Origin of the sequence: Pseudomonas sp. Sample_14 (assembly GCF_004307515.1) — a bacterium.
GTDB classification, from domain to species: Bacteria; Pseudomonadota; Gammaproteobacteria; order Pseudomonadales; family Pseudomonadaceae; genus Aquipseudomonas; species Aquipseudomonas atacamensis.
Genome location: NZ_RCOC01000092.1, coordinates 115,344 through 157,599, shown reverse-complemented (window position 1 = coordinate 157,599; position 42,256 = coordinate 115,344). Strand labels below are relative to the sequence as shown.

Sequence of the window (42,256 nt, the reverse complement as noted above, 5' to 3'; positions counted from 1 at the left end):
ACGACCTTGCCAAGGTCGGGGTCGCGAGTTCGAGTCTCGTTTCCCGCTCCAATTTCACAAAAACGCCGATCAATGATGATCGGCGTTTTTGTTTGTGCGCGTTTTGTGGCGGCAATAAAAAAGGACCTTTTCACAGGTCCTTTTTTATTTTGAGCCCGGTCATCAATGATCGGGCTCAGGCAGAGCTTTACAGCTTCGGCAACTGCCCCACACGCCCCATCATTTCCGTGACGATCTGCAGATCCAGCAGGAACTGATCGACGGTTTTGAATTCGCCATCGGTGTGGCCGGTGTATTTGGCTTCAGGTCGCGCCAGGCCGAATTGCACGCCGTTCGGCAATTCGTGAACCGAAGTCGCGCCGGCGGAAGTACCGAATTCCGACTTCATGCCGAGGTTTTCGCTGGCTACGGCAAGCAGCGCCTTGACCCATTCACCTTCGGGGTTGCGATACATCGGTTCGGCCACGGAATAGTCGAACGCTACAGCGACATGAGTCTTCTTGCTCCAGGCGTCAAGTTTCTCAGCGATCTCAGCCTTGAGCTTTTCCGGAGACTTGCCCTTCGGTACGCGCAGATTCACCGCCAATTTGAAGGTTTTGTCATCCTCACCGACGTAGGTCAGCGAGGTGGTCAGTGGCCCCATGAACGAGTCGGAGAAGTCCACGCCGAGTTTTTTACCCAGGTAGTCCAGGCCCCAGTTGTCATCGGCATAACGCGCGGCGTCGGTGAACTGGTTGTGCTTGAGCGCGACTTTGCCGTCCAGGCTGTTGATGAAGCTCAGCATTCGCGCGACCGGGTTGACGCCGGATTCTGGTTCGGAGGAGTGCGCAGAAACCCCCGTCACGGTCAGTTTGACGTCTTTGCCATCAACCTTTGCCGCGACTTCGAAATCGCCGCCGTTGGCCTTGGCATAAGCGTCGCCGGCTTTTTGCAGACTGGCGGCAAGCTCGGCTGGCTTGTCGGTTACCAGTGTGACCACCGAAGCGGACGGAATCTGGTTGGTCGCTTTGCCGCCGGTCATCGAAATGATTTCCGCGCCGTTGCCTTCGCCTTTGCGTTTGGCAAAGTTGGCCATGACGGTGCCGTAACCTTTTTCGGCGATCACCACCGGATAACCGCCGTCCAGCGCCATGTTGTAGTTCGGCGTCGGGTTGCGTTCGAAGTAATAAGGAATGGCATCGCCGCTGGTTTCTTCAGTGGTGTCGACCAGCAACTTGAAGTTACGCGCCAGTGGCAATTTCTCGTCCTTGATCACTTTCATGGCGTACAGCGCCACGACGATAGCGTTCTTGTCATCCTCGGTGCCGCGACCGTACATGCGATCGCCAATCAGCGTGACTTTGAACGGGTCGAGTTTGGTGCCGTCCTTCAGCACCCAGTTTTCCGGAGTCACCGGCACCACATCGGCGTGGGCATGAATGCCAACGACTTCGTCGCCTTTGCCATCCAGAGAAATTTCGTAGACACGGTTATCGACATTGCGGAACTTCAAACCGAAGGATTCGGCGAGTTTCTGGATCTCGCCGGCAATCTTGATGAATTCCGGGTTGTCGTGTTGCTCCACGCCGTCCTTGCGGAAGGTCGGGATCTCGACGAGTTGGCGCAGGGTTTCCAGCGCGGCCTTGCCATATTTCACGCGGGTATAAATGCCCAGCAAGCGATGAATTTCATTCTGCTGGTCGGCGTTCAGGGTCTTGTTGTCGAGGAAGGCACTGATGGACGGGGTGAGCTTATCCGTTTTGGCCAAGTCGCTTTTCGCCAGGCTGCCAAGGAAGCTACGGAAGTCCGTCAGGTTCTTGCCGTCGAGGGATTTCAGAATCGCTGCACTTTGCTCGGCAGTGATGTTGGCTTGTGCGGCGCTGGTAAACGCGGTGAGGCTGGCCATGACGAGCGTAGCGGCGGCCAGTTTTTTCAGGGAAAAGACCATTGAACAGGCATTCCTTTGCTAGAGATTGGGAAAATATGTCTGACGCTTGCGGCAGAAACATTTTGCAACCTACCACCATGAGCAGGTGAAGAGGGAGTCACAAACTTGATCTGTCGCACAGAAATGCAAAAGAGGCGCACAAATGAAAAAGTCCCGGCAGCTGATGCCGGGACTTTTTTGTGTGAGTTACATCGACAGCATCAGGCGGCCGGCAAATAGAATGAGGATGACGCCCATGCTGCGCTCGAACCAGTGTCCAAGGCGCATGAACAGCAGGCGCACTTTGTTGCTGGAGAAAAACAGCGCGACGATCACGAACCACAGCGCGTTGACGAAGCACATCCACAAGCCATAGAACGCCTGGATCTGCAGCGGTGTGCTGGCACTGATGATCGTGGTGAAGATGGCCAGGAAAAACAGCGTGGCCTTGGGGTTGGTCGCGTTGGTCAGAAAACCGGTGCTGAATGCCTTGAACAGTGACTGTTCAACCAGCGGCTCATCGGCGGTTTTTTCGCCTTCGACGCTGCTCTTCGGTTTGCTGCGGATCAGGCTGACGCCCAGATAGAGGATGTAAGCCCCACCGACAACTTTGGCCACAGTCAGCAGCCACGGCGTGGTGTGCATCAGGGCGCCGACGCCGAGCAGGGTATACAGCACGTGCACGGAGATTCCCGCGCCGATGCCCAGCGCAGTGCAGATGCCGACGAGCCGGCCGAAGCGCACGCTCTGGCGGATGGTCACGGCGAAGTCCGGACCGGGCGCCACCACGGCGAGAAAGTGGATGGTGGCCAATGCGAGAAACTCGCCCAGGTAATTGGAAAGCATGTCAGCTCCAGAAAGTCAGAGGGGAGGCATCGCCGCGATAGCCGACAAAGAACGACAGACTCAAACGCGGATCAGCCACGCCCGGAGTCACCGAGTGCATGCGCCGCGAATTGAACATGATGAAATCGCCGGGCTGCGGTCGTACTTCGAGGGCGGGCGGCCCCAGCAGCGACGGCTCGATGCCATAACTGTCGCCGCGCATTTCGTCGAATTGATCCGGGGTGATGTGGTCATTCCACATCTGCAAGGCGCCACCCTCGGTGGGCATGTTCAGGTAGACGTTGCAGGCAAATTGCGCTTCGAGGCTGCGCGCCTGAAAACTGTCCGGGGCGTCCTTGGCGAAGATGTCGTGATGAGCAAGAAAGCACACGCCGGGTTTGACCACGCGCGACAAGCCGACATACATCTTGCGCCCGTAGAGATTTTCCAGATGCGCGCCCGCGGGCCAGGATTCGTCGAGCATGCAGCGCAACGTGTCGATCGGCGAAGAGTAGGGCGCGCAGCGCTGGCGCAGTTCGTTGATGTTGCGGGTGGCGCGTTCGAAGTAATCCTCGATCAGCAGCGGCTGGTTTTCCGCCTCGTAGAAGGCCATGCCGATGCGGCCGATACTCGGCGCGTTGATGTAGCCTTCAAAGCCCGGGGCGAGGATCTTGTCACCGATCTCGATCGCCAGCGGCTCGGGCAGAAAACGTTTGACGCGGATGGCGAGGACTTCTTCGTTGGCCAGTTTTTTTATGCACGTCTCATCGAGACGCTCGACGTCTAGCATCATTTGTTTTAGGTCCATCTATCGATAGTCAACGGAACCGGCGAGTGCGGTTCCCCGGCGTCGGACGCTGCGCGATGGCAACGTCCGAAATGCTCAATCCACGCTGTAGTGGACGGACAGCATGCCTTTCTTCTGCGAAAGCGACGCGATCGTGACTGTGCCCAGATCCTTCAGGCTGCGTACGTGGGTGCCACCGCAGCCATAGGCTGGCAGCTCACCGAAACTGATTTCCCGCGCGCCCTCGCGCAGTGAAGTCAGACGCGGCAGATCGTGTTCGATCCACTGCTCGATACCGGTTTGCACGGTTGGCGCATCGACTTCTTCCGCGCCATCGCCCGGTTTGAATTGCACCCGGCCTTCGTCCGGCCAGTGGTGCGCTTTGATCGGCATCCAGCCCATGGCCTGAATGAAATGACCGATCAGGTGCCCGGCCGAATGCATGCGCGTGTTGAAGCGGCGGCGTTCTTCGTCGATGCGGATGACGGTCATGCCCAGCGGCAGCGGGCGGTCGACGAAATGCACAATGCGCTCCGCTTCCTGCACCACGCGCGACACCCGGCTTTCACCGATCCAGCCGGTGTCGCAAGGCTGACCGCCGCCCTGGGGGTGAAACAGGGTAGCGCGCAGCACTACGGCGAATTCGTTCTCGTGGGGTGTGCAGTCGAGGACTTCGACATTCGCCTTGAGGTCGTCACTGTGAAAAAACAGGCGAAGCGTCATATTCCATGCCCTGATCGAAGTTCTGTTTTTATTATATGAATCGTGCAATAACGTGATAATCCGTTCGAACATCAAAGGACTTGTGCGTCGTGAGCATCAATCTTCCGCTCCCGCTGTTGGGTGAAATGGCGATTTTCGTCAAGGTTGTCGAGACCGGCAGCTTCTCTGAAGCGGCGCGGCAGATGGGTTCCTCACCCTCGGCGGTCAGTCGCAGTATTTCCCGATTGGAAAAGGCGTTGGCCACGCGCCTGCTGCAACGCACCACGCGCAAACTGCGCTTGAGCGATGGCGGTGAGGAGGTGTTCAAGCGTTGCCAGGAAATGGTCAGCGCGGCCAGGTCGGTGATGGAAGTCAGCGGCCAGTTCACCCACGAAGCCGAAGGTCTGGTGCGGGTCAGCGTGCCGAAAGCGGTGGGGCGCTTTGTGATTCATCCGCACATGCCGGAGTTTCTGCGCCGCTATCCCAAGGTCGACGTCGAGTTGTTGCTGGAAGATCGTCAGGTCGATCTGATCGATGATCATGTCGATCTGGCGATTCGCATCACTGATCGTCCACCGGCCGGTCTGGTCGGGCGGCAGTTGCTGACCATCGATCATTTGCTTTGCGCCACGCCGCAATACCTGGCCGAACACGGCACGCCGACGCATCCGCACGATTTGCTCAACCACAGTTGTATTTATCTGGGCGAAACGCCGAGCGATGCGCGCTGGAAGTTCAAGAAGGGCAGCAAGGCGGTGACGGTCGGTGTGCGCGGACGCTATGCCGCCAATCACACGGGCGTGCGCTTGGGGGCGGTGTTGCAGCACATCGGCATTGGCAGTCTGCCGTATTTCACGGCGCGTTACGCATTGGAGCAGAAGTTGATTGTGCAGGTGTTGCCGGACTGGACGTTTCTTGCCTCTTACCATGGCGGGTTGTGGTTGCTGCATTCACCGACGCGTTATCTGCCGCCGAAGTTGCGGGTGTTTATTGATTATCTGGTGGAGTGTTTGCAGAAGGAGCCGACGTTGGGTAGACCCGGAAAATCTGCCGGTGGGAGCAATGCGGCTGTGGCGTATGAGCTGCCGGAGAGTGAGGGGTTGCTTTGAGGTTTTTTTGTGGGGGGCTTGGCGGCCTTTGGGCCGACCAGGTTCTTGGGGTTTTGGGTAAATATCCGTTTCTGCGGGTGCTGCGGCTGGCGGTTTCGCCCTTACGGCGAGTCACTTTTTCAGACGCCAAAAAGTAACCAAAACGCTAGCTCCTGCGTTCGGCCCTCGCAGGCTCGGGTCCCTTCGCTCCGGGACTGATCCGGGCGCAGCGGCTCCGGTTTGCTTCGCTGCACCTCCTTCCGCTGTGTACGACTGCGTCGTACGGTCGCTGCGCTCCCACGCCCGGATCAATCCCTACGCTCAGCCTTCCGACGTCGTTTATGGATCAAGATCAAGAGCGGTACTCGAGCTTGCGCTCATTGTTTTGAGTGGTGAAAAGCGTGTGGTCTGCTTTGGATCTTTGTTGGATTCGCCTCTCACCCCAGCCCTCTCCCCGAGGAGAGGTAGCTGATTTGTGTGCTTTTCAAATCCCGAGTTCAACTCGGACTTTCACATCGACGTAACTCGCCCAAACACCTCGGTCAGTCCCCTCTCCCTCCGGGAGAGGGCTAGGGTGAGGGTGTTTTTGATCTAGAAAAAAAGGCCCGCATGGAATCACCAGTGCGGGCCTTTCGATTACCTGTCGATATCAGTGCTTGCTGTCCTGCGCAGACATGGCCAGCAGTTGTTTTTCCTGGTTCCAGTCGAACGGTTCGTCGTTCTGTTCGGCTTCGTAGCGGCGTTCTTCGAGGGCCTGGTAGAGGTCGATTTCTTCGTCGGAGAGGTAGTGCAGGCAGTCGCCGGCGAAGAACCACAGCAGGTCGCGGGGGATCAAGTGGGCGATTTGCGGGTAGCGGCTGATGACTTGGGTGAGGATGTCCTGGCCCAGGTATTGGCTTTCGATAGGGTCGATCGGCAGGGAGGCCAGCAGTTCGTCGAAGCGCTCGAGGAACAGGGCATGGCTTTCTTCGGGCACTTGTTCGGCCTCACCTACGGCGACCAGGATAATGCGCAGGTGGTCGAGCAACACGAGATGATCGGCAACGACGTTGGACACGAGATAAGTCCTCAAGAGCAAAACGGGCGCGGGAGTATAAAGCCCTCGCGCCGTTTTTTCACATAAACCGGGATCAGCGGACTTTGCCCTCTGCCTGGGTCAGTTCTTCTTTGGCGAAATCATCGACGTCGATCACCTTGCGGCGGGCCGCTTCGGCGTCGCGCAGGCTTTGCGCTTCGACGGCTTGCAGTACGCCGGCTTCCAGTGCGGCATCGATGGCGTGTTCGCCGGCTGCCGGTTTGACCTGGCCGCTCTTCAGTGCGGTGTGCAGTTTCTTGTGCAGCGGTTGCGCGGCGTTAAGCAGGTCACTGGCGTGTTGCAGGGCGCCCACCGCATCGTCCGCCGATTGCGGGCGGTAGCAGCCGGCGAGCAGTTCTTCCAGCGCCGGATCGCCTTTGGCGCGACCGATGACCGCAGCGACTTCGGCGCCGAGTTTGTCCGATGGGCCTTTGTGACGGCGACCGAACGGGAAGACGATGACCCGCAGCAGGCAGCCGAAGACTTTGTTCGGGAAGTTGCTCAGCAGTTCATCCAGCGCACGCTCCGACTGGCCGAGGCTTTCTTCCATGGCCCAGCGGAACAGCGGCTCCATGTACGCCGGCGAATCCAGGTCGTGATAACGCTTGAGCGCGGCGGAGGCCAGATACAGGTTGCTCAGTACATCGCCAAGGCGAGCCGACAGACGTTCGCGGCGTTTCAGTTCGCCGCCCAAGAGCATCATGCTGAAGTCGGCGAGCATGGCGAATGCGGCGGCCTGACGGTTCAGCGCGCGGAAGTAGCCCTGACTGATCCTGTCGCCCGGCGCATGTTCGAAGTGACCAAGGCCGAGGTTCAGCACCAGTGTGCTGGCGGCATTGCTGACGGCAAAACCGATGTGCTTGAGCAGCAGGCCGTCGAATTCCTTGAGTGCCTGATCCTTGTCCTCGCGACCGGCCAGGGCCATTTCCTTGAGTACGAACGGATGGCAACGGATCGCGCCCTGACCGAAGATCATCAGGTTGCGCGACAGGATGTTCGCGCCTTCGACGGTGATGAAGATCGGCGCGCCGTTCCAGCTGCGGCCGAGGTAGTTGTTCGGCCCCATGATGATTGCTTTGCCGCCGTGCACATCCATGGCGTGGCTGATGCATTCGCGGCCGCGTTCGGTGAGGTGATATTTGAGGATCGCCGACAGCACCGAAGGTTTTTCCCCCAGGTCCACCGCGTTGGCGGTGAGCATGCGGGCGGCGTCCATCATCCACGCGTTACCGCCGATGCGCGCCATGGCTTCCTGGATGCCTTCGAAAGCGGACAGCGGCACATTGAATTGCTCACGAATCTGCGCGTACTGACCAGTGACCAGACTGGTGAACTTGGCCGCGCCGGTGCCCACGGCTGGCAGCGAGATCGAACGCCCGACGGACAGGCAGTTCATCAGCATCATCCAGCCTTTGCCGAGCATTTCCTGACCACCGATGAGGTAGTCCAGCGGAATGAATACGTCCTTGCCGGAGTTCGGACCGTTCATGAACGCGGCGCCCAGCGGCAGGTGACGACGACCGATTTCCACACCTGCGGTATCCGTCGGGATCAGCGCCAGACTGATGCCGAGGTCTTCCTCTTCACCGAGCAGATGATCCGGGTCATAAGCCTTGAATGCCAGGCCAAGCAGGGTCGCGACCGGGCCGAGGGTGATGTAGCGCTTTTCCCAGTTCAGGCGCAGGCCGATGACTTCTTCACCTTCCCACTGGCCTTTGCAGATGATCCCGGTGTCGGGCATCGCGCCGGCATCGGAACCGGCCAGCGGACCAGTAAGGGCGAAGCACGGGATATCGTCGCCACGGGCCAGGCGCGGCAGGTAGTGATTACGTTGTTCATCGGTGCCGTAATGCAGCAGCAATTCGGCCGGGCCGAGGGAGTTGGGCACCATCACGGTTGAGGCGAGGTCACCGCTGCGCGTCGCCAGTTTCATTGCCACTTGGGAGTGAGCGTAGGCGGAGAAGCCTTTGCCGCCGTATTCCTTGGGAATGATCAGGGCGAAAAAGCCGTGTTCCTTGATATGCGTCCAGGCCTCGGGCGGCAGGTCCATGGACTGGCCGATCTGCCAGTCGCTGACCATCGCGCAGAGTTCTTCGGTCGGGCCATCGATGAACGCCTGTTCTTCTTCGCTCAGTTGCACTTTTGGATAGGACAGCAGTTTGTCCCAGTCCGGACGGCCGCTGAACAGCTCGCCGTCCCACCATACGGTGCCGGCATCGATCGCGTCGCGTTCGGTCTGCGACATCGGTGGCAGGGTTTTCTGGAACCAGTTGAACAGCGGCGCGGTGAAGTGCTTGCGGCGCAGGTCAGGCAACAACAATGGCGCGGCGACCACCGCCAACAGGACCCAGAAGACAAACAGCAGCCAGCCCGGCGCGTGACTGAAAATCCCCATGGCGACCAGATAGGCCGCCACGATGCCCAACGCGGGCAGCGGGGCGATGCGTCGATGGGCGAGATACGCCACGCCGACGATCAAAACCAGTATCCACAACAACAGCATATTCAGTCCTCCGTGAACCAAGGCAAATCGACCCTCCAGAGCTTAGACGGCATCTGCAAATAAGGGTGGTCAGAGCATGGTGATTGAAATCGTGGGAAACCCCGGATGGTTTTCGTAGGTTCGGTGGGCAACACGTGTGGGAAATCGTTCGTTGCTGCGCAGCTTTGCTTTCAGGTTTGGCCGAAACGTCGTTATCTCTGTGCTCAGGCTGTCGCTAGACTCGTGACTCACCCAGGAGATTGCCGTCATGCACGAGTATCTGAGCCCCGGCCGCTTCATCGATAGTGACCACCCGGCGGTGGTGGAGTTCGCCGAGCAGCATCGCGGTGCCAGTAATGATCCGCGTGAGCAGGCGATCAGTCTGTATTACGCCGTGCGCGAGGCGGTGCGCTACAACCCGTACACCTTCAGCCGTGATCCGCAAACCCTGCGCGGCAGTTACGCACTCGCAGCTGGGGAGAGTTACTGCGTGCCGAAAGCCACGCTGCTCGCCGGTTGTGCGCGGCATTGCGGGATCCCGGCGCGCATTGGTCTGGCCGATGTGCGCAATCACCTGTCGACGCCACGTCTGCTCGAGTTGCTGAAAAGCGATGTGTTTGCCATGCATGGCTACACCGAGCTGTTTCTCGACGGCCGCTGGGTCAAGGCGACGCCAGCGTTCAACCAGCAACTGTGCGAGTTGTTCAACGTCGCAGCGCTGGAGTTCGATGGCATCAATGACAGCGTTTTCCACCCGTTCAACCGTGACGGCGCGCAGTTGATGGAGTATCTGCTCGATCACGGCCAATTCACCGATGTGCCGGAAACCTTCTTCTTCGAGCACCTGCAAAAGTGCTATCCGCATCTGTTCAGTGAGCAACTGCCGGTGCTGCTGGGCGATATGCAGGCCGATTTGAGTCGCACCTGATCCGGCGTATGCTGGCCGTCCACTCACTTGCAAAGAGGCGGTCATGCTGAAGATCTGGGGACGGAAAAATTCATCGAACGTCAGAAAGCCCTTGTGGGCTGCCGAAGAGCTGGGCTTGGCGTACGAGGCCATCGATGCCGGCGGCGCGTTCGGTGTGGTCGACACGCCCGAGTACCGCGCGATGAACCCCAATGGCCGGGTGCCGGTGATCGAGGATGACGGTTTCGTGCTGTGGGAATCCAACGCCATCGTGCGCTATCTGCTGGCCAAATATGCCCCGAACAGCGCCTGGTATCCGGTGGATGCGCAAGCCCGCGCCGCAGCGGACAAGTGGATGGACTGGACCACTTCCAGTTTCGCCGGGCCGTTTCGCACGGTGTTCTGGGGTGTGCTGCGCACGCCTGCCGAAAAGCAGGACTGGAAGGCGATCAACGCCGCGATCAAGGAATGCGATGAATTGCTGAACATGGCCGACCATGCCTTGATCAGCCAGCCTTATCTCTCCGGCAATGACATCGGCATGGGCGACATTCCGCTGGGCAGCTTCATTTACGCCTGGTTCGAAATGCCCATCGAGCGCGCTCCGCAACCGCATCTGCAAGCCTGGTATGAACGTTTGAAGCAGCGTGCGGCCTATCAGAAGGCGGTCATGACCGCGTTGACTTGATAATTACTATCGACAGACTTGACTGTACTTGTGCGGCGGCGGCAAGCACCATTGCGAACTTGCGCCGCGGTTGTTTCCCTCGCCGCCCGCCCTTATTTACTTCTTTCCTTCCTTCTTGGTGCGTAAATCCGATATGAGTTCCGCTCTGTCCATCCGGCAGCTAACCAAAACCTACGGCAACGGGTTCCAGGCCTTGAGTGGTATCGATCTGGACGTCGCCGAAGGTGACTTTTTCGCCTTGCTCGGCCCCAACGGCGCCGGCAAATCCACAACCATCGGCATCCTCTCGACCCTGGTCAACAAGACCAGCGGCACCGTGAATATTTTCGGCCATGACCTGGACAAGAACCCGGCGGCGCTCAAGCGCTCGATCGGCGTGGTGCCGCAGGAATTCAACTTCAACCAGTTCGAAAAGACCTTCGACATCGTCGTGACCCAGGCCGGTTACTACGGCATTCCGGCGAAAGTCGCCAAGGAACGCGCCGAGCAGTACCTGACCCAGCTGGGGCTGTGGGACAAGCGTGATGTGCCGTCGCGTTCGCTGTCCGGCGGCATGAAACGGCGTTTGATGATTGCCCGTGCGCTGGTGCATGAACCGCGTCTGCTGATCCTCGATGAGCCGACTGCGGGCGTCGATATCGAACTGCGCCGTTCGATGTGGACCTTCCTCACCGAGCTGAACCAGAAAGGCATCACCATCATCCTGACCACGCATTACCTGGAAGAGGCCGAGCAGCTGTGCCGCAACATCGGCATCATCGACCACGGCACCATCGTCGAAAACACCAGCATGAAACAGTTGCTGGGCCAGTTGCACGTGGAAACCTTTTTGCTTGACCTGAAGAACGACTTGAGCGCGGCGCCGCAATTGCTCGGCTACCCGGCCCGATTGCTCGACGGCCATACCCTCGAAGTCCAGGTCGATAAATCCATGGGCATCACGGCGCTGTTCACCCAGCTGGCGCAGCAGAACATCGAAGTGCTGAGCCTGCGTAACAAAACCAATCGCCTCGAGGAGTTGTTCGTGTCCCTGGTGGAGAAAAATCTGTCGAAGGTGGCGGTATGAGTTCCGAGTTCGGTCCCAACCTCGTCGCCCTGCAAACCATCGTCTACCGCGAGGTCAAACGCTTCATGCGGATCTGGCCGCAGACGTTGCTGCCGCCGGCGATCACCATGGTTCTGTACTTCGTGATCTTCGGCAACCTGATCGGCCGGCAGATCGGCGACATGGGTGGCTTCACTTACATGGAGTACATCGTGCCGGGTCTGATCATGATGTCGGTGATCACCAACTCCTACGGCAACGTGGTCTCGAGCTTTTTCGGCAGCAAGTTCCAGCGCTCGATCGAAGAGTTGATGGTCTCGCCGGTGTCACCGCACACGATCCTGATCGGCTTCACCATTGGTGGCGTATTGCGCGGTCTGGCGGTGGGTCTGATCGTGACGATCCTGTCGCTGTTCTTCACAGATTTGCAGGTGCATCACCTCGGCGTGACCATTCTGGTGGTAGTGCTGACCGCGACAATCTTCTCGCTGCTGGGCTTCATCAACGCGGTGTTTGCGCGCAACTTCGATGATATTTCGATCATTCCGACCTTTGTGCTGACCCCGCTGACTTACCTGGGCGGCGTGTTCTACTCGATCACTTTGCTGCCACCGTTCTGGCAGACCGTGTCGCTGGCCAACCCGGTGCTGCACATGGTCAACGCCTTCCGCTACGGCATCCTTGGTGTCTCGGATATCCGCATCGGTATCGCCATCACCTTCATGCTGGTGGCGACCGTGGTGCTGTATCTCGGCTGTGCGCGGTTGCTGGTGAGCGGGCGCGGGATGCGGACCTGATCCCGACCGCAGCGCTTCCATCGCGAGCAGGCTCGCTCCCGCATTGGAATGATGTTCTCTGTGGGAGCGAGCCTGCTCGCGATGGGGCCAGCCCAGACACAACAAAAAACGGCCTCCCATAGCGGAGGCCGTTTTGCATTCACTTCTGCCGACTTTTCTTGCGCCGCCGCCATTGCCGCGCTACCCACCAGCGCCAGTACAGCATCACCAGAAAGTAGGCGAGGACCCCCAGCACCAGACCGACGACCACCGAGCCCAATAAAAACGGCTGCCACAATGTCGACAGCTCACCGCTGATCCATTCCCAGGTCAGCTCGTCCGGCAGATGCCGCGCCGGCACATCCATCAGGAACGCCCCGGCCTGATAAGTGCAGAAGAACACCGCCGGCATGGTGATCGGATTGGTCAGCCAGACCAGACTCACCGCGATCGGCATATTGCCGCGCACCATTACCGCCAATGCCGCCGCGACCAGCATCTGCGCGGGTATCGGCAGGAATGCCGCAAACAGGCCGACCGCCATCGCCCGGGCGACCGAGTGGCGGTTGAGATGCCAGAGGTTCGGGTCATGCAGCAACGTGCCGAGAAAGCGTAAGGATTTGTGTTCCCTGATGCTCGTCGGGTCGGGCATGTAACGTTTGAATAAGCGCCGGGGCATAAGGCTTCTCGGTCGGTTAAGGCGGCAAGTATGTCTGGATTCTACGAACCGCCCATTCAGACTTTGTGACAATTGTTGACGACGGTGGTGCCGCAGGCCCGCTATGCCTAAGGAGGGGACTCTCAAGGACGGGCATATGCGCACAGGGATGATGGCGCTGGCAGTCGGTCTGCTGGCCCCGGTTTTTTTGCCGGCCTTGCCGCCGGTCGGCTTGCTGGTAGTGCTGCCAGTGGTGGCGCTGATGCTGCTGCCGTTTCGCAGCTATCCATTGGCTTTTTTGCTGTTTGGTTTCACGTGGGCTTGTTTCAGTGCGCAGTGGGCGCTGACTGACCGCTTGCCACCGGGTCTTGACGGCGAAACCCGTTGGCTTGAAGGGCGGGTGGTCGGCTTGCCGCAACACAACGATGGCGTGGTGCGTTTCGAGCTGGCTGATGCGCGTTCACGCCACGAAAAGCTGCCATCGCTGCTGCGCCTGGCCTGGTACGCCGGGCCGGCGGTGAATAGTGGTGAGCGTTGGCGTCTGGCGGTGAAATTGAAGCGCCCGGGTGGCTTGCTCAACCCGGACGCTTTCGATTACGAGGCCTGGCTGCTGGCGCAACGGATCGGGGCGACCGGCACGATCAAGGATGGCCAGCGCCTGGCTGAGGCCCGGTATGCATGGCGCGACGGCGTTCGCCAGCGCCTGCTGGCGGCCGATGCGCAAGGACGAGAGGGCGCGCTGGCGGCGCTGGTGCTTGGTGACGGTTCAGGCCTCAGTCGCGAGGATTGGCAGGTGCTGCAAGACACCGGCACCGTGCATTTGCTGGTGATCTCCGGCCAGCACATCGGCTTGCTCGCCGCAGTGATGTATCTGCTGGTCGCCGGGCTGGCGCGTTTCGGAATCTGGCCGTTGCGCTGGCCATGGCTGCCGTGGGCGTGCGGCCTGGCCTTCACGGCGGCGCTGGGTTACGGCCTGCTCGCCGGTTTCGATGTGCCAGTGCAGCGCGCCTGCGTGATGGTGGCGCTGGTGCTGCTGTGGCGCCTGCGTTTTCGCCATCTTGGTGCGTGGTGGCCGTTATTGCTGGCGTTCAATGGCGTGCTGTTGTTCGATCCGCTGGCCAGTTTGCGTCCAGGTTTCTGGCTGTCCTTCGCGGCGGTGGCAGTGTTGATCTTCACTTTCGGCGGGCGGCTGGGGGCCTGGCGCTGGTGGCAGACCTGGACCCGCGCGCAGTGGCTGATCGCAATCGGCTTGTGTCCGGTGTTGCTGGCGCTGAGCTTGCCGATCAGCGTCAGCGGGCCGGTAGCCAATCTGCTGGCCGTTCCGTGGGTCAGCCTCGTGGTGCTGCCGCCGGCATTGCTCGGCACGCTATTGCTGCCCGTGCCTTATGTTGGCGAAGGGCTGTTGTGGCTGGCCGGTGGTTTGATCGACTGGCTGTTTATCGGGCTGGCGCTGATTGCCTGGCACTGGCCGGCGTGGATACCTGCCGCCATTCCACTCTGGGCGTTGATCCTGGGCAGCCTTGGCGCGATTTTATTGCTGTTGCCCCGAGGCGTGCCAATGCGACCGTTGGGCTGGCCGCTAATGTTGCTCCTGGCATTGCCGCCTCAAGAGCGAATAGAAGAAGGGCGGGCCGATGTCTGGCAACTCGACGTCGGCCAAGGCCTGGCCATCCTCATCCGCACCCGCCATCACGCGCTTCTCTATGACGCCGGCCCGCGTTTCGGCGAGTTCGATCTCGGCGAGCGAGTGGTACTGCCAGCGTTACGTAAACTTAATGTCCAAGCGCTCGACTTGATGCTGCTCAGCCACGCTGACGCCGATCACGCTGGCGGCGCCCGGGCGGTAATGCAGGGATTGAAGGTGCACCGCGTGGTCAGCGGCGATGCGCCAAACCTACCGCCGGAGCTGAACGCCGAAGTCTGCGCAAGTGGCGAACGGTGGCAGTGGGACGGCGTGCAGTTCCAGCTCTGGCAATGGTCGGCGGCCGATGACAGCAACCAGCGCTCCTGTGTATTGCAGATCGTGGCCAACGGTGAACGCCTGCTGCTCACCGGCGATATCGACATTCGCGCCGAGCGCGTTCTGCTCGACAGCCCGCTGGCCGTGCCGACGCAGTGGCTGCAATCGCCCCATCACGGCAGCCGCAGTTCATCATCGATGGCCCTGCTCAAAGCCTTGCAGCCCGAAGCGGTGCTGATCTCCCGTGGCCACGGCAACTCCTTCGGTCATCCGCATCCAACCGTGCTGGAGCGATACCGCAAGCAAGGTCTGCGCATCTACGACAGCGCCGAGCACGGTGCCATTCATCTGCAACTGGGCAGCTTCAAACCGCCGTGGACGATGCGTCAACAGCGGCGTTTCTGGCGCGATCCACCGGTGGCTGGCCGTTGATCGGTGCCAGCATGAGTGCCACCTCACGGTCGTCGGGGCGGCGACTCTTAATCGCGGATCGGTATGGTAAAGTGGCGCACTTTTTCGAGGGGACTGTCACTGTGTGGGAATTGGTCAAATCCGGCGGCTGGATGATGTTGCCGATCATTCTGAGTTCCATCGCGGCCATGGCGATCGTCGCCGAGCGCCTGTGGACACTGCGCGCCAGTCGCGTCACCCCCGAGCATCTGCTGGGTCAGGTCTGGGTCTGGATCAAGGACAAGCAGCTCAACAAGGAAAAACTCAAGGAATTGCGCGCCAACTCGCCGCTGGGGGAAATCCTCGCCGCAGGCCTGGCCAATTCCAAGCATGGTCGCGAGATCATGAAAGAGTGCATCGAAGAGGCCGCCGCGCGGGTCATTCATGAACTCGAACGCTACATCAACGCACTCGGCACCATAGCCGCCATGGCGCCTCTGCTCGGCCTGCTCGGCACCGTGCTGGGCATGATCGACATTTTCAGTGCCTTCACCGGCTCCGGCATGACTACCAATGCTTCGGTACTGGCCGGCGGTATTTCCAAAGCGCTGATCACGACCGCAGCGGGCCTGATGGTCGGGATTCCAGCGGTGTTCTTCCACCGGTTTTTGCAGCGCCGCATCGACGAGCTGGTGGTCGGTATGGAGCAGGAAGCGATCAAACTGGTGGAAGTGGTGCAGGGCGACCGTGATGTCGACCTGGCCGAGGGCAAAGCGTGAAATTCCGTCGCAAGCCCCGGGAAACCGTAGACATCAACCTCGCGTCGCTGATCGACGTGGTGTTTATCCTGCTGCTGTTTTTCGTGGTGACTACCACTTTCACTCGGGAAACCCAGTTGCGCGTGGATCTGCCGGAAGCGGTCAGCGGTTCGCCTGCCGAAGATCAGCAGGTCAAACAGCTGGACGTCGCGATCAGTGCCGAAGGCGTGTTCTCGGTGAACAACAAGATTCTGCCGAAGAATGATCTGGCGACGCTGATGGAAGCCATGCAGAAAGAATCCAACGGCGACACCAACATGCCGTTGTCGATCAGTGCCGATGGCAAGGCCCAGCATCAATCAGTGATCACCGCCATGGACGCGGCCGGCAAGCTCGGTTTCAGCCATCTGCGCATGACCACGGTCGAGGCGGCGCCGAAATCCTGATGAGCATGTCCGATCGCCTGCTCGCCGCGTGGTATCAGGGGCATCCGGCCCTGACGCTGCTGCGGCCACTGGAAATGCTGTATCGCCGTGTGGTGATCAACAAGCGTCAGCGCTTTCTCGATGGTCAAGGCGAGATCTACCAGTCGCCCGTGCCGTTGATCGTGGTCGGCAATATCACCGTTGGCGGTACCGGCAAGACGCCGATGATTCTCTGGCTGATCGAACATTGCCGACGCCGTGGACTGCGCGTCGGCGTGGTCAGTCGCGGTTACGGCGCCAAACCGCCGCAACTGCCGTGGCGGGTTGAGGCCGAGCACAGCGCCGAGATTGCCGGTGACGAGCCGTTGCTGATCGTCCAGCGCACCGGCGTGCCGCTGATGATCGACCCTGATCGCAGCGCCGCCGTCAAAGCCTTGATCGCCAGTGAACCGCTGGATCTGATTCTGTCCGACGATGGCATGCAGCATTATCGTCTGGCGCGGGATCTGGAGCTGGTGCTGATCGATGCCGCACGGGGCCTGGGCAACCAGCGCTGTCTGCCGGCCGGGCCGTTGCGTGAGCCGGTCGAGCGCCTGCAAAGCGTTGATGGCGTGCTGTTCAACGGTGCCCTTGATGATCGCGACGATGGTTTCGCCTTCCGCCTGCAACCTACGGCCCTGGTCAATCTGCGCAGCGGCGAGCGTCAGTCGCTCGAGCATTTCCCGCCCGGGCAAGCGCTGCATGCGGTGGCCGGGATCGGCAACCCGCAACGTTTCTTCAATACCCTCGAAGCGCTAGACTGGCGGCCGATCGCCCATGCATTTGCCGACCACGCCGAGTACAGCGTGCAGGCGTTGAATTTCACCCCGTCATTGCCGTTGGTGATGACCGAAAAGGACGCGGTGAAGTGCCGTGCCTTTGCTGCTGCCGACTGGTGGTATCTGGCGGTCGATGCCGTGCCGTCGCCAGCCTTCGTGGCCTGGTTCGACACTCAGCTGATGCGCCTGTTGCCGGATCGTCTGCTGCCTTAACTCTTTTATTTCTGGGAATGTTCATGGACACCAAACTGCTCGACATCCTCGCTTGCCCCGTGTGCAAAGGCCCACTCAAGCTCAGCGCCGACAAGACCGAACTGATCAGCAAGGGCGCCGGTCTGGCCTATCCGATCCGCGACGGCATCCCGGTGATGCTGGAAAGCGAAGCGCGCACCCTGACCACCGACGAGCGTCTGGATAAATGACCACAGCCTTCACCGTTGTCATCCCGTCGCGGTTCGCCTCGACCCGTCTGCCGGGCAAGCCGTTGCTGGATATTGCCGGCAAACCGATGATCCAGCATGTCTGGGAACAGGCGAGCAAAAGCAGCGCGACCCGCGTCGTTGTTGCAACTGACGATGCACGCATCGTCGAGGCATGCAAAAGCTTTGGCGCCGAAGTGGTGCTGACCCGTGAAGATCACAACTCCGGCACTGATCGTCTGGCCGAGGTCGCGGCTAAACTGGGCCTTGCGCCTGATGCGATCGTGGTCAACGTCCAGGGCGATGAGCCGCTGATTCCGCCAAGCGTGATCGACCAGGTCGCCGCCAACCTTGCTGCCCACACCGAAGCGCGCATGGCCACGCTGGCTGAGCCGATCGAAGACGTGGAGACCCTGTTCAACCCCAACGTGGTCAAGGTCGCCAGCGACATCAACGGCCTCGCGCTGACTTTCAGCCGCGCGACCTTGCCATGGGCACGCGATGCATTTGCCAAGAGCCGCGAGCAGCTGCCAGAAGGCGTGCCCTATCGCCGCCACATCGGTATTTATGCCTATCGCGCCGGGTTCCTCCACGACTTCGTGAGCTGGGGGCCGTGCTGGCTGGAAAATACCGAATCCCTTGAGCAACTGCGTGCCTTGTGGCACGGCGTGCGTATCCATGTTGCCGACGCGCTGATCGCGCCGCCGACCGGTGTCGACACCGTTGAAGACCTTGAGCGGGTTCGTCGCCTGCTGGGGGCCTGATGCGCGTTCTGTTTGTGTGCCTGGGCAACATCTGCCGTTCGCCCACCGCTGAAGGCGTGTTGCGCCACAAGTTGCGTGAAGCCGGGCTGGCCGATGTGGTCGAAGTGGCCTCCGCCGGCACCGGTGACTGGCACGTCGGCAACCCGCCGGACAAGCGCAGCCAGGCCGCGGCGAAAGTGCGCGGTTATGACCTGTCGACGCAACGCGCGCAGCAGGTCAGCCGGGCCGATTTCGCCAGCTACGACCTGATTCTCGCCATGGACAACAGCAATCTGCGCAATCTCAAGGCCCTGCAGCCGTCCACCGGCAGAGCCGAGCTGGATCTGTTTTTGCGTCGTTATTCCGGGCTGGTCGATGAAGTGCCGGATCCGTATTACGACGGTGATCAGGGTTTCGAGCAGGTGCTCGATCTGATCGAAGCGGCCTGCGACCAGTTGCTGATCGAAGTGAAGGGCCGTTTATGAGTTTGCAGGTCCAACCGCAAGTATCGTTGCAGGCCTTCAATACGTTTGGCGTCGATGTGCGCGCGCAGCTGTTTGCCGAAGCCCGCAGTGATGACGATGTCCGCGAAGCGCTGGCCTATGCCGCTTCCCATGACGTGCCGTTGCTGGTGATCGGCGGCGGCAGCAACTTGCTGCTCACGGCGGATATTGCGGCGTTGGTATTGCGCATGGCCACGCGCGGCATCCGCGTGCTCAGCGACGATGGCAGTCGCGTGGTGGTCGAGGCGGAAGCGGGCGAACCGTGGCATCCGTTCGTGCAGCACACGCTGGCCGCGGGTTTTGCCGGGCTGGAAAACCTCAGCCTGATTCCCGGCACCGTCGGCGCCGCGCCGATGCAGAACATCGGCGCCTATGGTGTCGAGATCAAGGACGTGTTTACCGGCCTGACTGCGCTGGATCGCGAGAGCGGCGAGCTGCGGGATTTCAGCCTGGAGCAGTGCAATTTCGGCTACCGCGACAGTGTGTTCAAGCAGCAGCCGGGACGTTGGCTGATCCTGCGGGTGCGCTTCAAGCTTGATCGCGCCGCGCACCTGCATCTGGAATACGGCCCGGTCCGTCAGCGCCTGAGCGAGCAGGGCATCGAGCAGCCGACGCCCAGCGACGTCAGCCGCGCCATCTGCAGCATCCGCAGTGAAAAACTGCCGGACCCGGCGGTGCTCGGCAATGCCGGCAGCTTCTTCAAGAATCCGCTGGTGCCCGCCGCTGTCGTCACGCAGATCAAAGCGCAGCACCCGGATCTGGTGGCTTACCCGCAAGCGGATGGGCAGATGAAACTGGCCGCTGGCTGGCTGATCGAACGCGCCGGCTGGAAAGGTTTTCGCGACGGCGATGCCGGCGTGCACAAGTTGCAGGCGCTGGTGCTGGTCAACTACGGCACGGCCACCGGCCTGCAACTGCTCGACCTGGCGCAACGTATCCAGAAAGACATCGCCGAACGGTTTCATGTCGAACTGGAAATGGAGCCCAATCGGTATTGAGGCTACGCTTGCCTGACGCCATCAAAAGCCCCGCACTGATGAAAAAGTGCAGGGCTTTTTTGTTAATGCTGGGTTAACTTAGCGAGCTAACGATACCAACCATTTGCTCCACCCAAAGGCCCGGTGCAGACGTTCCCGTCGGCGCAAGAGAGCCTGATTAGCCTGAGTCGATCTGCGCGAACCCACCGCTGATTTTCCGGCGGCAGATTGCTCGACCCCATAACCACTAAAAAATATGCGGGCGTGCCCATGATTACCCTGAAACTCAACGGTCAAGACCACTCCCTCGATGTCACCGAAGACATGCCGCTGTTGTGGGCGATTCGTGACATCGCCGGTTACAACGGCACCAAATTCGGTTGCGGCATGGGCCTGTGCGGCGCCTGCACCATCCATATCGACGGCTTGCCGGCACGCAGTTGCATCACGCCGATCGGCTCGGTGATCGGCCAGAACGTCACCACCATCGACAATCTCCACGCCGACCCGGTAGGCCAGGTCGTGCAGCAAGCCTGGCTCGACAGCGCCGTGGCTCAATGCGGTTATTGCCAGGGCGGGCAGATCATGTCGGCCACCGCTCTGCTGAAAACCAACCCCAACCCGAGCGACGAGCAGATCGAAGAAGCCATGGTCGGCAATATCTGCCGCTGCGGTACTTACAACCGGATCAAAACCGCGATCCGCCAGGCCTCCACCCAACTGAAGGGGGTGAAGGCATGAGCCGCGTCCCGAATGATTTCGCCCTGAGCAACCTCAGCCGCCGTGGTTTTCTCAAAGGCGTCGGCGCCACCAGCGCGCTGGTCCTCGCCGCGAGCTGGGGCTGGCAGGATGCGCTGGCCGATGACGCTGCGAAGAAGTTTGGCGCCGATGGCATGCCGAATGGCTGGATCGACGATCCCAAGGTCTACGTGAGCATTGCTGCCGATGGCAGCGTCACCGTGGTGTGCAACCGTTCGGAAATGGGCCAGGGCGTGCGCACCAGCCTGAGCATGGTGGTTGCCGATGAACTTGAGGCCGATTGGGCGCAGGTCAAAGTGCAGCAGGCGCCGGGCGACGAAGTGCGCTTCGGCAACCAGGACACCGATGGTTCGCGCAGCATGCGTCACTGGTACGAGCCGATGCGGCGTTGTGGCGCCGCCGCGCGGACCATGCTCGAACAGGCCGCTGCTGCGCAGTGGATAGTGCCGGTTGGCGAATGCCATGCGCAACTGCACAAGGTCATTCACAAACCGTCCGGCCGTGAACTGGGCTACGGCGAACTCGCCGCTGCCGCCAGTGCGCTGGCAGTACCGGCGCGTGACAGCCTGCGACTCAAGCAGCCGTCGGAGTTTCGCTACATCGGTAAGGAAGGCACCAAGGCCATCGACGGTGCCGACATCGTCAATGGCCGCGCAGTGTACGGCGCCGACGTGCATTTCGACGGCATGCTCTACGCCACTATCGCTCGCCCGGCAGTGTACGGCGGCAAGGTCAAAAGCCTCGATGACAGCGCCGCGCTGAAAGTCCCCGGCGTGCTAAAAGTCATGCAGATCGAAGGTCGGCCATTGCCGTCAGAGTTCCAGCCACTGGGCGGCGTTGCGGTTGTGGCCAGCAACACCTGGGCGGCGATCAAGGGCCGCGAGGCGCTGAAGATCGAGTGGGACGACGGCCCGAATGCCAGTTATGACTCGATTGCCTATCGCAAGGAACTCGAAGCCGCGTCGCTGAAGGCCGGCAAAGTGGTGCGCAATACCGGTGATATCGACAAGGCCTTGAGCGGCGCTGCCAGCACTCTCGAAGCGTCGTATTACCTGCCGCATCTGGCGCAGGCACCGATGGAACCGATGGTTGCCATCGCCCGTTACAAGGACGGCGTCTGCGAAGCCTGGGCGCCGAGTCAGGCACCGCAGGTCACCCGTGAGCGCATCGCCGAACGCCTGGGCGTCCCGTTCGAAAAGGTCACCTTCAATGTGACATTGCTGGGCGGTGGTTTCGGGCGCAAGTCGAAACCGGACTTCGTCGTTGAAGCGGCGATTCTCGCCAAGGAGTTCCCGGGCAAGGCTGTACGGGTGCAGTGGACCCGCGAAGACGACATCCACAATTCGTATTTCCACACCGTGTCGGCGGAATATCTCAAGGCCGGCATCGACAAGAACGGCATGCCGTCCGGGTGGCTGCATCGCACCGTGGCGCCGAGCATCACCGCGTTGTTTGCGCCGGACATGAACCATGAGGCGGCGTTCGAGCTGGGCATGGGCTTTACCAACATGGCCTATGCGATTCCCAACGTGCGCCTGGAAAACCCCGAAGCCAAGGTACACACCCGCGTCGGCTGGTATCGCTCAGTATCGAACATTCCCCACGGCTTCGCGATTCAGAGTTTCGTCGACGAACTGGCGCACAAGGCCGGTGAAGATCCGCTCAAGTACCAGATCAAATTGCTCGGCCCGGACCGGCAGATCGATCCACGCACCTTGAGCGAAGAGTGGAATTACGGCGAATCGCCTGAGCGTTATCCGATCGACACCGGGCGCATGCGCACGGTGCTGGAAACTGCCGCCAAGGCCGCCGGTTGGGGGCGCAAACTGCCCAAGGGTCGTGGTCTCGGTCTGGCGGTGCATTACAGCTTCGTCACCTATGTGGCGGCGGTGATTGAAGTCGAGGTCAAGGACGACGGTTCGCTGATCGTGCACAAGGCCGACATCGCCGTGGACTGCGGGCCGCAGATCAACCCTGAGCGCATCCGTTCGCAGTTCGAAGGTGCGTGTGTCATGGGCCTGGGCAACGCTGTGCTCGGTGAGATCAGCTTCAAGGAAGGCAAGGTCCAGCAGGACAACTTCCATATGTACGAGGTCGCGCGCATGTCGCTGGCGCCCAAGGAAGTCGCGGTGCATCTGGTGACGCCGCCGGGTGACGTGCCGTTGGGTGGCGTTGGTGAGCCGGGCGTGCCGCCGATTGCCCCGGCGCTGTGCAATGCGATCTTCGCCGCCACCGGCAAGCGCATCCGCAATCTGCCGGTGCGGTATCAGTTGCAGGGCTGGCAGAAGGCGCAAGCGTAATGGACAGCGTCGATCTCAACGTCCTGCGCAGCGTCCTCGAGTGGCGCCGCGCCGGACAGCGGGTGGTGCTGTTCAGCGTGGTGCAGACCTGGGGCACTGCGCCGCGCTCGCCCGGTGCCATGCTCGCCTTGCGCGAGGACGGCGTGGTGATCGGCTCGGTGTCGGGCGGCTGTGTCGAGGATGACTTGATCGCGCGGCTGCACGACGGCCGCATCGCCACCGACGGCCCGCCGGTGCAGATGATCACTTATGGCGTGACCCGCGAGGAGGCCGCGCGTTTCGGTCTGCCTTGCGGTGGCACCCTGCGCCTGACCGAAGAGCGCGTCGGTGACCCCGCGTGGGTGGCCGAGCTGCTGCAGCGTTGCGAAAATCATGAAATCGTTGCTCGAGAACTGAACATCGAAACCGGCGAGGTGCGGCTGGCTCCGGCGAGCAAGTCCGATTCGCTGGTGTTCGACGGCAAGACTCTGCGAGCGATTTATGGTCCGCGCTGGCGCTTGTTGCTGATCGGTGCCGGGCAGTTGTCGCGCTACGTCGCCGACATGGCGCGGCTGCTGGATTTCGAAGTGCTGATCTGCGATCCGCGAACCGAGTTCGTTTACGGCTGGGAAGAGCAGCATGGCCGTTTCGTCCCCGGCATGCCGGATGAGGCTGTGCTGAACATCCAGACCGACGAGCGCACAGCGATTGTCGCCTTGACTCACGATCCACGTCTGGATGACATGGCCTTGCTCACTGCGCTCGACTCGCCGGCGTTCTATGTCGGCGCGCTCGGCTCGCGGGTCAACAGCCAGAAGCGCCGGGAAAACCTCGCTCAGCTAGGCTTGTCGCAAGCATCGATTGATCGCCTGCACGGACCGATCGGCTTGCACATCGGCAGTCATTCGCCGGCTGAAATCGCCTTGTCCTTGCTGGCGGAAATTGTTGCGATCAAGAACGGTGTGGAGCTGAAACAGAAAAAACCGCTGGAGGGTGCATGAGCCAATCCATCGCAGTGATTGTGCTGGCGGCGGGCGAGGGCAAACGCTTTCGCCAGATCGCCGGCCCCGACAAAGACAAATTGCTCACTGATTGCACCGGGCGTGACGGCGCCGTGCGCTCGGTCATCGAACAGGTGCTGGTGAACCTGCCGGCCAGTCTCGCCAAGCGCGTTCTGGTCACCACTGAAGCGCGACCGCAGGCGATGCGCATGGCTCAGGCTTACGGCTGCGACGTGGTGTCGATCGAATCGACCGGCATGGGCGACAGCATTGCCGCAGGTGTTGCCGCTTGCCCGGGCGCTGATGGCTGGTTGATTGTGCTCGGCGATATGCCGTTTATCTTGCCTTCGAGTATCGAGCGAGTGCTCGCGGCGATGGCTGATGACGCGGTGAGCGTGCCGGTGCTGGATGGCGAGTTTGGTCATCCGGTGGGGTTTGGCCGTTCGTTTGGCGCGCAGTTGCAGGCGCTGACCGGTGATCGTGGTGCGCGGTCGTTGTTTGCGCAGGGTAGGGTGGTGGAAGTGGCGGTGGATGATCCGGGGGTGTTGTGGGATATCGATGTGCCTGAATCTTTGGTATTTCCTCAGCCCTGAGCCGTGTTGAAATTCCTTGTGGGAGCGAGCCTGCTCGCGAATGCGCTGGTTCAGTTACATGAATATTGTCTGACCCAGCGCTTTCGCGAGCAGGCTCGCTCCCACAAAGGTTGTGGATGATGCCGGTATTTCAGGTAATAAAAAGCCCCGCCAGGCTTTCACCAGGCGGGGCTTTATATTGGCTTCAGGAATTACACGAGTGGTTTAGGCTCGTGCTCTTTTTCCTGGGCTTCTTCGCGCTGTTCAACCGCGTCCTGAACGGAGCGTGGTGCTTCAGCGATCACCGATTCTACCGATGCTTCTTCCGCGACCGGGGCAGGGGCTGCCTCGACCACTTCAGCCGCAGCGGCTGGTTCGGCAGCCACTGGCGCTGCAGCGGCAGCCAGTTCGGCTTCCTTCTGCAGACGCTCGGCTTCACGCTTGCGACGACGCACTTCACGCGGGTCGTTTGGCGCACGGCCGTTTGGCGTCAGGGCGCTGACCGGAGCCGGCGCTTCAACCACTGGCGCTGGCGCTTCGACTGCGGCTGGCGCTTCTTCGGCCTGAGCTTTTGCAACTGGTGCTTCGACAGCTGGTGCTTCAACCACTGGCTCTGGAGCCGGTTCGGCCGCTACAACCACTGGTTCGGAAACCATGGCCTGCGGTACTTCGGCTTCAGCGACTGGCGCTGGAGTTTCAGTGACGGCTGGCTCGGCAACCCAGTTGAACGCAGTCTGCTCTTCGCGAACTTCACGCACGGTTTTGGTCACGTTTTCGCTGACGGTTTCGGTCGCTGGTTCGGATTCAGCAACTGGCGCTTCAACGACAGCTTCCGGCTCGTCAGGCGCTTCAACCTGAGGCTGAGCTTCGCGGACCGGGGCGACTTCGATTTCCGGTGCAGCAGTCACTACCACTGGAGTGGTGGCTTCGACAACCGGCGCTTCGACTGGAGCAGTTTCCAGTGTGGCGGCGGTGGCGCGTTCAGCCTGCTCGTGGGCTTGGGCTTCTGCCGGAGCGCTGATGGTGCTGCTGGCAACGGCGGCGGTGACGGCCAGGCCAGCGGCCAGATCGGCAGTGCTTGGCTCGCCAGCGTTTTCAGCGGACTCGGATTCTTCCGAACCTTCGATCACGTTGCCGTTGGCATCACGTTGACGCTCGCGACGGTTGCTGCGACGACGCTGGCCACGGGAGCGACGACGTGGACGATCGCCTTCGGCGTTGTCCTGACCGTCTTCCGGCAGTTGCTCTTCGTTGTTGCTGTTCACTTCTTCTTCAGCGACGGCAGCAGCGGCCTGCTCGGCACGCGGTTGACGCTCTTCACGCGGCGGACGCGGGGCGCGTTCTTCGCGTGGCTGACGGGCCGGACGCTCTTCAGCGGTTACGGCAGCAACGGCTGCGGCTGCGGCTGGCGCGGCGTCCAGCGGCTCGCGCAGTTCACGCACGCGTTCTTCACGCTCGCCACGCGGCTTGCGATCTTCACGTGGGGCGCGCGGTGCACGTTCTTCACGCGGGGCACGTGGTGCGCGCTCTTCGCGGGCTACCGGCGCTTCGCTGCGGGTTTCACGCGGCTCGCGGGCTTCACGTGGCTGGCGCTCTTCGCGCGGCTCGCGTGGTGCGCGCTCTTCACGTGGAGCACGTTCTTCGCGCGGCTTGCGTTCTTCATCGCGGCGACCGTTGCGGTTGCGGCTCTGCTGACGACCGTTGCGGCGCTCTTCGTTGCGGGCAGGACGCTCGGTGGCAGCCGGTTTCGCAACCGCGACCGGTGCGGCTGGCTCTTCCTTGGTGGCGAACAGGCTGACCAGCGACTTCACCAGGCCCTTGAACAGGCTAGGCTCAGGTGCGGCAACCGGTGCAGGAGCAGGTGCGGCAGGTGCAACTTCAGTCGGCACCGGTGCATTGGCACGGGCCGGCGCGGTTTTCACTGCAGCTTCCTGGCGAACCAGAGTGCGAGTCGCAGCGGCTGGCTGGACTTCTTCGACTTCGGCAGCGGCGGCAGCGATTTCGTAGCTGGACTGGTTGGTCGCGGCTTCCGGGCTGTCGTCACGCAGACGCTGAACTTCAAAGTGCGGCGTCTCGAGGTGATCGTTCGGCAGAATGACGATACGGGCACGGGTGCGCAGTTCGATCTTGGTGATCGAGTTGCGTTTTTCGTTGAGCAGGAACGCAGCGACCGGGATCGGCACTTGCGCGCGAACTTCGGCGGTGCGGTCCTTCAGGGCTTCTTCTTCGATCAGGCGCAGAATGGCCAGCGACAGCGATTCAACGTCACGGATGATGCCGGTGCCGTTGCAACGCGGGCAGACGATGCCGCTGCTTTCGCCCAGCGATGGACGTAGGCGCTGACGGGACATTTCCAGCAGGCCGAAACGCGAGATGCGACCGATCTGCACGCGGGCGCGGTCAGCTTCCAGGCATTCGCGGACTTTCTCTTCCACGGCGCGCTGGTTCTTGGCCGGGGTCATGTCGATGAAGTCGATGACGATCAGGCCGCCGATGTCGCGCAGGCGCAACTGACGGGCGATTTCTTCGGCGGCTTCAAGGTTGGTCTGCAGGGCGGTTTCTTCGATGTCGCTGCCCTTGGTGGCGCGCGCCGAGTTGATGTCGATGGACACCAGGGCTTCGGTCGGATCGATGACGATGGAGCCGCCGGAAGGCAGTTCGACGACGCGCTGGAATGCGGTCTCGATCTGGCTTTCGATCTGGAAACGGTTGAACAGCGGCACGCTGTCTTCGTATAGCTTGATCTTGCTGGCGTACTGCGGCATCACCTGGCGGATGAATGTCAGGGCTTCGTCCTGGGCTTCAACGCTGTCGATCAGTACTTCGCCGATGTCCTGGCGCAGGTAATCGCGGATGGCGCGGATGATCACGTTGCTTTCCTGGTAGATCAGGAAAGGCGCGGAGCGATCCAGCGAGGCTTCTTTGATGGCGGTCCACAGTTGCAGCAGGTAATCGAGGTCCCACTGCATTTCTTCGCTGCTGCGGCCCAGGCCGGCAGTGCGCACGATCAGACCCATGTCGGCCGGAGCGACCAGACCGTTCAGCGCTTCACGCAGTTCGTTGCGCTCTTCACCTTCGATGCGACGGGAGATGCCGCCGGCACGCGGGTTGTTCGGCATCAGTACGAGGTAACGACCGGCCAGGCTGATGAAGGTGGTCAGGGCGGCGCCCTTGTTGCCACGTTCTTCTTTCTCGACCTGCACGATGACTTCCTGGCCTTCGCTCAGGACGTCCTTGATGTTGACGCGGCCTTCGGGGGCTTTCTTGAAGTATTCGCGGGAGATTTCTTTGAGGGGCAGGAAGCCGTGGCGCTCGGAGCCGAAATCGACAAAGGCAGCCTCAAGGCTTGGTTCGATGCGAGTGATACGGCCTTTATAGATGTTGGCCTTCTTCTGCTCGCGTGCACCGGATTCGATGTCCAGGTCGTAGAGGCGCTGGCCATCTACCAGTGCAACACGCAACTCTTCGGGTTGAGTTGCGTTAATCAGCATTCTTTTCATGTAGTACCGTCGGTTTCCGGGCTGCCGGAAACGGCGTTCGGCACACACGACTTCTCACGGTCGGTGTCAGGTGCGTCGGGAGTGGTTGGCCATTCCCGTGTCCAGCGATGTGCGGCCAATTGGGCCGATACCGCGACGTACGCGTCCTGCTTGCTGTGGCTACTTAAGCACTCAGTCAGGAGGAGGAATCAACCAGCGGCTGTGGACGAGATGAAGCGTCTTGATCAAAGCTTGTTGCTACACAGTCCGGCGGTTGTGCATCTCCACCCTACACGTATCCCTGATAATTCGGGTGCTGCCGCGCGCAGAATCCGCAGCGGGTTGGCATTTACCGTGAGCTCCGAAAGGGGAGGTCACGCATCATGGCTAATTCAGGCGATGTTTCCGAAGCAATCGCTCGGGGTCATTCGCAGTCGACTGCACTTTGTGAACTGGCCTTGAATGTTGCCTGCCGGGCGAGTGAGAACTCTGCTCGGCGGTGTAATTCAGGCCTCATGTCACCTGCGCTTGTTACAACCGCAAACTCCACCGTTACGTAGCGAAAGCCCCGTAGGACGGCCTCGCGCCCTGGTGAATTGCGTTGGTCAGGGCCGGTCTTTGACCGTGGTTCCGCTGTCCAGGCCGCTTTTGGCGGCGTTCGCGACTATAGCAGCAATGATTAAGTGCTTCAATTCCATAAAAATTGTTATCATCCGCGGCATGACAACTACTGCCCCTTCGACTCCAGGCGTTCAACTGCTTGAAGTCTCGCCGGAGTATGCCGGCCAACGAATCGACAACTTTCTTCTCGCCCGGCTCAAAGGCGTGCCCAAGACCTTGATTTACCGCATTTTGCGCAAAGGCGAAGTGCGCGTGAACAAAGGTCGGATCAAGCCCGAATACAAGCTGCAGGCCGGCGATATCGTGCGCGTGCCGCCGGTTCGCGTGCCTGAGCGCGACGAACCGGTGCCGCTGGCCCAGGGGCTGTTGCAGCGCCTGGAAGCCTCGATCGTCTTTGAAGACAAAGCCCTGATCGTGATCAACAAGCCCGCCGGCATTGCGGTGCATGGCGGCAGCGGGCTGAATTTCGGCGTGATCGAAGCCTTTCGTCAGTTGCGCCCCGACGCCAAGGAGCTGGAGCTGGTTCACCGTCTCGACCGTGACACCTCCGGCCTGCTGATGATCGCCAAGAAGCGCAGCATGTTGCGCCATCTGCACGAGCAGTTGCGCGGCGACGGCGTCGACAAGCGCTACATGGCGCTGGTCCGTGGCAACTGGGCAACCTCGATCAAGCAGGTTCGCGCACCGTTGCTCAAGAGCAATCTGCGCTCCGGCGAGCGCATGGTCGAAGTTAACGATGAAGGCAAAGAAGCCCTGACGCTGTTCAAGGTGCTGCGCCGCTTCGGCGATTTTGCCACCATGGTCGAGGCGAAACCGGTTACCGGTCGTACCCACCAGATTCGCGTGCACACCTTGCATGCTGGCCATTGCATTGCCGGTGACAGTAAGTATGGCGACGAGGATTTCACCAAGGAAATCCGCGATCTGGGTGGTAAGCGCCTGTTCCTGCACGCCTACATGCTGACCGTGCCGCTGCCCGACGGCGGCAAGCTGAATCTGCAAGCGCCCGTCGATGAAATGTGGGCCAAGACCGTGGAGCGATTGAGTGCGCCCATCTGATTACAAGCTGTTGATTTTCGACTGGGACGGCACCCTCGCCGATTCCATTCATCGGATCGTCGAGGCGATGCACTCGGCGTCCGGGCGTTCCGGTTTCGAGCTGCGCGATGACTTCGCCGTCAAAGGCATCATCGGTCTCGGCTTGCCGGAAGCGATTCGCACCCTATATCCCGAAATCAGCGACGCAGAAATGCTCGCGTTTCGCGAGTACTACGCCGATCACTACATCGCTGCCGAAGCCGTGCCTTCGCCGCTGTTCGAGGGCGTGGTCGAGTCGATGGCATCGTTTCGCGAGCAGGGTTATCACCTGGCGGTAGCGACGGGCAAGAATCGTCGCGGACTGGATCGGGTGCTCAAGGCCAATGGCTGGGAAGATTATTTCGATATCACCCGCGCGGCCGATGAAACTGCCAGCAAGCCACACCCTCTGATGCTTGAGCAGATTGTCAGCCACTGCGGCGTACGCCCGGAGCAGGCGTTGATGGTCGGTGATTCGTCGTTCGATCTGCTGATGGCGCGCAACGCGGGGATGGATTCGGTGGCGGTCAGTTATGGCGCGCAATCGATCGAGTCCCTGCAGCAGTTCGAGCCACGCCTGTCGATCGACCGTTTTTCTCAATTGCACGCCTGGCTGGGTCAGCGGGCTTAATACGTTTTTGCTGGGGTAGATGGCATGACCGACGAATGGAAAGCACCGGCCAAGGCAAGTGCCGACGACGGTGACGCGAAAAGCTGGAAGCTGTTGGAAAAGACTTTGCTGGCCGGCGTGCAGGAACAACGCCGTTCGCGGCGCTGGGGGATTTTCTTCAAGCTGCTGACGTTTGTTTATCTGTTTGTTGCGCTGCTGCTGTTCACCCCGCTGATGGACATGGAAAAAAGCGCCACCCGCGGCCCGAACTACACGGCGTTGATCGAGATCGACGGCGTAATCGCCGACAAGGAACCGGCCAGCGCCGATAATATCGTTGGCAGCCTGCGCGCGGCGTTCGAAGACAAGAAGGTCAAGGGCGTGGTCCTGCGCATCAACAGTCCGGGCGGCAGTCCGGTGCAGTCCGGTTATGTCTATGACGAGATCAAGCGTTTGCGTGGCCTGCATCCAGAGATCAAGCTCTACGCAGTGATTTCCGATCTTGGTGCTTCGGGCGCCTATTACATCGCCAGCGCGGCGGATCAGATCTACGCCGACAAGGCCAGTCTGGTCGGCTCGATCGGCGTGACAGCAGCGGGTTACGGTTTTGTCGGCACCATGGAAAAGCTCGGGGTTGAGCGTCGCACCTACACCTCGGGCGAGCACAAGGCATTCCTGGATCCGTTCCAGCCGCAAAAGCCTGAAGAAACCGCCTTCTGGCAAAGCGTGCTCGACACCACGCACAAGCAGTTCATCAACAGCGTCAAGCAGGGTCGTGGTGATCGCCTGAAGGACAAAGAGCATCCGGAGCTGTTTTCCGGACTGGTCTGGTCGGGTGAGCAGGCGCTGCCGCTGGGCCTGATCGATGGCTTGGGCAGTGCCAGTTCGGTGGCGCGTGATGTGATTGGCGAGAAGGAGCTGGTGGACTTCACCGTGCAGGAATCGCCGTTTGATCGCTTCTCGAAAAAGCTCGGCGCCAGCGTGGCCGAGCAGTTGGCGATGTGGATGGGTTTTCACGGGCCTTCGTTGCGGTAAATTGTTTCAAGGTCAGAAGATCGCAGGTCAACGGCAGCTCTTGCACAATCGGTGTAGGAGCTGCCGAAGGCTGCGATCTTTTGCTTTCAAGGGATTTGCACACCCTCGACCAACAACATATCGATAAGGCGAATCAGCGGCAGGCCGATCAGGCTGGTGGCATCCGGGCCTTCGGTCGATTGAAACAGGCTCACGCCCAGTCCTTCGGCCTTGAAGCTGCCGGCGCAGTCGTACGGTTGCTCGATGCGCAGGTAGCGTTCGATGCGCGCCGGATCCAGCTGACGCATGTGCACGGTAAACGGCACGCAGTCGACCTGGCATTGCCCGGTCTGGCTGTTGAGCAGCGCCAGACCGGTCAGGAAGGTCACGCTCGCGCCGCTCGCCGCCATCAATTGCTCACGAGCCTTCTCGAAGGTGTGCGGCTTGCCGATGATCTGTTCGCCGAGGACGGCGACCTGATCCGAGCCAATGATCAGATGAGCAGGGTGGCTGTCCGCCAGGGCGCGGGCCTTTTCTTCGGCGAGGCGTTTGACCAGGTCGATTGCGGACTCGCCCGGGCAATGGCTTTCGTCGATGTCCGGCGAGCTGCAGACGAACGGCAAGTGCAGGCGGGCGAGCAATTCGCGGCGATAAGTCGAGCTTGAAGCGAGTAATAAAGGCAGCATGGACGTCTCCTGAGGCAGGTGCGGATTCTAGCGGAGGCGCGCAAGTGACGGACAGGGCACAATTTCCTTTGACATGGGTGGGTGCATCCCTATAATGCTGCGCCTATGTTGAATGACCCGATTCCACCTCACGTTGACCCGCGCAAATTGGCTGACCGTGGCACCACCCTTCAAGGTGAACTGCTGCTGGCCGATTTGAAGAGACTCTGCGACCCGCTTTCCGACGATGTCGGTACGGTGCAGGCCAAATTCGTTTTTGAACGAGATGAACGTAAGTCTGTGGTCATCCACAGCTTTATCGACACCGAAGTCAAAATGGTTTGCCAGCGTTGTCTTGAGCTGGTCACCCTGCCGATCCACAGCGAATGCAGTTACGCGGTGGTGAAGGAGGGTGCGAATACCCAGTCGTTGCCGAAAGGTTATGACGTGCTGGAACTGGGCGAAGATCCATTGGATCTGCAGTCACTGATCGAGGAGGAGCTTCTGCTCGCCTTGCCCATTGTGCCTGCTCATCATCCGGAAGAATGCCAGCAGCCGGCGGGAGCAGATGAGCCCGAACCGAGCGAGGACGAGGTAACGCGGTCCAACCCGTTCAGTGTATTGGCGCAGTTAAAGCGTGACCCAAACGTTTAGGAGTTAATCAATTATGGCTGTTCAGCAGAACAAAAAATCCCGCTCTGCCCGTGACATGCGCCGTTCGCACGACGCTCTCGAGGCTAGCACCCTGTCTGTAGAAAAAACCACTGGTGAAGTTCACCTGCGTCACCACGTATCGCCAGAAGGCGTATACCGTGGCCGTAAAGTGATCGACAAGGGCGCTGACGAGTAATCACTTGTCTGCTCAAGTCATCGCGATTGACGCAATGGGCGGGGACTTCGGTCCCCGCAGCATTGTTCAGGCCAGTCTCGCTTGCCTGTCTGCTACACCCTCGCTGCACCTGACCCTCGTCGGTCAACCCTCCCTTCTTGAAGAACTGATCCACGGCCAGTCGGCTGCCGATCGCGCGCGCCTGACGATTGTTGCGGCCAGCGAAGTCATCACCATGGACGAAAAACCCGCTCAGGCCCTGCGTGGCAAGCCGGATTCGTCGATGCGTGTAGCCCTTGAACTGCTGCGCGATGGCAAGGTGCAGGCCTGTGTCAGTGCCGGCAATACCGGTGCGTTGATGGCCTTGTCGCGATTCGTGCTGAAGACATTGCCGGGCATTGATCGTCCGGCCATGGTTGCGGCGATTCCGACGCAGACCGGTTATTGCCAGTTGCTCGATCTGGGCGCCAACGTCGATTGCAGTGCCGAGCACCTGTTGCAGTTCGCGGTGATGGGTTCGGTGGCTGCGCAGACTTTGGGCATTGCCCGTCCGCGTGTGGCACTGCTGAACATCGGCACCGAAGACATCAAGGGCAATCAGCAGGTCAAACTGGCCGCAACGCTGTTGCAGGCTGCGCGCGGGATCAACTACATCGGCTTTATCGAAGGCGACGGCTTGTATCGCGGTGAGGCCGACGTGGTGGTGTGTGACGGCTTCGTCGGCAATATCCTGCTCAAGTCCAGCGAAGGCCTGGCGACGATGATTGCGGCGCGCATCGAGGCGTTGTTCAAGAAAAACTTGGCCTCGCGCGCTGTCGGCGCTCTCGCGCTGCCGTTGATGAAGCGTCTGCAAGCTGATCTGGCCCCGGCGCGACATAATGGCGCAAGCTTTCTCGGCTTGCAGGGCATCGTTGTGAAAAGTCACGGATCGGCAGGGGTGCAGGGCTTTCAGAGTGCCATTCAACGGGCGCTGATCGAGATTCAGGAGAACCTGCCCGAGCGTCTCCACGGTCGTCTGGAGGAACTGTTGTCTTAGGCGTTTTCGTCGGACAATGCTTAAATGTGACCGCCCGGTTCAAAGGGCCATCCAAACTGTCAGTTTCTGGCGTCCCCAACGGGGCGTTATTTTCCGACGACAAGATCATTAGGGGCTTGTTACATGTCTGCTTCCCTCGCATTCGTCTTTCCAGGACAGGGTTCGCAGTCCCTCGGCATGCTGGCCGAGCTGGGCGCGCAACATCCGCTGATCCTCGAAACCTTTCAAGAAGCCTCTGCTGCGCTGGGCTATGACCTGTGGGCACTGACCCAGCAGGGCCCGGAAGAGCTGCTCAATCAAACCGACAAAACCCAACCAGCCATTCTGACCGCTTCGATCGCCCTGTGGCGTCTGTGGCTGGCCGAAGGCGGCGCGCGTCCGGCGTTTGTCGCCGGCCACAGCCTGGGTGAATACAGTGCGCTGGTTGCCGCCGGCAGCCTGAGCCTGGCTGACGCGGTCAAGCTCGTTGAGCGCCGTGGTCAGTTGATGCAAGAAGCGGTGCCGGCCGGGCAGGGCGGCATGGCCGCGATCCTCGGTCTGGAAGATGCCGACGTGCTCGCTGCCTGCGCCGAAGCGGCGCAAGGCGAAGTCGTCAGCGCAGTGAATTTCAACTCGCCGGGCCAAGTGGTGATCGCCGGTGCCAAGGCCGCCGTCGAGCGCGCCATCGAGGGTTGCAAGGCCCGTGGTGCCAAGCGCGCCATGCCGTTGCCGGTGAGCGTGCCGTCGCACTGCGAGCTGATGCGTCCGGCTGCCGAGCGTTTCGCCGAATCCATCGCCGCCATCGACTGGCAGGCGCCGCAGATCCCGCTGGTGCAGAACGTCAGCGCACAAGTGCCAGCCGATCTGGAAACCCTCAAGCGCGATCTGCTCGAACAGCTCTACAAGCCCGTGCGCTGGGTTGAATCGGTGCAGACTTTGGCCGCCAAGGGCGCGACCAATCTGGTCGAATGCGGCCCGGGCAAAGTCCTCGCGGGCCTGAACAAACGTTGCGCCGAAGGCGTTTCGACTTCCAATCTCAATACCCCAGACGCCTTCGCTGCCGCTCGCGCAGCGCAGGCCTGAATCAGGAGAAACTTGCATGAGTCTGCAAGGTAAAGTTGCACTGGTTACCGGTGCAAGCCGCGGTATCGGCCAGGCCATCGCGCTGGAACTGGGTCGTCAGGGCGCCATCGTTGTCGGCACCGCGACCTCCGCGTCGGGCGCCGAGCGCATTGCCGCGACCCTGAAGGAAAACGGTATCCAGGGCGCCGGTTTCGAACTCAATGTCACCAGCGACGAATCGGTCAGCGCCGTGCTGGCAGGCATTCAGGAGCAGTTCGGTGCGCCGGTGGCGATTCTGGTCAATAATGCCGGCATCACCCGCGATAACCTGATGATGCGCATGAAAGACGACGAGTGGTACGACGTGATCGATACCAACCTGAACAGTCTGTATCGCCTGTCCAAGGGCGTTTTGCGTGGCATGACCAAGGCGCGCTGGGGTCGAATTATCAGTATTGGCTCGGTGGTGGGTGCCATGGGCAACGCCGGCCAAGTAAACTATGCAGCCGCCAAGGCCGGTCTGGAAGGTTTCAGCCGGGCGATGGCGCGTGAAGTCGGTTCGCGTTCGATTACGGTCAACTCGGTAACCCCTGGGTTCATCGACACCGATATGACCCGCGAGCTGCCTGAAGCACAGCGTGAAGCCTTGCAGACGCAGATTCCGCTGGGTCGTCTGGGGCAAGCTCAAGAGATCGCGTCCGTGGTCGCTTTTCTTGCATCCGACGGTGCGGCATACGTTACCGGGGCTACAATCCCGGTGAACGGTGGGATGTACATGTAAGTAAAATGTGACGGATTGCTTCAAAAAAATGTCATACGAGCTGTCTAAAATCCGTTATAAAGCTGCAATCTATTTATAGGCAGAGGGTCGCAGGGTTTGAGGAGTGAAGCTTTCAGTTGAAAAACTGAAAAGGCTTTCTATACACTTACCCACTGGCCAGCTGCCTGAATTTGTCCATTAGGAGTGAAAACAAGGTATGAGCACCATCGAAGAGCGCGTCAAGAAAATCGTTGCCGAGCAACTGGGTGTTAAAGAAGAAGAAGTGGTCAACACCGCTTCCTTCGTAGAAGACCTGGGTGCCGACTCCCTTGACACCGTTGAGCTGGTGATGGCTCTGGAAGAGGAATTCGAGACCGAAATCCCTGACGAAGAAGCTGAAAAGATCACTACTGTACAAGCTGCAATCGACTACGTTACCAGCCACCAGGCGTAACAGTTTGTAATCGTTGCTTGCTGTCATGGAAAAACCGCACTGCCATCATGGCGTGCGGTTTTTTCTTTAGGCCTGATGCAAAGTCGTCATTTGAAAAAGGAGAGTGCTGTGTCGCGTAGACGCGTCGTAGTCACCGGTATGGGTATGTTGTCGCCACTGGGCACGGATGTGCCGAGCAGTTGGCAGGGCATTCTGGCTGGCCGCAGTGGCATTGGTCTGATCGAACACACCGACCTTTCTGCCTATTCGACCCGCTTCGGTGGTTCGGTCAAAGGCTTCAATGTCGAGGAATACCTGTCGGTCAAGGAAGCGCGCAAGCTCGACCTGTTCATTCAGTACGGCCTCGCCGCAGGCTTTCAAGCCGTGCGCAACGCCGGTCTGGAAGTCACCGATGCCAACCGTGAACGCATTGGCGTGGCCATGGGTTCGGGGATTGGCGGTCTGACCAACATCGAAGAAACCAGCCGCACCCTGCACGAGACCGGTCCGCGACGGATCTCGCCGTTCTTTGTGCCTGGCTCGATCATCAATATGATTTCCGGTTTCCTGTCGATCCATCTGGGCGCACAGGGACCCAACTACGCCATCGCCACCGCGTGCACCACCGGTACGCACTGCATCGGCATGGCGGCGCGCAACATCATGTACGACGAAGCCGACGTGATGATTGCCGGCGGCGCGGAAATGGCCGCTTGCGGTCTGGGCATGGGCGGCTTCGGCGCGTCCCGTGCGCTGTCGACCCGCAACGACGAGCCGACCCGTGCCAGTCGTCCATGGGACAAGGGTCGTGACGGCTTCGTCCTGTCCGACGGTGCTGGCGCTCTGGTTCTTGAAGAACTGGAACACGCCAAGGCCCGTGGCGCGACGATCTACGCCGAGCTGATCGGTTTCGGCACCAGTGGCGATGCGTTCCACATGACCTCGCCACCCGCCGATGGCGCCGGTGCCGCGCGCTGCATCACCAATGCCCTGCGCGATGCGAAAATCAACGTCGACCAAGTGCAGTACATCAACGCCCACGGCACCTCGACGCCGGCCGGCGACCTTGCCGAAGCCAACGCGATCAAGTCGGTGTTCGGCGATCACGCCTACAAGCTGGCCGTCAGCTCGACCAAGTCGATGACCGGCCACCTGTTGGGTGCGGCGGGCGCGGTCGAAGCGATTTTCAGCGTGCTGGCGATCAACAGCCAGGTGGCACCGCCGACCATCAACCTTGATGAACCGGACGAAGGCTGCGATCTCGATTTCGTTGCGCACACCGCGCGTAACATGGACATCGATGTCGTGCTGTCCAACTCCTTCGGTTTTGGCGGCACCAACGGCACGCTGGCGTTCCGTCGGTTCGCCGGCTGATGGACAGCTGGGTCGACGGTCAACCGGCTGACGTGCTGTCGCTGAAAGATCGCGGCCTGGCTTACGGCGATGGTCTGTTCGAGACCATTGCCGTGCGCAGTGGACAGCCGGTCCTGCTGGATCGACACCTGACGCGTCTGGCTGATGGCTGCGCGCGTCTGGCCATTGCGACCGATCTCGAGCTGGTTCGCCATGAGCTGCTCAGCTATGCCGCTGCGATGGGCGAGGGCGTGCTCAAGCTCATCCTCACGCGTGGCGACGGCTTGCGCGGTTATGCGCCCGATCCTGCGGCGCAGGGCCGACGCATTCTGCAAGGCAATCCGCCGGCGGCTTATCCTGCTGCCCATGCCGAGCACGGCATCCGCCTGTTTCCCTGCAACACGCGTTTATCTACGCAGCCGTTGTTGGCCGGGCTCAAACATCTGAATCGACTGGAACAGGTACTCGCCCGCGCCGAGTGGCAGGACAGCGAGCATGCCGAAGGCTTGATGCTTGATCAGGCCGGGCGCGTCGTCGAAGGTGTGTACAGCAATATTTTCCTGGTGCGCGACGGTGGCTTGATCACGCCCGACTTGAAGCGCTGCGGCGTCGCTGGGGTGATGCGCGCGGAAATTTTGTTTCAGGCCGAGTCACTGGCTATCTCCACGCAAATCGCCGATATCAGCCTCGAACAGCTGCAATGGGTTGATGAAGTGTTTGTCTGCAACAGCGTTTATGGCGTCTGGCCGGTACGCGCCTGTGCTGCACTGAGCTGGCCGGTTGGCCCGCTCACCCGTAAACTGCAAACCATTGCCCGCGCGCTACTGGATGCTTGATTCGTGAGACGTAAACTTTTGCTGCTGCTGGAAACCGGACTGGTTCTGGCAGGGCTGCTGTTGGGCGCCAGCGCCTGGAAAATTCATTCGGCGCTGGAACAGCCCCTGAACATCCCGCAGGAACAACTGCTGGATGTGCCGAAAGGCTCTACACCGACCCGTACCTTCCTTGAACTCGAAACCGATGGCGTCATCAAGGACGCGTTCTGGCTGCGCGTCTACTGGCGCTTCAATCTTGCCGGCACGCCGATTCACAGCGGCGAGTACCGCATGCAGCCGGGCATGACCGTCAACGGTCTGATCGATTCGTGGAAGCGCGGCGACGTGGTTCAGTACAGCCTGACCCTGGTCGAAGGCTGGACTTTCCATCAAGTGCGCGCCGCCCTGGCCAAGGACGACAAGCTCGAGCAGACCCTCACCGGCCTGAGCGACAGCGACGTCATGGCGAAGATCGGCCACAAAGGCTTGTTCCCGGAAGGCCGGTTTTTCCCGGATACCTATCGCTTCGTGCGCGGCATGTCCGATGCCGAGCTGTTGAAAAAAGCCTTTGATCGTCTCGATGAGGTGCTCGCCAAAGAGTGGGCGCAGCGTTCTGCCGACGTGCCTTACAGCGAACCTTATCAAGCGCTGATCATGGCCTCGCTGGTCGAGAAAGAGACCGGCGTTCCGCAGGAGCGCGGGCAGATTGCCGGCGTCTTTGTACGGCGCATGGCGCTGGGCATGCAGTTGCAGACCGATCCGACGGTGATTTATGGCCTCGGTGATCGCTACACCGGCAAACTGACCCGCGCACATTTGAAAGAGCCGACGCCTTACAACACCTACGTGATTCCAGGCTTGCCGCCGACGCCGATTGCGATGGTCGGGCGCGAAGCGATTCATGCTGCGCTCAACCCGGTGGAGGGCAGCAGCCTGTATTTCGTCGCCCGTGGCGATGGCAGCCATGTGTTCTCCGATGATCTGGATGCGCACAACAACGCAGTGCGCGAATACCAGCTCAAGCGCCGTGCCGATTACCGTTCCAGCCCGGCACCAGTAACCGCGCCGGCCACCGATGAGGCCATTCCGGCGGCCTCGCCGAACACCGCGCCCGAGGTGCTGCCCGAAGTGCCATCGAAAGCGCCGCCGCAAGATCCGGCGCCAGCCCAAGAACCGGACGCCGCTGCACCACAGAACGCGCAATGACTTTGATGAAGGACTGCCTGTGACTGGCTTGTTTATTACCCTGGAAGGCCCTGAAGGCGCGGGCAAGAGCACCAACCGCGAATACCTTGCCGAGCGCCTGCGCGCCGCCGGTATCGAAGTGCTGCTCACCCGTGAGCCCGGCGGTACACCGCTGGCCGAGCGGATTCGTGACGTGTTGCTGACCCCGGCCGACGAAGTGATGCACCCGGACGCCGAGCTGTTGCTGGTGTTCGCCGCGCGCGCCCAGCACCTGGCCGAGGTGATTCGCCCGGCGCTCGCTCGTGGCGCTGTGGTGCTGTGTGATCGTTTCACCGACTCGACATACGCCTATCAGGGCGGCGGTCGTGGTTTGTCGCTGGAACGCATCGCCACCCTGGAAACTTTCGTGCAGGGCGACTTGCGGCCCGATCTGACACTTATTTTCGATCTGCCCGTAGAGATCGGTCTGGCCCGCGCCAGTGCCCGTGGTCGCCTGGACCGTTTCGAACTCGAAGGCCGGGCGTTTTTCGAAAACGTGCGCAATGCGTTCCTGAAGCGCGCCGAAGCCGATCCTTCGCGCTATGTGCGCATCGATGCCGGTCAGCCATTGGCCAAGGTCCAGCAATCGCTGGACACCTTGCTGCCGAATCTGCTGGAGCTGGCCCGTGGCTGAGGCCTATCCATGGCAGGACAGCCTCTGGCAGCAACTGGCCGGACGCAGTCAGCATGCCCACGCGTACTTGCTGCACGGTCCGGCCGGGATCGGCAAGCGTGCTCTGGCCGAACGCCTGATGGCCAGCCTGCTGTGTCAGCGTCCTACGCCTGAGGCGTGCGGCGAGTGCAAATCCTGCTTGCTGCTCAAGGCCGGCAGTCATCCGGACAATTACATCCTGGAGCCGGAAGAGGCGGACAAGGCGATCAAGGTCGATCAGGTTCGTGATCTGGTCAGTTTCGTCGTGCAGACTGCGCAGCTCGGCGGGCGCAAAGTGGTGTTGATCGAGCCGGTCGAGTCGATGAATATCAACGCTGCCAACGCCTTGCTCAAAAGCCTTGAAGAGCCGTCCGGCGATACCGTGCTGCTATTGGTCAGCCACCAGCCCAGCCGTTTATTGCCAACCATCAAGAGCCGTTGCGTGCAGCAGGCCTGCCCGCTGCCGGGCGAGGCGATGAGCCTGCAATGGCTTGCCCAGGCGCTGCCGGATTGCGCGGAAGACGAACGCGTCGAACTGCTGACGCTGGCCGCCGGCTCGCCGTTGATGGCGGTCAGCCTGCAATCGCAAGGTGTGCGTGAACAGCGCGCGCAAGTGGTCGAAGGCGTGAAGAAGTTGCTCAAGGGCCAGCAATCGCCGACGCAACTGGCGGAAGAGTGGAAAAGCATTCCGATGTTGCGTCTGTTCGACTGGTTCTGCGACTGGTCGAGCCTGATCCTGCGCTATCAACTGACTCAGGACGAAGGCGGCCTCGGCCTGGCCGATATGCGCAAGGTCGTGCAGTACCTGGCCCAAAAGAGCGCGCAGGGCAAAGTGCTGGATATTCAGGACTGGATTCTCGCCCAACGGCAGAAAGTGTTGAGCAAGGCCAACCTCAATCCGGCCCTGTTGCTGGAAGCATTGTTGGTGCAATGGGTGGGATTGCCTGGTCAAAGATAAGAATGTGTACCTAGACTCTGAAGATCAGCAGTGGAGGTGAACATGATTGAACCTGTCAGCCCGGGGCCGCGTAACGGCATCTTGTCCCTGACCATCAAGGACAAGTCGGTGCTTTACGCCGCCTACATGCCGTTCATCAAGAATGGTGGCCTGTTCATCCCGACCAACAAAAGCTACCGGTTGGGCGACGAGGTGTTCATGCTGTTGCACCTGATGGATGAAGCGGAAAAAATTCCCGTCGCCGGCAAAGTCGCCTGGATCACCCCCAAAGGCGCACAAGGCAATCGCGCCGCCGGTGTCGGCGTGCAATTCAACGACGGCGACGACACCGCGCGCAGTCGCATCGAAACTCATCTGGCCGGAGCGCTGAAATCCGACCGTCCCACTCATACGATGTAAGTTGCAGTCCTTTTTATGCTCGTAGATTCCCATTGTCACCTTGATCGTCTCGACCTCGCCGCCCATGACGGCTCGCTGGATGCCGCACTCGCTGCGGCCCGCGAGCGTGGGGTCGGACATTTTCTGTGCATCGGCGTCAGCGCCGACAACGCCGCCGACGTCAAAGCCCTCGCCGAGCGTTATGACGACGTCGATTGCTCGGTCGGCGTGCATCCGCTGGATGTGCAGCCGGGCGCGGCACCTGCGCTGGACTGGCTGCTGCACGAACTCAATCACCCGAAAGTGGTGGCGATCGGCGAAACCGGTCTCGACTATCACTACGAGCCCGAAGCTGCCGAGTTGCAGCAGGAGTCGTTTCGCCTGCACCTGCAAGCGGCGCAGCAGACCGGCAAACCGGTGATCATCCATACTCGCGGCGCGCGTGCCGACACCCTCGAACTGCTGCGCGAAGCGGCGTTGCCTCAGGCCGGTGTGTTGCATTGCTTCACCGAAGACTGGGACATGGCCAAAGCGGCGCTGGACATGGGTTATTACATTTCCCTGTCGGGCATTGTTACGTTCCGCAATGCCGACGCCTTGCGTGACGTGGCGAGCAAAGTGCCGGCCGATCGCCTGCTGGTGGAAACCGACTCGCCGTACCTGGCGCCGATCCCGTATCGCGGCAAGCCGAACCTGCCGCAGTACGTGCGCGAAGTGGCGGAGTTTCTGGCGATGTTGCGTGGTGAGAACTACGAGCGCTTTGCCGAG

General features: G+C 60.8%; 42 protein-coding genes (1 of these 42 running past the window's edge). 33 read left to right on the top strand and 9 right to left on the bottom strand.

Translation table 11 applies throughout. The annotated features are described in order from the left end of the window. Positions 1-187: 187 nt before the first annotated feature. The 4 genes from D8U61_RS22330 to D8U61_RS22315 form a co-directional block, all read right to left on the bottom strand. Positions 188-1,927, bottom strand: a complete 1,740-nt coding sequence (locus D8U61_RS22330; RefSeq protein ID WP_130927679.1) for a dipeptidase — start codon at positions 1,925-1,927, stop codon at positions 188-190. Between the two features lie 186 nt (positions 1,928-2,113). Continuing rightward, positions 2,114-2,752 carry a LysE family translocator gene (locus D8U61_RS22325; RefSeq protein ID WP_016773667.1) on the bottom strand — a complete coding sequence of 213 codons (639 nt, stop codon included), beginning with the start codon at positions 2,750-2,752 and terminating at the stop codon, positions 2,114-2,116. A 1-nt stretch (position 2,753) separates the two neighbouring features. Beyond that, a complete protein-coding gene (locus D8U61_RS22320) occupies positions 2,754-3,524 on the bottom strand; it encodes a 2OG-Fe(II) oxygenase (protein WP_130927678.1) in 771 nt (256 codons plus the stop codon). A gap of 90 nt (positions 3,525-3,614) precedes the next feature. Continuing rightward, positions 3,615-4,241, bottom strand: coding sequence for an alanyl-tRNA editing protein (locus D8U61_RS22315; protein WP_130902596.1), 627 nt, complete (start codon positions 4,239-4,241; stop codon positions 3,615-3,617). A gap of 89 nt (positions 4,242-4,330) precedes the next feature. Here D8U61_RS22315 and D8U61_RS22310 point away from each other — a divergent pair, with 89 nt between their 5' ends. Beyond that, a complete protein-coding gene (locus D8U61_RS22310) occupies positions 4,331-5,329 on the top strand; it encodes a LysR family transcriptional regulator (RefSeq protein WP_016773670.1) in 999 nt (332 codons plus the stop codon). A gap of 628 nt (positions 5,330-5,957) precedes the next feature. On the opposite strand, the gene D8U61_RS22305 is transcribed toward D8U61_RS22310, so the two are convergent. Next, positions 5,958-6,365 carry a PA2817 family protein gene (locus D8U61_RS22305; RefSeq protein WP_016771014.1) on the bottom strand — a complete coding sequence of 136 codons (408 nt, stop codon included), beginning with the start codon at positions 6,363-6,365 and terminating at the stop codon, positions 5,958-5,960. A gap of 73 nt (positions 6,366-6,438) precedes the next feature. Next, positions 6,439-8,886: an acyl-CoA dehydrogenase gene (locus D8U61_RS22300; protein WP_130927677.1), complete on the bottom strand. Its 2,448-nt coding sequence runs from the start codon at positions 8,884-8,886 to the stop codon at positions 6,439-6,441. A gap of 247 nt (positions 8,887-9,133) precedes the next feature. On the opposite strand from D8U61_RS22300, the gene D8U61_RS22295 reads away from it, so the two are divergent. The 4 genes from D8U61_RS22295 to D8U61_RS22280 all read left to right on the top strand — a co-directional run bounded on the left by D8U61_RS22295 (position 9,134) and on the right by D8U61_RS22280 (position 12,302). Beyond that, positions 9,134-9,793, top strand: a complete 660-nt coding sequence (locus tag D8U61_RS22295) for a transglutaminase family protein (RefSeq protein ID WP_071173232.1) — start codon at positions 9,134-9,136, stop codon at positions 9,791-9,793. 43 nt (positions 9,794-9,836) lie between these two features. Then, on the top strand, positions 9,837-10,460 hold the full coding sequence (locus tag D8U61_RS22290; RefSeq protein WP_130927676.1) for a glutathione S-transferase: 624 nt from the start codon (positions 9,837-9,839) through the stop codon (positions 10,458-10,460). A gap of 133 nt (positions 10,461-10,593) precedes the next feature. Further along, positions 10,594-11,526 (top strand): ABC transporter ATP-binding protein, encoded by a 933-nt coding sequence (locus tag D8U61_RS22285; RefSeq protein WP_122611441.1) that lies wholly within the window; start codon positions 10,594-10,596, stop codon positions 11,524-11,526. After that, on the top strand, positions 11,523-12,302 hold the full coding sequence (locus D8U61_RS22280; RefSeq protein WP_039760202.1) for an ABC transporter permease: 780 nt from the start codon (positions 11,523-11,525) through the stop codon (positions 12,300-12,302). The genes D8U61_RS22285 and D8U61_RS22280 overlap by 4 nt, the downstream gene beginning before the upstream one ends. 139 nt (positions 12,303-12,441) lie before the next feature. Here the strand turns inward: D8U61_RS22280 and D8U61_RS22275 are convergent, their stop codons facing one another. Continuing rightward, positions 12,442-12,960: a DUF2062 domain-containing protein gene (locus D8U61_RS22275; RefSeq protein WP_016770668.1), complete on the bottom strand. Its 519-nt coding sequence runs from the start codon at positions 12,958-12,960 to the stop codon at positions 12,442-12,444. 136 nt (positions 12,961-13,096) lie between these two features. Between D8U61_RS22275 and D8U61_RS22270 the strand changes: the two genes are divergently transcribed. The 12 genes from D8U61_RS22270 to D8U61_RS22215 all read left to right on the top strand — a co-directional run bounded on the left by D8U61_RS22270 (position 13,097) and on the right by D8U61_RS22215 (position 24,564). Continuing rightward, positions 13,097-15,331, top strand: coding sequence for a DNA internalization-related competence protein ComEC/Rec2 (locus D8U61_RS22270; protein ID WP_130927675.1), 2,235 nt, complete (start codon positions 13,097-13,099; stop codon positions 15,329-15,331). A gap of 101 nt (positions 15,332-15,432) precedes the next feature. Beyond that, the gene (locus D8U61_RS22265) at positions 15,433-16,068 is read left to right on the top strand and encodes a MotA/TolQ/ExbB proton channel family protein (RefSeq protein ID WP_016771007.1); all 636 of its coding nucleotides are present in this window, start codon (positions 15,433-15,435) and stop codon (positions 16,066-16,068) included. Beyond that, complete coding sequence (locus D8U61_RS22260) at positions 16,065-16,493, top strand: biopolymer transporter ExbD (protein WP_016771006.1); 429 nt, start codon at positions 16,065-16,067, stop codon at positions 16,491-16,493. The genes D8U61_RS22265 and D8U61_RS22260 overlap by 4 nt, the downstream gene beginning before the upstream one ends. Continuing rightward, positions 16,493-17,503, top strand: coding sequence for a tetraacyldisaccharide 4'-kinase (gene lpxK, locus D8U61_RS22255; RefSeq protein WP_016771005.1), 1,011 nt, complete (start codon positions 16,493-16,495; stop codon positions 17,501-17,503). The genes D8U61_RS22260 and lpxK overlap by 1 nt, the downstream gene beginning before the upstream one ends. 23 nt (positions 17,504-17,526) lie before the next feature. Beyond that, the gene (locus D8U61_RS22250) at positions 17,527-17,712 is read left to right on the top strand and encodes a Trm112 family protein (RefSeq protein ID WP_003179363.1); all 186 of its coding nucleotides are present in this window, start codon (positions 17,527-17,529) and stop codon (positions 17,710-17,712) included. Next, positions 17,709-18,473, top strand: coding sequence for a 3-deoxy-manno-octulosonate cytidylyltransferase (gene kdsB / locus D8U61_RS22245; protein ID WP_024013932.1), 765 nt, complete (start codon positions 17,709-17,711; stop codon positions 18,471-18,473). The genes D8U61_RS22250 and kdsB overlap by 4 nt, the downstream gene beginning before the upstream one ends. Continuing rightward, positions 18,473-18,937 carry a low molecular weight protein-tyrosine-phosphatase gene (locus D8U61_RS22240; protein WP_130927674.1) on the top strand — a complete coding sequence of 155 codons (465 nt, stop codon included), beginning with the start codon at positions 18,473-18,475 and terminating at the stop codon, positions 18,935-18,937. The genes kdsB and D8U61_RS22240 overlap by 1 nt, the downstream gene beginning before the upstream one ends. Beyond that, positions 18,934-19,953, top strand: coding sequence for a UDP-N-acetylmuramate dehydrogenase (murB, locus tag D8U61_RS22235; RefSeq protein ID WP_130927673.1), 1,020 nt, complete (start codon positions 18,934-18,936; stop codon positions 19,951-19,953). Before D8U61_RS22240 ends, murB begins: the two co-directional genes overlap by 4 nt. Before the next feature lie 249 nt (positions 19,954-20,202). Continuing rightward, complete coding sequence (locus D8U61_RS22230; RefSeq protein ID WP_130888446.1) at positions 20,203-20,673, top strand: (2Fe-2S)-binding protein; 471 nt, start codon at positions 20,203-20,205, stop codon at positions 20,671-20,673. Then, positions 20,670-22,991, top strand: a complete 2,322-nt coding sequence (locus D8U61_RS22225; protein ID WP_130927672.1) for a xanthine dehydrogenase family protein molybdopterin-binding subunit — start codon at positions 20,670-20,672, stop codon at positions 22,989-22,991. The genes D8U61_RS22230 and D8U61_RS22225 overlap by 4 nt, the downstream gene beginning before the upstream one ends. After that, positions 22,991-23,971, top strand: coding sequence for an XdhC family protein (locus tag D8U61_RS22220; RefSeq protein WP_016770998.1), 981 nt, complete (start codon positions 22,991-22,993; stop codon positions 23,969-23,971). The genes D8U61_RS22225 and D8U61_RS22220 overlap by 1 nt, the downstream gene beginning before the upstream one ends. Next, complete coding sequence (locus D8U61_RS22215) at positions 23,968-24,564, top strand: nucleotidyltransferase family protein (protein WP_130927671.1); 597 nt, start codon at positions 23,968-23,970, stop codon at positions 24,562-24,564. Before D8U61_RS22220 ends, D8U61_RS22215 begins: the two co-directional genes overlap by 4 nt. 191 nt (positions 24,565-24,755) lie before the next feature. Here D8U61_RS22215 and rne read toward each other — a convergent pair whose 3' ends face one another. Next, a complete protein-coding gene (gene rne, locus D8U61_RS22210; RefSeq protein WP_130927670.1) occupies positions 24,756-28,043 on the bottom strand; it encodes a ribonuclease E in 3,288 nt (1,095 codons plus the stop codon). 699 nt (positions 28,044-28,742) lie between these two features. On the opposite strand from rne, the gene rluC reads away from it, so the two are divergent. The 3 genes from rluC to sppA are packed head-to-tail and all read left to right on the top strand — an operon-like array spanning position 28,743 to position 31,365. Then, on the top strand, positions 28,743-29,702 hold the full coding sequence (gene rluC, locus D8U61_RS22200; RefSeq protein ID WP_016770994.1) for a 23S rRNA pseudouridine(955/2504/2580) synthase RluC: 960 nt from the start codon (positions 28,743-28,745) through the stop codon (positions 29,700-29,702). After that, entirely contained in the window at positions 29,689-30,351 is a 663-nt protein-coding gene (locus tag D8U61_RS22195) for an HAD-IA family hydrolase (protein WP_041479448.1), read from the top strand. Before rluC ends, D8U61_RS22195 begins: the two co-directional genes overlap by 14 nt. A gap of 24 nt (positions 30,352-30,375) precedes the next feature. Then, positions 30,376-31,365, top strand: a complete 990-nt coding sequence (gene sppA, locus D8U61_RS22190) for a signal peptide peptidase SppA (RefSeq protein ID WP_071173216.1) — start codon at positions 30,376-30,378, stop codon at positions 31,363-31,365. An 86-nt stretch (positions 31,366-31,451) separates the two neighbouring features. Here the strand turns inward: sppA and D8U61_RS22185 are convergent, their stop codons facing one another. After that, positions 31,452-32,030 carry a nucleoside triphosphate pyrophosphatase gene (locus D8U61_RS22185; protein ID WP_130927669.1) on the bottom strand — a complete coding sequence of 193 codons (579 nt, stop codon included), beginning with the start codon at positions 32,028-32,030 and terminating at the stop codon, positions 31,452-31,454. A gap of 105 nt (positions 32,031-32,135) precedes the next feature. Between D8U61_RS22185 and D8U61_RS22180 the strand changes: the two genes are divergently transcribed. The 13 genes from D8U61_RS22180 to D8U61_RS22120 all read left to right on the top strand — a co-directional run. Continuing rightward, entirely contained in the window at positions 32,136-32,663 is a 528-nt protein-coding gene (locus D8U61_RS22180) for a YceD family protein (RefSeq protein ID WP_003204262.1), read from the top strand. Between the two features lie 13 nt (positions 32,664-32,676). After that, complete coding sequence (rpmF, locus tag D8U61_RS22175) at positions 32,677-32,859, top strand: 50S ribosomal protein L32 (RefSeq protein WP_003179396.1); 183 nt, start codon at positions 32,677-32,679, stop codon at positions 32,857-32,859. A 4-nt stretch (positions 32,860-32,863) separates the two neighbouring features. After that, positions 32,864-33,874, top strand: coding sequence for a phosphate acyltransferase PlsX (gene plsX / locus D8U61_RS22170; RefSeq protein WP_083387041.1), 1,011 nt, complete (start codon positions 32,864-32,866; stop codon positions 33,872-33,874). Between the two features lie 123 nt (positions 33,875-33,997). Then, complete coding sequence (fabD, locus tag D8U61_RS22165) at positions 33,998-34,936, top strand: ACP S-malonyltransferase (protein WP_110601710.1); 939 nt, start codon at positions 33,998-34,000, stop codon at positions 34,934-34,936. Between the two features lie 16 nt (positions 34,937-34,952). Then, entirely contained in the window at positions 34,953-35,696 is a 744-nt protein-coding gene (fabG, locus tag D8U61_RS22160; RefSeq protein ID WP_016770989.1) for a 3-oxoacyl-ACP reductase FabG, read from the top strand. 196 nt (positions 35,697-35,892) lie between these two features. Further along, positions 35,893-36,129, top strand: a complete 237-nt coding sequence (gene acpP / locus D8U61_RS22155; protein WP_003175607.1) for an acyl carrier protein — start codon at positions 35,893-35,895, stop codon at positions 36,127-36,129. Between the two features lie 108 nt (positions 36,130-36,237). Beyond that, on the top strand, positions 36,238-37,482 hold the full coding sequence (gene fabF / locus D8U61_RS22150; protein ID WP_038860467.1) for a beta-ketoacyl-ACP synthase II: 1,245 nt from the start codon (positions 36,238-36,240) through the stop codon (positions 37,480-37,482). Further along, positions 37,482-38,297 carry an aminodeoxychorismate lyase gene (gene pabC / locus D8U61_RS22145; RefSeq protein WP_125926404.1) on the top strand — a complete coding sequence of 272 codons (816 nt, stop codon included), beginning with the start codon at positions 37,482-37,484 and terminating at the stop codon, positions 38,295-38,297. Before fabF ends, pabC begins: the two co-directional genes overlap by 1 nt. A 3-nt stretch (positions 38,298-38,300) precedes the next feature. Next, a complete protein-coding gene (gene mltG, locus D8U61_RS22140; RefSeq protein WP_016770986.1) occupies positions 38,301-39,482 on the top strand; it encodes an endolytic transglycosylase MltG in 1,182 nt (393 codons plus the stop codon). A 19-nt stretch (positions 39,483-39,501) separates the two neighbouring features. Then, the gene (gene tmk, locus D8U61_RS22135; RefSeq protein ID WP_016770985.1) at positions 39,502-40,134 is read left to right on the top strand and encodes a dTMP kinase; all 633 of its coding nucleotides are present in this window, start codon (positions 39,502-39,504) and stop codon (positions 40,132-40,134) included. Further along, positions 40,127-41,110: a DNA polymerase III subunit delta' gene (locus D8U61_RS22130; RefSeq protein WP_073472277.1), complete on the top strand. Its 984-nt coding sequence runs from the start codon at positions 40,127-40,129 to the stop codon at positions 41,108-41,110. Before tmk ends, D8U61_RS22130 begins: the two co-directional genes overlap by 8 nt. Positions 41,111-41,152: 42 nt before the next feature. After that, on the top strand, positions 41,153-41,509 hold the full coding sequence (locus D8U61_RS22125; protein ID WP_016770983.1) for a PilZ domain-containing protein: 357 nt from the start codon (positions 41,153-41,155) through the stop codon (positions 41,507-41,509). 15 nt (positions 41,510-41,524) lie between these two features. Continuing rightward, positions 41,525-42,256, top strand: the 5' portion of a protein-coding gene (locus D8U61_RS22120; RefSeq protein ID WP_101156243.1) for a TatD family hydrolase. The gene runs 60 nt beyond the window's last position; 732 of the gene's 792 nt are visible here — the first part of the coding sequence; the start codon lies at positions 41,525-41,527; the stop codon falls past the right edge of the window.

Bases quoted from the DNA above. Each gene is read 5' to 3' on its own strand.
- D8U61_RS22330 (WP_130927679.1), bottom strand. From the start codon at position 1,927: ATGGTCTTTTCCCTGAAAAAACTGGCCGCCGCTACGCTCGTCATGGCC.
- D8U61_RS22325 (WP_016773667.1), bottom strand. From the start codon at position 2,752: ATGCTTTCCAATTACCTGGGCGAGTTTCTCGCATTGGCCACCATCCAC.
- D8U61_RS22320 (WP_130927678.1), bottom strand. From the start codon at position 3,524: ATGATGCTAGACGTCGAGCGTCTCGATGAGACGTGCATAAAAAAACTG.
- D8U61_RS22315 (WP_130902596.1), bottom strand. From the start codon at position 4,241: ATGACGCTTCGCCTGTTTTTTCACAGTGACGACCTCAAGGCGAATGTC.
- D8U61_RS22300 (WP_130927677.1), bottom strand. From the start codon at position 8,886: ATGCTGTTGTTGTGGATACTGGTTTTGATCGTCGGCGTGGCGTATCTC.
- D8U61_RS22295 (WP_071173232.1), top strand. From the start codon at position 9,134: ATGCACGAGTATCTGAGCCCCGGCCGCTTCATCGATAGTGACCACCCG.
- D8U61_RS22290 (WP_130927676.1), top strand. From the start codon at position 9,837: ATGCTGAAGATCTGGGGACGGAAAAATTCATCGAACGTCAGAAAGCCC.
- D8U61_RS22285 (WP_122611441.1), top strand. From the start codon at position 10,594: ATGAGTTCCGCTCTGTCCATCCGGCAGCTAACCAAAACCTACGGCAAC.
- D8U61_RS22280 (WP_039760202.1), top strand. From the start codon at position 11,523: ATGAGTTCCGAGTTCGGTCCCAACCTCGTCGCCCTGCAAACCATCGTC.
- D8U61_RS22275 (WP_016770668.1), bottom strand. From the start codon at position 12,960: ATGCCCCGGCGCTTATTCAAACGTTACATGCCCGACCCGACGAGCATC.
- D8U61_RS22270 (WP_130927675.1), top strand. From the start codon at position 13,097: ATGCGCACAGGGATGATGGCGCTGGCAGTCGGTCTGCTGGCCCCGGTT.
- lpxK (WP_016771005.1), top strand. From the start codon at position 16,493: ATGAGCATGTCCGATCGCCTGCTCGCCGCGTGGTATCAGGGGCATCCG.
- D8U61_RS22250 (WP_003179363.1), top strand. From the start codon at position 17,527: ATGGACACCAAACTGCTCGACATCCTCGCTTGCCCCGTGTGCAAAGGC.
- kdsB (WP_024013932.1), top strand. From the start codon at position 17,709: ATGACCACAGCCTTCACCGTTGTCATCCCGTCGCGGTTCGCCTCGACC.
- D8U61_RS22240 (WP_130927674.1), top strand. From the start codon at position 18,473: ATGCGCGTTCTGTTTGTGTGCCTGGGCAACATCTGCCGTTCGCCCACC.
- murB (WP_130927673.1), top strand. From the start codon at position 18,934: ATGAGTTTGCAGGTCCAACCGCAAGTATCGTTGCAGGCCTTCAATACG.
- D8U61_RS22230 (WP_130888446.1), top strand. From the start codon at position 20,203: ATGATTACCCTGAAACTCAACGGTCAAGACCACTCCCTCGATGTCACC.
- D8U61_RS22225 (WP_130927672.1), top strand. From the start codon at position 20,670: ATGAGCCGCGTCCCGAATGATTTCGCCCTGAGCAACCTCAGCCGCCGT.
- D8U61_RS22220 (WP_016770998.1), top strand. From the start codon at position 22,991: ATGGACAGCGTCGATCTCAACGTCCTGCGCAGCGTCCTCGAGTGGCGC.
- D8U61_RS22215 (WP_130927671.1), top strand. From the start codon at position 23,968: ATGAGCCAATCCATCGCAGTGATTGTGCTGGCGGCGGGCGAGGGCAAA.
- rne (WP_130927670.1), bottom strand. From the start codon at position 28,043: ATGAAAAGAATGCTGATTAACGCAACTCAACCCGAAGAGTTGCGTGTT.
- rluC (WP_016770994.1), top strand. From the start codon at position 28,743: ATGACAACTACTGCCCCTTCGACTCCAGGCGTTCAACTGCTTGAAGTC.
- sppA (WP_071173216.1), top strand. From the start codon at position 30,376: ATGACCGACGAATGGAAAGCACCGGCCAAGGCAAGTGCCGACGACGGT.
- D8U61_RS22185 (WP_130927669.1), bottom strand. From the start codon at position 32,030: ATGCTGCCTTTATTACTCGCTTCAAGCTCGACTTATCGCCGCGAATTG.
- D8U61_RS22180 (WP_003204262.1), top strand. From the start codon at position 32,136: ATGTTGAATGACCCGATTCCACCTCACGTTGACCCGCGCAAATTGGCT.
- rpmF (WP_003179396.1), top strand. From the start codon at position 32,677: ATGGCTGTTCAGCAGAACAAAAAATCCCGCTCTGCCCGTGACATGCGC.
- fabD (WP_110601710.1), top strand. From the start codon at position 33,998: ATGTCTGCTTCCCTCGCATTCGTCTTTCCAGGACAGGGTTCGCAGTCC.
- fabG (WP_016770989.1), top strand. From the start codon at position 34,953: ATGAGTCTGCAAGGTAAAGTTGCACTGGTTACCGGTGCAAGCCGCGGT.
- acpP (WP_003175607.1), top strand. From the start codon at position 35,893: ATGAGCACCATCGAAGAGCGCGTCAAGAAAATCGTTGCCGAGCAACTG.
- pabC (WP_125926404.1), top strand. From the start codon at position 37,482: ATGGACAGCTGGGTCGACGGTCAACCGGCTGACGTGCTGTCGCTGAAA.
- D8U61_RS22125 (WP_016770983.1), top strand. From the start codon at position 41,153: ATGATTGAACCTGTCAGCCCGGGGCCGCGTAACGGCATCTTGTCCCTG.